Here is a 57,182-nt window from a genome sequence, read left to right as displayed (position 1 = left end):
CCTCCTGATCGGCAACGCGGCGGACAACACGCTCTTCTCCGGCCGGGGCAACGACACGGCTTTTGGCGGCGACGGGGCTGACCGCATCACGGCCCACCGCGGGCGCGACCAAATTTTCGGCGGCACCGGCGACGACTGGGTTTCCGGCGGCAGGGGCAACGACACGCTCAAGGGTAACGCGGGCGACGACATGCTCATGGCCGGACGGGGGAACGACACGATCCACGGACAGGCGGGCGACGACACGATCATGGGCCGCAAGGGGCGTGACTCGATCCGGGGCGGCGACGGTGACGACACGATCAGCGCCGGCCCGGGGAACGACATGGTCTACGGCGGGCAGGGGGACGACACGGTGACGCTCGGCTTCGGGCAGGACACGTTCGTTTTCCGCATGGGCGACGGCCAAGACACGCTCACGGACTTCCTTCCGGCACGCGACTCCCTGCGGCTGGATCAGGATCTGCTCGCCGGGCAACCCCTCGACACCGTGCTGGCGACCGCCACGCAGCAGGGCAACGCCCTCGCGCTGACCTTCGCGAGCGGCGAGAGCCTTCTGTTTCTCGGCATCACCGATGCCGACCGGCTTGCCGACGCGATCACGCTGGACAGCTTCCTGACCTGAGCCGCCTCACTCGAAGACGATATCCCACTTGTCGAACCCCCCGTGGGTGAAGTCGACCAGCTCGACCTGCTCATTGCCCCATTCGATAAAGGTGCTGCCGTTCGCGGTATAGACAGACACCATCGACCGCGCCACATCGTGAAGCACCACCTGATCGGCCATGCTGAAGTCGTAAATCTTGTCGCGGTCGTCCCAGCGCCAGAACTCGAAACTGTCGGCCCCGGACCCGCCCCACAGCCGGTCGTTGCCCCGGCCCCCGATCAGCACGTCGTTGTGTCCGTCACCATAAAGCCGGTCGTTCCCGCCATCACCCTTCAGCAGGTCGGCATGCCAGCCACCCATGAGCTTGTCGTCGCCCCAACCACCAAAGACCCGGTCCTGCCCCAATCCTCCGGCCAACCAGTCGTTGTGCAACTCGCCGTAAAGCGAGTCGTGCCCGGAGCCGCCGAGGAGCTTGTCGTGCCCGCTTCCGCCATAAAGCCGGTCGTCGTGCCCTTCGCCAAAGAGCGTATCGTTGCCACCCTCACCCTTGAGTAGATCGGCATGCCAGCCGCCCTTGAGCGTATCCGCCCCCCAGCCGCCGTACATGAAATCGCGACCCATGCCGCCGTCCATCCAGTCGTTGTGCAGATGCCCGAACATGCGGTCGTGCCCGCCGCCGCCCCAGAGCCTGTCATGGCCACTCTCGCCGCTGATCGTGTCGTCACCCGCGCCGCCATTGAGGAGATCCGAGCCCCAGCCGCCGTAAATGTCGTCGCGCCCGTCGCCGCCCTCGACCCGGTCGTTGTTCCCGTTGCCCGACAGCCGGTCGTCGCCCTGCCCGCCATACAGCACATCGTTCCCACCATCGCCCCGGAGCACGTCGTTCCCTTCGTCGCCACTCAGCCGATCCGCGCCCCAACCGCCGAACAACACGTCCTGACCGGTCCCGCCGGACAGCATGTCGTCGTTCAGGTTGCCATAGATCCGGTCGTCGCCATCGCCGCCCCAGATGCTGTCATTCTGACTTCCACCCATGATCCGGTCCGCCCCCGCGTCGCCGAACAGGGAGTCTGCACCATCCCCTCCCTCGATCGCATCGTCGCCGTCGCCACCGACCAGCCGGTCGGAGCCCGCGTCGCCGTACATCCGGTCGTTGCCCGCATCGCCAATGAAATGGTCATCCCCGGCCTGCCCCCGGATGGTGTCGTCTCCGTCCTCGCCGTGTCCCACGTCGTCGCCGTCACCGCCTTCCAACAGGTCGTCGCCTACGCCGCCAAGCATGTGGTCGTTGCCCGAACCGCCATAGATCTCATCGTTGCCGGCGTCGCCGCGCAACAGGTCGTTGCCCCGCGCACCCCAGATGAAATCGGCGCCGCCGCCGCCAAAGATGATGTCCTGCCCGGCCCGACCGCCAAGCTGGTCGTCACCCTCGCCACCGTCGATCTGGTCATCCCCGCTGCCAGCCGTGATGATATCGTCGCCCGCTTCGCCATAGACGACGTCGTGGTCCCATCGGCTGTCGTCGTCGCTGTCGACATAGGTGTCGTTGCCATCGCCCAGCCATGCCTCGTCCGCGCCCGCGCCGCCGGTCACCGTATCGTCCCCGCCGCCCGCACGGATCAGGTCCTTCCCTTCGCCGCCATCCACGTCATCCGCGCCAAGGCCCATGAGCAGCGTGTCATCCCCCGCCCCGCCGCGCACGATATCCCCGTCGAGCGCGGTGCTCTGGTCCTTGTCGTCGAACGTATCGTCGCCCGCGTCGAGATGGACGGTCTTGCGTCCCGCGCCGCCGTCCACCCGGTCGTCGCCGCCACCCGCATGCACCTCGTCGTCTCCCCCCGACAGGGCGATCATCTCGGCTCCCGCCCCGCCGGTGACAAGGTCGTCGCCCTCCGTATCGGAAATGTCGTAGCCAAAGACCGGCTCCTCCTCCAGCTCGCCGTCCCAGTCGGGGAAGTCGTAGCCGGACAGGTCCATCGCGCGATCCGGCGTCACCGCCACGGCCTTGCGGACATCGCCGGGGTCGAGCGGCCCGCCCTGCGCCGAGCGCAGCACCAGCACCTCGTCGCGCCACGACACCACCGCCCCGTTCGCGTTCGGCGTGATCGTCAGCGTGGACGCGTCGTAGAAGAATGGCCAGGACGACAGGTCGAGCCGGTCCTGCGCCGGGTCGAAATCCATGATCGTGTCCTGCACCCCGTCGTCGCGCAGGACGAAAGTGTCGCGCCCGCTGCCGCCGGTCAGGATGTCGGTCCCCGCCCCGTCCACGAGGATATCGTCCCCATTCCCGCCCGACAGCGCGTCCGATCCTGCCCCGCTCACCAGCAGGTCCGCGCCACCGGACCCGTTGGCCGACCCGCCCGCGGCATCCAGAACGACCTGCTCGCCCTGATCGCTCAGGTCGTAGGTCAGGCGTGTGAGCCCGCCGACCTCCTCGCTCGCAACGAAGAGGTTGAGCCTCTCGTCCAGAACGCCGCCCGCAATCGCGGTCACATCCGCCAGCGCCGCCTGCCCATCCGCGCCGTCGGTCCAGGTGTTCTCGATCGCGTCGAGAAACTGCAACTGTCCCCCCGGCAGCAGAGTGAACAGCGATACGCCGTCATCCGCGCCGCCAGCGGCGATGTAGGCGTGCCCGTCGTGCTCCGCCGTGACAATATCGGTCACGCCGCCGAACCGGGTGTTCAGGTTGTCGGTGATATGGTCGGTGCGCGTAAGCGTCCCGTCCGGCGCGACGTGGAAGACCGTCAGCGCCCCGTTCATCCCTTGGGCCGAGGCGACAATGGCGTAGCTCTGGCCCAGAACCTCGACCACCGAGATGTCGGTGGGCGCCATGATCCCGATGCCGTCCGCGGGCCCGGCCACGTCCGCGACAACCGGCGTGCCGGAGGTGGTGACGAAGCTCGTCACCCCGTCCTCGCCCGCATCGCCCGCGATCACGATCTGCGCACCGCCGACCGTAGCGGTCGCGACCGTCGTGACATGGGCAAGGTGCGTGTCCGCGTCATCCGCGACGACCGTGACACCGCCAAACGTCCCGTTCGCGGCGCGGGTGGCAAAACCGAACTGCCCGCCCGCATCGGCAAAGGCCACGCCGCCCGCCCCGACCTCGATATCCACAAGCCGACCCAGAGCGTCACCAAATCCCGCGTGGTTCGACACGCTGCCGATTTGCCCGGAGTCCGCGATGGCATACCCGCTCATCCGACCCGACAGCGCAGAGCCGAACAGCGCCTCCAGCCCCCCGCCGGGGGCCTCGTCGATGGCAATCGCGTCGCCCGTGCCTAAGAGCCAGCCGGTTTTGTAGATCACCTGATCCACCACCGCTTCCGAACCGCTCACGGGCACGGAATAGCCCGTCAGCCCGCCATTGCGTCCGGAATGGCTGAACAGCGTCAGAAGCCCGTCATCGGCCACGACCTCAAGGTCCGTGATCCCGGTGTCGAGCGCCTCAACGCCGGACATGAAATGTCCATGTACGAGTATCGCCATAACCACCCCCAAGTGCATCGGCAGGGGTGGTATCGCGCGCTCCCGTGGCGGTGGGCGGCGCAGAAATGTGACACGCGCGCGGACTATCCGAGCAATCCACGCGATTCTTCACCGGGTGTTAAGGATCAGCGCCGGGCCATGAGCCCTTCGTGATGGTCTATGGCCGCGTCGATATCGTCGAACCACAGCCCCTTGCCATCGGCCAGCACCAGCCCTGCATCGCAGATCTCGCGCAGCTCGGCCATGTTGTGACTGACCATGATCGCGCTCGACCGGGCCAGCCGGTCGCGCAGCACCGCCCGGCTTTTGCGTTTGAACGCCGCATCGCCGACCGCCGTCACCTCGTCGACGAGGTAGGTGTCGAAATGCAGGCCCAGCGCGGTCCCGAAGGAAATCCGCGACCGCATCCCGGACGAATAGGTCTTGAACGGCATGTAGAAATGATCGCCCAGCTCGGAAAAATGGCGGACGTATTCGACCAGCTCATCACTCTCCACGCCATAGACCCGCGCGACGAACCGCACGTTCTGCACGCCCGTCATGTCCTTGTGGAACGCCGCGCGCAGACCGACGGGCCATGACACGGTGCCGTCGCTCACGACCTCGCCCGCGTCGGGCCGGATCGCGCCCGACAGGATCGACAGGAGCGTGGATTTCCCCGCCCCGTTGCGCCCCAGAAGCCCAAGCGACACGCCCGTCGGAAGCTCGAAGTCGAGCGCGTCCAGCACCACCTTGGGCCGGCCCTTCACGGTATAGGATTTGGTCAGCCCGACGCCCCGGAGCACGCCGTCACCTCCGGTCGCGGATGGAGTAGTAAACCAGCGCGACGAGCGCCCAGCCCAAAGACAGGAACAGGAGCGCCATGAGCACGATCTGCGTGCGCTGCGGATAGGCCGGGGCCTCCGGCTGGGTGGGCAGGACATAGGCGGCAAGGTATCGCGTCTGGCGCGACGCCCCCGCCTTGGCGGCATCCAGCTGGGCGAGCGCGGCGCGATACGTCTCCTCGGCATATTCCCGGTCGACGGTCAGGCTTTCGTATTGCGCGATCAGCGACGGATACCCCTCGACCCCCGCATAGGATTGGTCCGAAGCGAACGCCTCCCGCTCCTGCGCAAGTCGGTCGCGGATCACCGCGATCCGGCGTTCCGCCTGTATCACGCTCGGCGCGGTCTCCCCGGCCGACTGCGCCAGCAGGTCATATTCCACCAGCGCCTGCGCAAGCTGTTGCTGGAGCGAATTCTGCACCCCCATCCGGGTCTCGAGGTCCGTCTCAGGGTCCACGATCTGCGTGCGCGTGCGGAAGCCCACGAGCGCCTCCCGCGCATCCTTGAGCCGCACCAGCGCCTGCGCCACATCGCGCTCCGCCGCGTCCTGAAGATCCTGCCGCGCCGCCGCGTTCAGGTTGTTGACGAGCGTCTGGCTCTCCTCCAGCACCGCCTGGGCCACGGCCTGCGCGTACTCCGGCGCAAACGCCCGCACCTCGACCCCGATCAACCCCGTGGCCTGATCGTAATCAATGGTCACGACCCGCTGCCAGTAGGCCACCAGATCCTCGATGGTCCCGCCGGGCTTCAGCGCGAACACCGGGTCGGTCTCATAGGGCGCACTGTAATGCGCCCAGAGGTCGAGCCGCGCGTCCACTTCCCGCACCAGCCCCTGACTCTGGATGAACTCGTTCAGGATATCCCCGTCCAGCGCCCCGCCGCTCGCACTCGGACCGGCCAGTTGCGCGAGGTTGCCCAGAAGCGCCTGCGTCTGCCCCTGTTCCTCCTGCCGGACGGTGAACCCGAGGTCCGAGGCATACTGATCGACCGCACGCGCAAAGGCATACCAGGCGATGACCGCAAGCGGCAGGCCGACGATGACGAGGATCGAGGCCAACAGCCCCACATGCCGCTTGCGCCGCCGCGCGGGTCCGGCCATCGGGCGCACGATCACCTGCGGGCTGTCCTGCCGGGTCCTCACCGTATCGTCGGGCACCGGGCCGTTCCTTTCGCCTGCGTTGATCTCGCTCGCCCCCTTCTACATAATCGCGCCATCCGGCGCCAGAACGCGAGGAGCCTGCGCGATGACCACCGGCGATACCGCGCCACCGCTCCCCGGCCCCGCCCGCCGCAGCTTCCCGACCCTGCGCACCGTCGGCGCGCTCGTCCTGCGTGAGATGTCGGCGCGCTACGGCCAGTCGCCCGGCGGCTACCTCTGGGCGTTTCTTTCGCCCCTCCTGATGATCGCGGCGCTCACCATCGCCTTCAGCTTCCTGCAAAAGACCCCGCGCCTCGGCACGTCCTTCATCATGTATTACGCCTCTGGCCACCTCGTCTTCGCGATCTTCGGACAGGTCGGCGGGCCGGTGACGCAATCGCTGAAATTCTCCCGCTCGCTCCTGCGCTTCCCGACCGTGATCTGGCTCGACACTGTGCTGGCCCGCTTTGCGCTGAACGCCCTGACCGCCACGGCGGTCTATTTCATCCTGCTCTACGCCATCGCCGCAGGCTCGGGCCACGGGCTGCGCTTCGACCTGCCCCCGGTGCTTCTGGCCGTGGCCCTCGCCGTCGCGCTCGCCTTCGGCTTCGGCGTCCTCACCTGCTACCTGTTCATGGAACTGCCTATCGCCGGGCGCCTGTGGGGCTTTGCCGCACGGCCCCTGTTCATCGTCTCGGGCGTGCTGTTTCTGTACGAAGACTTCCCGCCCCGCGTGCAGGACGTGCTGTGGTGGAACCCGCTCATGCACATCACCTCGATCGCCAAGGCGGGGATCTTCCAGAAATACGATCCGAACTGGACCGCGCCGCTTTATGTGCTCACCGTCGCGCTGGTTCTGGCGGTCGCCGGGCTGTTCCTGCTGCGCCAACACCACGACCGGCTTCTCAACGGCGGCAAGTGAGCACGAAAAAGCCCGCCGCCTTCGCAGGCAACGGGCTGGTCGTTCACATCCGTCAGCGGATCAGCTGTTCTCGCGAATGAACTCCGCCGAGGCGTTGATGCCGCCAAGCGGGAAGACATGGACCCGCTCGATCAGGCTGTCGGGATTTTCGGCCGTGTAGGCGGCGAAATCGGTCAGAACCTCGGTCGGCTCGAACGGCTTGAGCAGCTTGGTCAGGTCTTTCGCCCGCTTCTGCAACACGCCGAGCGACGGGCCAACGCCACAGGCAATGGCGAACTTGATGAGCGTCTGGAGCTTGGCCGGACCGGCCACGCCCACATGGATCGGCATGGTGATGCCAATGGCTTGAAGCCGCTCGGCCCAGTCGGTCACCGGCTTGGCGGCAAAGGCGAACTGCGTCGCGATGGCCATCTCGGCCCCCGAACGGTCCTTGTAGGCCTGCTTCCAGCGCAGCGCCTCGTCCACATTGGTCGTGGCGCCCTTGGCGTCGATGTCCTGGTTGCCTTCCGGGTGGCCCGCGATGTGCAGACGCTTGAACCCGTCGAAATAGCCGGTTTCGAGAAGCTGGATCGAGCTGTCGAGTGCACCCAGCGGTTTGGTCGGGCTCCCGCCAAGCAGAAGCGCGGTTTCGACCCCGGCCTCCGAGACGTAGCGGTCGATCCAGTCCTTCAACTCGGCATCGTTCTGCATGATCCGGGCCGGGAAGTGCGGCATGACCTCGAACCCGCCAGCGGCGAGGCGCTTGGCCGTGTCGACCATCTCCTGAATCGGCGTGCCCTCGATATGGGCGATATAGACGCGCGTGCCGGCGGGCAGGATCTTTGTGAAATCCTCGATCTTGGCGGCGGTGCGCGGCATCACTTCGATGGAAACGCCCTCAAGCAGGTCTGCGAAGGGAGCGGTCTTGCTGGCTTTCATATTGACGACGGACATGGTCGGTCTCCTCAGGTCTGCTTGCGATACGTTTGACGAACGGCGTCGTGGATGGGCCACGGATGAACTTCGGCCCGGACGTCGATCTGACGATGGCGCTCGACGGTGGCTTTAGACGATCCCCCGTCCGGTTCACCCCACGTTACCGTCACTTCAGTGCCGGTTTCCGCCACTTCCGGGTTCAGAACGGCGAGCGAGATCCAGGCGCGTTCGTTCGCGGAATAGGCGGGCGCGATGGAGATACCCACCTGCTCACCCCCCTTGGTGACAGCGTCATAGGGGTAGGAGGCATAGTGCGCCGCCGGGAAATCCATCGTCTTGGTCGGCAGCGCGCCCTGATCCATAAGGCCCGCGTTCACCTTGAGCACGTCCTCGGGATTCCAGACCAGCGTGACCTTCTGCCGGTGCGGCTCCTCGGCCATCTTTTCCAACGCTTCGCGCCCGATGAAATCATGGTCGAACTTGACGACGCGGCCATAATCCACGTCCCACGGGGTCATGTAGTAGTCTTCGATGTTCCCGGTCTTCATCGACCCGCCGAGGGTCGAGAGCGCCTCGAACGCGTTGGCCTTGAGCCACTCGCGGTAGGGCTTCATCTTCTCGCCCGTGTAGATCGCAGGAACGACGCTCGGCACCCAGCCGGATTCAGCGGCGGCCGAGGCATAGGCGCGGCTGCCGACCAGACGCAGGCCGTATTTCTCGCCCGCCTCGATGATCCGCGCTTTCACCGCGTCGCCCTCGTCGAACGGGCCCCAGATCTCCAGCCCCTGCGCACCGCCCATACCATGCGACAGCGTCTGCGCCTTGCAGCCGGCGATGGTGATCTCGCCCATGTTGAAGAACTTGGTGGTGAGCGGACCGCCCTCGTTCACCTCGTTGAGCAGATCGAGCGCCTTCGGCCCCTGCACTTCGTAACGATAGGTCAGGCGGCGGTTGTCGGGATCGTCCAACTTGCGCTCATCCCGCGTGCACACGACGTCATAGCCGCCCGTCTCAGCGTGATACTGCACCCAGTTCGGCACGATGGGGCGACCGACGATATTCACCTCGTCATCTTCCAGCCCGAACACGATCGAGTCGCCGATGAGAAAGCCGTCATGGTTCACGCAGACGATCTGTTTGGCCTTGCCCTTGCCGAACTTGGCATAGCTGTTCACCGAAATATCGGACAGCAGCTTCATCACATCCGGCCCCTTCACATAGAGATCGGTCATGTGAAAGCTCTGGTTCATCAGCGCCACGCCCTCGCGCCACGCGCGCTGCTCTTCGGCCCAATGGGTGTATTCACCTTCGATCGGGAAGGGATAGCGCCCCATCTGGTTGTCATAGAGCATGGCGAAGGGGCTATCGTAGCCCGTCAGCCTGTCCTGAAGTGTCTTGGCGCTCATCGTGGTCCTCCCGGAAGTGGTTGAATCGTATGTAGGGGCGGGCTGCGCCCTTTGCTTATGCGCAGATTGTATATCTTGCGCCAAATTGCTTATATGCCAGTATGGAAAGCCCCCAGCCCCCGATTTCCGCCCGCCAGACCCGCGTGATCCGCGCCCTGTCCGACCATCGGCGCCTGTCCGAAGCCGCCGAATCGGTCGCCATGTCGCAACCGGCCTTCTCCCGCACGCTGCACGATGCCGAGGCGGCGCTGGGCGTCGCTCTGTTCCAGCGCGGCTGGTCCGGGTCGGAACCCACGCCGATGGGCGACATCGTGATCGAGCAATGCCGGCGCGTCGCGGCGGACATCGAAGGGGTGGAACGCGGCGTGCTCCACCAGTCGGGGGCGCTGCGCCTGCCCAACCTCCTGCGCTGGCGTCACCTGCGCGCCGTGGCCGCCGTCGTGCGCCACGGCTCGGCCTCCGCCGCCGCCCGCGCTCTGGGAATGAGCCAGCCGGCGGTGAGTCAGGCGCTGGGCGATATTGCCGGCTACGTCACGCCGCCGCTGTTCATCCGGCGCAAGAGCGGGATGGAGGCGACTGACGCCGCCCGCGCCCTCGCCGCGCTGTGGGACCGGGTGGTGACGACCCTCACCGATATTCCCACGCTTCTGGCCGAAACCGGCGACGCGCTCGTGGGCCGCGTCTCGGTCGGGATGCTGCCGTTCTCCGGGCAGGGCATGGTGCTTCAGGCCTTTGGCGAGATTACGCGGGCGCACCCGCACGTCCACCTCGTCGCGGTTCCCGGCGGCTACGACACGCTGGTCGAAGCGCTCCGGCGCGGCGAGATCGACCTCATTATCGGCGTGCTGCGCGACCCCTCGCCGTTTCCCGAGATGGTCGAAACGCACCTTTACCACGAAGACTACATGATGATCGCCCGCGCCGATCACCCGGTCCACCGGCGGCGACCCTCGATGGCGGAACTGGCCGACGAGCAATGGATCGTCGCCCCCCACGGCACGCCGATCCGCGCCTTCTTCGACCGCATGTTCCGCGCCGCCGGCACCATTCCCCCGGCACAATCGGCCGAGATGTTTTCCTTCTCCAACGCCGAACAGATGATCGCCGCCAGCGGCTCCATTGCGCTTTTGTGCTACGGCAAGTCCGGCCTGCGAAACCTGCCGGCGGACCTGAAACCCGTCGACATCCGCCTGCCCGGCGCCCGCGTCTCCATCGGTGTCACCCGGTTCAGCGAGGAGGCACCGCCCGAAGCCGTCGCCGTGTTCCTCGACCTGTTGCAGGGGGCGATCCGGGACGCGGGGGAGGTGTGAGGGTCCCGGCACAGACACCCGCGACCCGGTCCGCATCAGCCACGGAAAACAGCCCTCACCCCGCCTGAACCACCCCCGGCGTCAGCATGTGCCGGATCAGCGCGATGGGGTGGGACCTGAGCGTCAGTCGCATCGACACGAAGTCCTCCACCACCTCTTCGCCTTCGCTCATCGCCGGGAACTGCGCCGCCGGCTCCACGATCCCCTCGCCGTCCAGATCGCCCGCGAACAGCGGCAAGGGCTTCTCCCCGGCGATCGCGCGCGCCTGCCACAGCGCCTCGCGCCGCGACAGGCGCAGCGCGGCAAAGGCATCCGCCTCGGCCAGCCGCGCCATCAGCCGGGGCGACACCCCCGCGCGCCGCCACACGTCCTCCACGGCCGTATAGCCGTTGCCGCGCGCCGCCGTGATCCACGTCGCCTCCTCCTCGATCATGCCGCGCAACTGCCGGAACCCCAGCCGCACGGCGAGCTGCCCCTTGCCGTCCGGCTCCAGCACGTTGTCCCAGTAGCTCGCGTTGATACAGACCGGCCGCACCTCGACCCCGTGGTCGCGCGCGTCCCGCACGATCTGGGCGGGGGCATAGAACCCCATCGGCTGCGAGTTGAGCAGCGCACAACAAAACACCGCCGGATGGTGACGCTTGATCCACGCGCTCGCATAGACGAGCAGCGCGAAACTCGCCGCATGGCTTTCGGGGAAGCCGTAGGAGCCGAACCCCTCGATCTGCGAAAAGCACCGCTCGGCAAAGTCGAGGTCATAGCCATTGGCCCGCATCCCCCGGATGAACCGGGTGCGGAAATCGCTCACGCTCCCATGCTTCTTGAAGGTGGCGAGCGACCGGCGAAGCTGATCGGCCTCCTCCGGCGTGAACCCGGCCCCCGTGATGGCGATCTGCATCGCCTGTTCTTGGAACAGCGGCACGCCCAGCGTCTTGCCCAGAACCTTGCCCAATTCGTCCGAGGGAAACTCCACCGCCTCCTCGCCGTTGCGCCGCCGGATGAACGGATGCACCATGTCGCCCTGTATCGGCCCGGGCCGGATGATCGCCACCTGGATCACGAGGTCATAGAAACTGCGCGGCTTCATGCGCGGCAGGAAATTCATCTGCGCCCGGCTCTCCACCTGGAACACGCCCAGACTGTCGGCACGGCACAGCATGTCATAGACCGCCGGGTCCTCGGGCGGTAGCGTCGCAAGCGTATGGTCGATGCCCAGATGGCTCTCCAGCAAGCCGAACGCCTTGCGGATACAGGTCAGCATCCCCAGCGCCAGAACATCGACCTTCAGGATGCCCAGCGCGTCGATATCGTCCTTGTCCCAGCAGATGACCGTCCGATCCTCCATCGTCGCGTTCTCGATCGGCACCAGTTCATCCAGCCTGCCCTCCGTAATGATGAACCCGCCGACATGCTGGGACAGATGGCGGGGAAACCCCTGTATCTCGTCCACGAGGTCGAGGACCTGACCCAGCTTCGGGTCGTCCGGGTCCAGCCCGATCTCCATCAGCCGCGCCGCGCGCATCCCGCTCGCCCCCCAGCCCCAGACCTGGCTGGCCATCGAGGCGATGGTATCCTCGCTCAGCCCCATCGCGCGCCCGACCTCGCGGATCGCCCGCTTGCCGCGATAATGGATGACGGTGGCGCAGAGCCCCGCCCGGTGACGCCCGTAGCGCTCATAGATGTGCTGAATCACCTCCTCGCGCCGCTCATGCTCGAAATCCACATCGATATCCGGCGGCTCGTCCCGCGCTTCGCTGACAAACCGCTCGAACACCATCGTCCCGATCTCTGGGCTCACGCTCGTCACGCCAAGCGCGTAACAAACCACCGAATTCGCCGCCGACCCCCGCCCCTGACACAGGATGCCGCGCGATCGCGCGAAGGCGACGATGTCGTTCACGGTGAGGAAATAGGGCTCGTAATTCAGCTTTCTGATCAGCGCGAGTTCATGCTCCAGCATCTTCACCACGCGCTCCGGCGCCCCCGCCGGATACCGGTCGCGCAGCCCCTTGCGCGCCAGCCGTGACAGGCGCGCGCCCGGCGTCTCGCCATTCGCCACCTCCGACGGATACTCGTATCGCAACTCGTCCAGCTGGAACCCCAGCCGATCCGCGATCTCGCCCGACCGATGGACCGCATCCTCATGCCTGGCAAAGAGCCGCAGCATCTCGGACTCCGAGCGCAGCCGCCGCTCCGCATTCGGCAGCGCATCGTGGCCCAGCTGCTCCACCCGCACGCCAAGCCGCACCGCCGTCATCACGTCGACCAGCTTGCGCCGCCGCCCGTGGTGCATGATCGGCTCGGCGCTCGCCACGGTGGGCAGGCCCAGCTCCTCCGCCAGCGCTGCGAGATGGTCGAACCGCACCCGGTCGCGCCCGTCATAGCGCGGCGCCATGACAAGGTGCATGTCCGCCCGATACCGGTTCAGCAAAGGCCCGATCAGCTTGCGCGCCGCCGCGCCGGGCGGATGCAGCAAAAGCTCCATCCCGTCCAGCGCCCCGCCCAGATCACCGAGCCTGAGCAGACAGGACCCCTTCTGCGTGCGCAGCCGCCCGGTGGAAATCAGCCGTGACAGCCGCCCCCAGGCCGCCCGGTCGCGTGGCAGGGCGGTGATCGCCACGCCTTCGTCCGTCACGATCCGCGCCGCAGGCAGCAGACGCGGCGCATTGTCGATGGGCAGACGCGGCGGCGCGGGCAGATGCGCGGGCTTCGGCGGGCCGATAATGCCCTGTTCCGCCTCCAGCCGCGCCCGCGCCTCGGCCAGCCGCCCGATCTCGCGCGCCGCCGTATGCGCACGCACGATCCCGGCGACCGAATTGTGATCGGCCACCGCCAGCGCGCGCATCCCCATCAGCGCGGCCCGGTCCACATATTCCTCCGCATGGCTCCCGCCCGTGAGGAAGGTGAAATTGGACGTTATGCAAAGCTCCACGAACATGAGTCGCAAGTATATTCACGTTTTGTTCTCATGTGGAGTCGAAGCCTGAGCCGCAGACTCACGCCTCTTCTTCGGTCCGAAAATACCTCGGGGAGGTCTGGAGGGGCAGCGCCCCTCCAGCGGGTCGACGCGGGCGCAAGCCCGCGGCGAAACTACTCCACCGGCGGACAGTCCCCGGCCATACAGGCCTCCATCGCCTCGAAATCGGCCTCCTTTGCGCGGGGGAAAACGTTGGGCGCACAGGCCCCAACGTCGAGATACAGCGCCGCGCCCCCGGCCTCCTGGCGCAGGAACATCAGCGCATCCTCGGAGGGTTCCGTCACCGCACACCACGGCCCGACACAGCCGATCACCACCACGATGTCGCGGTCGATCTGCGTCGTGAATCCGTCAGCCGTCAGAACCTCGCCCGACACATGCCCGCTGGTCAGCCATTCCTCGGGGGCGTTTTCGTCGTAATGCTCGGGCGCGCCCTCTCCGTCGAAGGTGAACGACCCGCGCACCGCGACATATCGCTTCTCGGACGCGTCCAGCGTCTCATAGGCCGTCACGGGGTCATAGCGCAGGCACGACAGCGCCGCCGCCGGCCCCGGCAGGACCAGCGCGGCCAGTGCCGCGCCTAAAGCTGCGCGCGAAAGCCGTCCATCACGGCGCGATAGATGGCGCGTTTGAACGGCACGATCCGGTCCACCATCTCGTCGGGGTCGATCCATGTCCATGTGCTGAACTCCGGGTGCTCGGTCGCGATGTCGATCTGGTCATCGCTCCCCTTGAAACGCATCAGGAACCACCGCTGTTCCTGCCCCCGGAACCTGCCTTTCCAGACCTTGCCGGAGGCCACGAGCTCGTCGGGCAGGTCATAGCGCAGGGTGTCGGGATGCTCCGCCTCGATCTCGACGAGGTCGGGGCCCACACCGGTCTCTTCCCACAATTCGCGAAGCGCCGCATCCCGCGCCGCCTCGCCCTTGTCGATCCCGCCCTGCGGCATCTGCCAGGCGGTCGCGTCCGTGCCCAGGTCCTTCGCGTCGATGCGCTGGCCGGCGAACACCTTGCCGTCCGCATTGGCCAGCACGACACCGACGCAGGGGCGATAGGGCAACGCCGCAATCTCCTCCGGCGTCATGCCCGGATCACTCCCGCCCGAAGGTGGACAGCCCGTGCAGCAGGTCCACCGCATAAGAAAGCTGGAAGTCCTCGTCACGCAGTTGCGCGGCTTCTTCGGCTTCTTCCCGCTCCTGTTCAATCTGGCGGATTTCATCCTCGCTCAAGCTGTCGTTGTTGAGCGAGCCGCGCAGGTCCGCCTCAGTGCGGGGCGGACGACCGTTGGTCTCCTCCTCGTCCTCTGCGGCCGTCGGGCTGGGCTGCGGTTGTTCGACCACGATGTCGGGCGAGACGCCCAGTGCCTGGATCGAGCGGCCCGAGGGGGTGTAATACCGCGCGGTGGTAAGACGCATCGCACCATCGCCCCGCAGCGGCATGACGGTCTGCACCGACCCCTTGCCGAAGGACTTGGTGCCCACGACCACACCCCGGTGATGGTCCTGCAACGCGCCAGCCACGATTTCCGAGGCCGAGGCCGAACCGCCGTTGATCAGCACGACGAGCGGCTTGCCCTCGGTGATGTCGCCCGGCTGGGCATTCACGCGATCGGACTCTTCCGGGTCACGGCCCCGGGTCGACACGATCTCGCCGCCTTCGAGGAAGGCATCCGACACCGCGATCGCCTGTTTCAACAAACCGCCGGGGTTGTTGCGCAGGTCGAGCACGACGCCCTCGACATTGTCGAGCCCGCCCATTTCCTCAACCACTTCCGAGAACCCTTCGGTCACGTTCGGATAGGTCTGGTCATTGAAAGTGGTGATCCGGATCACGACGGCCTCGCCCTGCTGGCGCACCGTGGCGGCGGTCAGCTTGATCGTGTCGCGGATGATCGAAATGTCGAACGGCTCATCCTCGCCTTCGCGCACGATGGTCACGATGATCTCGGACCCGATGGGGCCGCGCATCAGGTCGACCGCCTCGTCCAGCGTCAGACCCAGAAGGCTCTCACCATCCACATGGGTGATGAAGTCGCCGGCCAGAACGCCGGCCTGATCGGCGGGCGTGTCGTCCATCGGCGACACGACTTTCACGAACCCTTCTTCCTGCGTCACCTCGATCCCGAGACCACCGAAAGAGCCGCGCGTCTGCACCCGCATCGCGTCGGCATCTTCGGGCGGCAGGTAGGAACTGTGCGGATCGAGCGACGAGAGCATCCCGTTGATGGCGGCCTCGATCAGCTCCGATTCCTCGACCTCTTCGACGTATTGCGCGCGGATGCGTTCGAAAACATCCCCGAACAGATCGAGCTGCTGGTACACGGTCGTGGAGCGGCCCTCATCCTGTGCAAGCAGCGGACCGGCGACCTGCGTCGTCAGGACCGCCCCCGCCAGCGTGCCGCCGATGGCTGCCATCAGAAATTTCTTCATCTCGTCTGCTCTCTTTCGTGTCTTTGTGGGTCCGCGCGAGCGCGAGTCAGTCCCCGGATACAGCAAACCACTCCGCCGGGTCCACAGGCTCCCCCTCGTGACGCAGTTCCAGATACAACGTCTGGTTCGCTTCTGCGCCACTGGCGGGGTCGTTGGAAATCAAAAACGCTTGAGGGTCCGAAGGCGCAGCCCCGCCCATGAGGCCGATGGGCGCCCCTCTCGGCAGAACCTCGCCCACCTCGCCAAAAAGCTGCCCAAGGCCCGCAAACACCAACAGGTAATCCTCCCCCGGCTCCACGATGGCCACCTGGCCGTAGTCGAGAAGCGGGCCGAGATACCGAATGGTAGCGGGCCACGGAAGCGTGACGAGGGTGAGAGGACGGGTCGCGATCACCCAGCCGGGCCGGCGCACACCCGCCGCGTCCGCCTCATCCATACGCCGGATGATCCGGCCCAGAACGGGAAGCTCCAGCGTGCCCTGCGCATCCGTGAAATCCGGGTTGGCGATGGAGACGCTGGTGTCCTCGATGGTCGCCGACATCAACCCCGAGGCGAAACTTTCAAGCGTGTCGGCTGTGGCGATGAGGTTCTCCATCGCCTCCTGATCGGTCGTGAACCGGCGCGGCAGGTCGGTTCGGTTGGACACCGCCTGACTCAACTCCGTTCGCGCGCGCTGGGCGCCCGTCAGACCCGACTCCAGCGTATCGACAGCGGATTCCTGAAGCGCGCGAAGGAGGGCCACCTCCTGCAATGCCGCCCGCAGCCGCCTCGCCTCGGCACTCAGCGCAGGCGTCACCTCGGACAGGATCATGCCCGTGCGCGCCGTGCCCACGGGCCCTTGAGGATGAAGAAGAAGATGCGGCTCCGGTGCCGCCTCGATGGCCTGCAACACACCCAGAAGCTGCGCGAGCCGCTCGTTTTCCGCCCGGAACACCCCGTCGATGGCCGCCTCGCGCACCCGCGCCTGCCGCAGCCCCTCGCGCAGGGCCGCCAGCCCGGCCTCATAGGCCTGCACGGTCTGGGTCAACGCCGCGACCCGGTCCCCGGCCCCGTCGGCCGCATCCAGCGCACCGGACGCCTCTTCGAGCAGGGCCATCGCCTGACGGGCACTCTGCGTCGGGTCGGACTGCGCCCGGGCGGGACCGGCGACGGCCACGAACGCGGCGAAAAGAAGCGCGGCCCGTCTCACCGAACGATCAGGCTCTCGCCCGTCATTTCCGCGGGCTTCTCGATCTCCATGAGGTCGAGCAGACTGGGCGCGAGATCGGCGAGCCGCCCCGACCGGATCGTCGCCCCCTCCGGTCCGTTGAACAGCGCGACCGGCACCGGATTGGTCGTATGTGCCGTATGCGGGCCGCCCGTCTCCGGGTCGATCATCATCTCGCAATTGCCGTGGTCGGCGGTCACGATCATTGCCCCGCCTTCCTGCTTGAGGGCGATCATCGCCTCGATCACCTGCTCGTCCACCGCCTCGACGGCCGCGATGGCCGCCTCCAGATCGCCGGTATGGCCGACCATGTCGGGATTGGCGAAATTCACGACGATCAGGTCGTATTTCTCGTGAATGGCCTTCACCAGTTCCCGCCCGACCTCGGGCGCGCTCATCTCGGGCTGAAGGTCATAGGTCGCGACCTTGGGCGATTGCGCCATGTAGCGCACCTCGCCCTCCTCCGGGTCTTCCTTGCCGCCGTTAAGGAAGAAAGTGACATGGGGATATTTTTCGGTCTCGGCCAGCCGGAACTGCCGCTTGCCCTGCTGCGCGACCCAGGCGCCCAGCGTGTTCACGATATCCTCGCTCGGAAACACGGTGGTCATGTAGTCGTTGTGCGCCTTGGAATACTCGACCATGCCCAGAAGCGCGGCCAGCTTGGGCCGCGCACCCGCGTCGAACTCGGCAAATCCCGGCTCCCCGATGGCGCGCAGGATCTCGCGCGCCCGGTCGGCCCGGAAATTGACGAAAAACACGCCGTCCCCGTCATGGATGCCGGTATGGCCCTCGATCACGGTGGGCTGGATGAATTCGTCCGTTTCGCCCCGGTCATAACCCGCGGCAATCGCGGCATCGGCGCTGTCCGCCGTTTCGCCCATGCCCTTGACCACCGCGTCATAGGCGCGGCTCACCCGCTCCCACCGATTGTCGCGGTCCATCGCGAAATACCGGCCCGACACGCTCGCGACCTGCACACCTTCCGGCAGATTGTCCACGAAGCGGGCGACCTGTTCCCGCGCCGACTTGGGCGCCACGTCGCGTCCGTCGGTGATGACGTGCACGCAAACCGGCAGCCCCGCCTGCCGCAACGCCTGCGCCGCCGCGACGATGTGATCCTGATGGGCATGCACCCCACCGGGCGAGGTGAGCCCCACAAGATGCGCCGTCCCGCCCGAACCTTTCATGTCGTCGATGAACGCCATCAGCGCCGCATTCTGAAAGAACGACCGGTCCTCGATAGCCAGGTCGATCTGGCCCAGATCCATCGCCACCACGCGCCCGGCCCCGATGTTGGTATGCCCCACCTCGGAATTGCCCATCTGCCCGGCCGGCAGTCCTGCGTCATTGCCATGGGTGACGAGCGTCGCATTCGGACAGATCATCATCAGCTCGTCGAAGGCGGGCGTCTCGGCCTGGGCGACAGCATTGCCCGCGCTCTCCACACGCAGCCCCCAGCCATCGAGGATGCACAATACGATGGGTTTCGGGGTGGTCATGTCTGCCTCGCTCTTGCCTGTTTCCGTTCTAGGAGGTGACGGGCGCGAGAGCAATGCAGGAGGGCTTTCGTATGGGCTTGCGCCCTCCCGGGGTATTTCTGGACCAGAGAAGGGACACGTTCACCATCGATTAAGGTTAACGCGCTACCCTCGGGTCACGGTACAGGCTGAGGAGCCGATGGCCGTGACCGGAGAAGCCCCCTGCGCCCGGCGCAGGGGGTGGACCCCGCCCCCTGCTTCTCTGGTCCAAAAATACCTCGGGGGAGTCGCGCTTCAGCGCGACCGGGGCAGCGCCCCCTCAACCCCGCGCCTTCCGCCCTTCCGACAGAACGGCCTGCGCGTTTCGCAGGAAGTCCGCGTCGATATCGCCCCGCGCCGCGCGGATCCCCTCGAGATAGGCCTCGTTCTCGTGGATCGGCACCGCCGGGTCGTAATGCTCCGCCGCGATCAGCATGCCGGACCGATCCGCATCCGAGAACATCTCGACGATCCGCTCCGCCTGATCGCGCGAATAGCCCAGCGCCTCCACGGCTGACCGCCCCATCCGCAGGGACGAGTCGTAGGTCTCGCGGATGATGTCGCGGCACCCTGCCCACCACAGGTCATAGACATGTGGCCGGTCCACCGCGCGGGCGACGATGTGGACGTTAGGATAGTGCTTGGTGATGTAGGTCACGAGCTCGGTCACCTGGTCCTTGTCGTCAATGGCGACCACCAGCAGCCTCGCATGTTCGATCCCGGCGGCATGGAGCAGATCGGGCCGCGTCGCATCGCCATAATATGCCTGCACGTCGAACCGTTTGAGCATTTCCAGCTGTTTCGAGCTGAAGTCGATCACCGTCGGTGACAGCCCGGCCCCGCGCAGCATCCGCGCGACGATCCCGCCGACCCGCCCGTGGCCCGCGATGATGATGTCGCTCGACTCCTCGATCGCGTCCATCTCGCGCTCCTCCGCCTCGGCAAAGCGCGGCGCGACGACCCGGTCGTACAGGATGAACAGCACCGGCGTCAGCAGCATCGACAGCGCCACCACCAGCAGGAGCCGGTCCGCAAGGTCCCCGGGAATCACCGCGCTCGCCACGGTGAAAGACAGCAGAACGAAGCCGAACTCGCCCGCCTGTGCGAGCCCGAGCGAGAACAGCCACCGGTCCGCGCCGCCCACCTTGAAGACGAACGACAGCACATACAGCACCGCCATCTTGAGCAGGATCAGCCCAAGCGTCAGCTCGACGATTAGGGCGAAGTTGTCCAGCAACAGGGCGAAATTGATCCCCGCCCCCACCGTCATGAAGAACAGACCAAGAAGCAGACCCCGGAACGGGTCGATGTCGCTCTCCAACTCATGCCGGTATTCGCTGTTGGCCAGCACGACACCCGCGAGGAACGTGCCGAGCGCGGGCGACAGCCCGACGAGCGACATGAGGAGCGCGATGCCGATGACGAACATGAGCGCGGTCGCCACGAACAGCTCCCGCAGGTTCGCCGCAGCGATGAAGCGGAAGATCGGGCCGACGAGGTAGATGCCGGCGCCCACGACGAACGCGATGGCCCCCACCGTCACCAGCGCCACGCCCCAGCCCGGCAGACCGTCGACAAGGCTCATGCCACCGCCGTGGTCGCCCTCCGCCTCGGCCCCGTGCGCCATCGCATCGACCAGCTCGGGCATGGCGAGCAGCGGGATCAGCGCCAGCATGGGGATCACCGCGATGTCCTGAAACAGCAGCACCGAGAAGCTCGATTGACCGCCGTCCGACCGCATGAGTCCCTTCTCGCCCAGCGTTTGCAGCACGATGGCAGTGGACGACAGCGCCAGCACCAGACCGACGGCGAGGCTGACCGACCACGGCTGGCCGAACACCAGCGCGACCCCCATCACCGCGAGCGTCGTCAGGCCGACCTGCCCGCCGCCAAGGCCCAGAAGCCGTGCGCGCATCTCCCACAGCCGTTTCGGCTCAAGCTCCAGCCCGACGAGGAACAGCATCATGACGACACCGAACTCGGCGAAATGCTGGATCTGGATGATGTCGACATGCAGCCACGCCAGAACGGGGCTGATCACGATTCCGGCGATGAGATAGCCCAGCACCGACCCCAGCCCGAGGCGCGAGGCGATGGGCACAGCCACCACCCCCGCGATGAGAAACGTGAAGGCCAGAAGAAGAAAATCGGTCATGTCACGTCCCCATATGCGCGGTCCCGCCGTCAGCTTGGCGAAAAGGCCGGGGTTGTAAAGGACGCGCGCGACCATCGGTCCGTTGACAAGCCCTGCGAGAGGGCCAACACCTCTCCCATCCCAACCCGCGCGGTGTCCCGGTGAAACCCAAGATCCTGACCACCCTCCGCACCTATTCCCGGGCGCTGTTCCTCGGCGATCTCGTCGCCGGGGTCACGGTCGGGCTGGTCGCCGTGCCCCTCAGCCTCGCCATCGCCATCGCCTCGGGCGCGACTCCCGAACAGGGTCTGGTGACCGCCATCATCGGCGGCACGCTCGTCTCGCTTCTCGGGGGCAGCCGGGTGCAGATCGGCGGACCGACCGGGGCGTTCATCGTCGTGGTCTACGGCGTGATCGCGACGCACGGGATGGACGGGCTGATCCTGGCCACGCTCATGGCGGGCGTCATCCTGATCGCGGCGGGGCTGTTGCGGGCCGGAAACCTCGTGGCCCATGTGCCGGAGCCGGTCATCAACGGCTTCACGCTGGGCATCGCGGTCATCATCGCGACAAGCCAGCTTCCCGACCTCATGGGCCTGACGGTGGCCGAGATGCCTGCCGAATTCACCGGCAAACTCGCCGCGATGTGGGAGGCGCGCGGATCGCTCCGTTTCGCCCCGATCCTTGTCGGGCTCGTCACCGGCGGGCTCATCATCGCGCTGCGCCGCTGGCTTCCGCCCCGCGTGCCGGGCCTGATCGTCGCTGTTGCGCTGGGGTCCGCCCTCGCGGCCCTTCCCGGCCTTGGGGTGGACACGATCGCGTCCCGCTTCGGGGATCTGCCGCGCCACCTGCCCGCGCCGTCGCTGCCGGAGGTGAGCCTGGAACGTCTCCGCGACCTCCTCCCGTCCGCCCTCGTGATCGCGTTCCTGGCGGGGGTGGAATCGCTCCTGTCTGCCGTTGTGGCGGACCGGATGATCGGCGGGCACCACCGGCCGCGCGCCGAGGTCAGCGCACAGGGCGTGGCCAACATCGGCTCGGCCCTGATGGGCGGCCTTCCTGTCACCGGTGCGATTGCCCGCACCGCAACGAATGTGAAGGCCGGCGGGCGCACCCCTGTCGCGGGTGTCATCCACGCCGCGACGATCCTCGCCCTCATGCTGTTCGCCGCACCGCTCGCCGGTCACATGGCGCTGCCCGCGATGGCCGCGCTCCTCATCATCACCGCATGGAACATGGCGGAACCGGACAAATGGCACAGCTACCTGCGCGCGCCCGGTCCCGACCGCGTGCTGATCGTGCTCACCATGGCGCTGACCGTACTGGTGGATCTCACCGTGGCCATCGGGGTGGGCGTGGCGCTGGGCCTGCTGCTCAGGCGACGGGCACGCGGGCGCAGACCCGAAGACTGGACCCCGCGCGACCGCTAGACCCGGTGATAGGGCCCGCCCGCCAGAATCGTTGCCGCGCGGTAGAGCTGTTCGCTCAGCATCGCGCGGGCCAGCATGTGGGGCCAGACCATCTTGCCGAACGACAGCGTAGCATCGCAGCTCACCCGTAGGTCGGGGTCGAGCCCGTCGGCCCCGCCGATGAGGAACGCGACATCGCCGCGGCCCTGATCGCGCCATCCGGCGAGGCTGTCCCCGAACTCGGGCGAGGTCTGCACCCGCCCCCGCTCGTCCAGCGCCACGCGCACCGCCCCATCCGGCACGGCGCGCGACAAAAGGGCGGCCTCGGCAATCATGCCGCCACCCTTCTTGTCCTCGACTTCGTGGATGGTGAGCGGGCCAAGGCCCAGCGCGCGCCCGGTACGGTCGAACCGGGTGACATAGGTGTCGATCAGGTCGCGCTCGGGGCCGGCACGCAGCCGCCCCACAGCGACGATATGAACCCGCATCAGGCCTTGGCGGGGGCCGCAGCCTCGGGGGTCATCCACATCTTCTCAAGCTGATAGAAGTCGCGAACTTCCGGCCGGAAGACGTGAACGATCACGTCGCCCGTGTCGATCAGAACCCAGTCGCCCTGATCCTTGCCCTCGACCTTGCAGATCAAGCCCATCTCCTGCTTGAGACGGTCCGTCAGCTTCTCGGAAATCGCCGCGACCTGCCGGGTCGAACGGCCCGAGCAGATGACCATGGCGTCCGCCATAGCCGACTTGCCGCGCAGATCGATGGTCACGATCTCTTCGGCCTTGTCGTCTTCGAGCGATGAGAGAACGGTGTCGAGGATCGTCTCACTCGACGGGGTAACAGGCGGTCTGGTCATTCCGCCCAATCCCGCGGTCGGCACTTCGACCGCTTCTGGATGATAAGACAGGACATTGTCCTCCTTCGTTGCACGCCGCATGGGTCCCCGGCGCTGGGATACGTTGAAAGTATCATTCTTTTCCCGATTTTCAATTATCGCTTTCCCCTGCTTCGGCCACTTTTCGCGGATCGTTGAGATGGCGCACCTCCCGCTGCGGGAAGGGGATGGAGATGCCGTTCGCCTGAAACGCATCCCAAAGCGCGAGATAGACGTTGCCCCGGATGTTCGTCAGCCCCCCGGTCGGGTCGTCGATCCAGAACCGCAGGATGTAGTCGACCGAGGAATCGCCGAACCCCACGATATGGCAGACGGGCGGGCGGAAACTCAGCACCCGGTTCACGCTCTGCGCCGCGTCGATCGCCACCTTGCGCACCTTGTGAGGATCGTCGCCATAGGCGGTGCCGAAGAAGATATCGAGCCGCACGAAGGCGTTGGTATGGGACCAGTTCACCACCTGCCCGGTGATGAGATCCTCGTTCGGGATCAGGTATTCCTTGCCGTCCCGCGTCACGACGCTGACGTAACGCGCCCCCAGTTGCTCGATCCAGCCGAAGGTATCGCCCAGGCTGATGACGTCCCCCGGCTTGATCGACTTGTCGAGCAGGATAATGACCCCTGAGACGAGGTTCGACACCACCTTCTGCAAGCCGAAACCAAGACCCACGCCGATGGCACCCGACAGCACCGCGAGGCCGGTGAGGTCCACGCCCACCACCCTGAGCCCGATGAAGATCGCGGCGGCATAGAGCAGCATTTGCAGGAACTTGATGACCAGCACCTGCATCGACGGGCTGATGTCCGAGCTTTTCTTGATCCGCGCCGACGAATTGATCGAGATGAAGCGCGCTGCAAACAAAAGCGCGCCCAATATCGCGATGGCCTGAATGACCATCCAGACCGACAGCCGCATCTCGCCTGCATGAATCGCCATGCCGTCAAGCAGCGCGACCGTCTCTTCCTCGAGGTTCAGGATCGAGATCGTGACCCAGATCCACCCGGCAGTGCGCACAAGCCCCCGCAAAAAGGCGTTGGTGATGAACCGCGCGAGGATCGCGATGATGAGCCAGGCGAGCGCGAGTTGCGCGATGATCGCGAGCAGGTAGGAGCGTGAGGGCCACGTCACCTCCCGCATAATCCAGACGGTCGGCCAGACCAGCGCCACGAAGGTGATAAGCTTGATCCGCCGGTGCAGCATCACGCCAAAGCGCATCCGCCACTTGGGCCAGTTCTCGCGGCTGCGCAGCCAGCCGTGGTAGCGTGGCGCGACCAGCCGCGCGATCAGATAGGCCAACAGCACGATGAGGAGCGCGATCCCGACCTGATAGGCATTCCAGGGCCGGAGCAGCCCCTGCGCGAAGGTCGCGGCCTGCGAGAACAGGTCGAGCGCGACATCTTCGGGCGCGGGTGTCGGTGCGCCTGCCCCGACGGTTCCGGCTCCGGTGGTGGCATCCGCCCCGGATTGCGCCTCGGCGGTTCCCGGTCCGGTCGCGGTGTCGTGGCTGGCCATATCGCTCCTATCCTCTTGTCGAGGTTCGCAAATTCCGGGGCACCCGTCCAGTGACACGCGCGTGTCCCGTGACCTTACGTTTCCGGCGTGGCCCCCGCTTTTCCGGTTGCCCTGCGCCGCGCGCCAATCAACCCTGTGGTCAAGGGAGGATCACCATGACCGACAGCCAAGCTCAGATTGCCCGCGCCGGACGCGACACCATCGCGGACGCCCTGTCACGGGCGACGCGCCGGTTCGGTGACGCGACCGCGCTCCATTTCGCCGACCGGACATGGAGCTTTTCGGACCTCTACGACGCTGCCGGCCGGGTGGCCGCGCACCTCCTCGCCGCCGGGCTGTCGCCGGGCGACCGTGTCGCGGCCTATGGACGCAACTCCGATGCCTACCTCGTCCTCTACCTCGCCTGTTGCCGGGGCGGGTTCATACACGTTCCCATCAACTATGCGCTCGTGGGGCGCGAGCTTCGCTATATCCTCGATAATTCAGGCGCACAGGCGCTCTTCGTCGATCCCGCCCTGGCCGACCTTGCCGATGATGTGCTGTCGGCCATGCCGCCGCTAGCCCTGACCGGCACGCTCCACGGCGGCGCGAATGCGGACGTGCTCCGGCTCGCACAGGACAGCAGCATCGCCGTGCCCGCCGACCTTGGCGAAGCCATCGGCCCCGAAGACCTCGTCCAGCTTCTCTACACCTCCGGCACCACCGCCGCCCCCAAGGGCGCGATGATGAGCCACCGGGCCCTGCTGGCCGAATACACCTCCTGCATCGTCGAGCTTGGGTTCTCCTCGGCCGACCGCGCGCTCGCCGGTCTGCCGCTCTACCACTCCGCCCAGATGCACGTCTTCACGCTGCCCCAGTTCCTCGTCGGCGCGACCACATGGCTGATCGAAGCCCCCGCGCCCGACCTCTGCCTCGACCTGATCGAGCGGCACGCCATCACCTCCTTCTTCGCCCCACCGACGGTCTGGATCAGCCTCCTGCGCGCGCCCGCCTTCGACGAGCGCGACCTCACCAGCCTGCAATATGTCTATTACGGCGCGTCGATCATGCCGGTCCCGGTGTTGCAGGAACTGCGCGAACGTCTGCCCGGTGCCGCGCCCTACAATTGTTACGGGCAAAGCGAAATCGGCCCGCTCGCCACCGTGCTGCGCCCCGAGGAACACGCCGACCGCCCGGCCTCGGCAGGGCGTCCGATCTACAACGTCGAGACGCGGCTTGTGGACGAGGACATGCGCGACGTCGCCCCCGGCGAACAGGGCGAAATCGTCCACCGCTCGCCCCAGCTCCTCTCCGGCTACTGGGACAAGCCCGAGGCGACGGCGGAGGCCTTCGCGGGCGGCTGGTTCCACTCCGGCGACGTGGGCGTGAGGGACGAAGCGGGCTATATCACCATCGTCGACCGCACCAAGGACATCATCAAGACAGGCGGCACGATGGTCGCCTCCCGCGAGGTCGAGGAGGTGCTGTTCACCCATCCCGCCGTCCACGAGGTCGCGGTCATCGCCCTGCCGCACGAAAAGTGGGTCGAAGCGGTGACCGCGGTCATCGTTCTACGCGACGGAGCCGAGGTGACCGAGGCGGAATTGCACGATTTCGCCGCCGAAAACCTCGCCGGATTCAAGCTGCCCAAGGCCGTGGTGTTCACCGATGAACTGCCGCGCAACACGGCGGGCAAGATCCTCAAACGCGAACTACGCGAGGCGCACAAGACCCTGTTCGGCTGACGCCTCAGCGCAGCGGGAAAGACACCTCGTTGCGCCGGTTCATCGGCAGGGTGAAGGGATCGTCGTAAAACGCGTAGCTCGGCGTCGGATCGACCGCGACCCCGTTGCGCCGGGCGATCTCCTCCAATTCCGTTACCTTTTCGGTCAACCGCGATTGCGTCGGCCGCCCGGAAAAGGCAAGCGCGATGCGCCGTTCGGGCCGGGTCTCGCGAAACCGGATTGCGTCGCTGTCGGGGTCGGGCAGGGTCGCCAGCGTGTAGTCGGCGGGCATCATGAAGGTGACGGTCCAGAGCGACCCGTCGCCGGTCTGCGTCACCGGCACGGTCATGGCGATCTTTTCCTTCGGCGTCTGGGTCACGGGCGCGGTCATGTCGACCTTTGCCTTGGAGCGGTTGCCGCCAAAGATATAGCCCGCAAGGACCGAGAACCCCCGGCTGCGCGCGCTGTCCGCGTCGCCCCGCACGGTGACTTCGGCAAGGATATGGGGCGCATACCGGCGCACCTCCGCACCCTCCACGCGCGCCTCGACCGTGTAGGTCGGCGCTTCGTATCCGTGATAACGCCCTTCGGCGGTGGCGAGCGATCCGCTCAACCCGAACCCCGCCGCGAGCGTCGCGACTTTTGCCAGCGTTCCCGCCATCGGTGTCTCCTGTGCTGATGTGCGAGTATTACGCGGAAACGCCGCGACCAGATCACCGGCGGGCCGGGCGCGTCAGGCCGTCAGACGCTGCGCCGAGGCCGAGAACATGACCACCATCCGCTCAGGCACATGCCGCAGGCCACAGGCCCGAAGCATCGCCCGCGACGGCGCATTGTCCGCCGCCGCGAACTCGGTCGTGCCCGAAGCGCCCAGTTCGTCCACCGCGACGAGGTTGGCGATGGCATCCACCGTCTTGCCCAGTCCCAGCCCGCGCAACGCCGGATCGACCGCCGCCAGCCCGACCCAGGCGACCCCCGACAACCAGGAATGATGGTTATGTGTCAGCCCGGCAAAGGCGGTGGCCGCAATGCTCCCGTCCCCGTTGCGCAGGATCACCGCACGCGCCGGAAACAGCTCCCCCGCCAGCGCCCGCTTGGAGAAGGGCGAAATCCCGTGCTCCACCAGAAACGCCTGCATCTCGTGCAGCGCCTTCGCGTCGATCTCGTCCGAAGGCTGGCGCGTCACGCCCTCTGGCAGCCCCTGCGCCACGATCTTCCCGCAAGCCGCCCGCACGTCGTCCGCATCACCAAGGAACAGGTCCCAGAAATGCGGCTTGGGCGACAGTGACGCGAACTCGTGCTCGGCGGTCAGGATCACCTCGCCCGTCACCCCACGCACCGATACGACACCTTCGCGCGCCAGCCCCTCGCGCAGCCGGTCCCAGCCGAAGGCCTCCGGATCGTCGGCCGTCAGCACCCGCGCATGGACCACCGCACCGGGCATATCACGCATCGTGGCGACGTCCGCATCCCGCGCGGCTTGCAGCGCGCGGGTCGTCTCGTCCCCGAAAAACGGGTCATCCTCAGGCTTCATCGGCCGCTCCTGGTGAGTTTCCCCTTACCGTAGCACGAAACCCCACGCTTGCGAGACTCGGCCGCACGGTATAAATGCGCCTGCATGACACGGATTTTCGACATGGACGACCGCGCCCGCCTGCCTTGGCGGTTCCACGGCGCGACGCTCACGATCCTCGCCTGCCTCTAAGCCCGGCGACACCTTCCGCACGTCCGAATTTCGAACATTTCCCCTAGGAGAAAACCCCATGGCCGGGAAAACACTCTACGATAAAATCTGGGACGCCCACGTCGCGCACGAAGCCGACGACGGCACCTGCCTGCTCTACATCGACCGTCACCTCGTCCACGAAGTGACCTCGCCGCAGGCCTTCGAAGGTCTGCGCCTCGCGGGCCGCAAGGTCCACGCGCCGGACAAGACCATCGCGGTGCCGGACCACAACGTGCCTACCACGCTCGACCGCATCAACGGCGTGATCGAGAACGAGGAAAGCCGCATTCAGGTCGACGCGCTCGACACCAACGCCAAGGAATTCGGGCTGCACTATTACCCCGTGTCCGACGTGCGTCAGGGCATCGTCCACATCGTCGGCCCCGAACAGGGCTGGACCCTGCCGGGCATGACCGTCGTCTGCGGCGACAGCCACACCGCCACCCACGGCGCGTTCGGGGCGCTGGCCCACGGCATCGGCACGTCCGAGGTCGAGCACGTGCTCGCCACCCAGACGCTGATCCAGAAGAAGTCCAAGAACATGAAGGTGGAAGTCACCGGCAAGCTCAAGCCGGGCGTGACCGCCAAGGACATCACCCTCGCCGTGATCGGACGCACCGGCACCGCCGGCGGCACCGGATATGTCATCGAATACTGCGGCGAAGCGATCCGCGACCTGTCGATGGAAGGCCGCATGACCGTCTGCAACATGGCGATCGAAGGCGGCGCGCGCGCCGGTCTCATCGCGCCGGACGAAAAGACGTTCGAATACGTCAACGGCCGCCCCCACGCCCCGAAAGGCGCTCAGTGGGAAGCCGCGATGAACTGGTGGAAAACGCTCAGGTCCGACGAAGACGCCCACTGGGATCTGGTCATCACCCTCAAGGGCGAAGAGATCGAGCCGGTCGTCACATGGGGCACCTCGCCCGAAGACGTCCTCCCGATCTCGTCGGTCGTGCCTGCCCCCGAGAGCTTCAAGGGCGGCAAGGTCGACGCGGCCAAACGCGCGCTGGAGTACATGGACCTGAAGCCGGGGATGCCGCTGTCGGACATCAAGATCGACACGGTGTTCATCGGCTCCTGCACCAACGGCCGGATCGAGGATCTGCGCGAAGTCGCCAAGATCGTCGACGGCAAGAAGGTCGCCGACGGTGTGCGCGCCATGATCGTGCCGGGCTCCGGCCTCGTGCGCGCTCAGGCCGAGGAAGAGGGGCTTGCGGAAATCTTCGAGGCCGCCGGTTTCGAATGGCGCCTCGCAGGCTGTTCGATGTGCCTCGCCATGAACCCCGATCAGCTCGCACCGGGTGAACGCTGCGCCTCCACCTCCAACCGGAACTTCGAGGGGCGTCAGGGCTACAAGGGCCGCACGCACCTCATGTCTCCGGCGATGGCGGCGGCGGCGGCGGTCACCGGTCACCTGACCGACGTGCGCACGTTCAACTGACTTGGGCCGGGCCGCGTATGCACGATCGTATGTACAGTGTGTGCACACCATGTGCACACGCGGTGCACCCCGATTTGCCGCGGCCCCGCCTGTTAACACATCAACATATGGTATGACCAAATGGACAAGTTCGAGAAACTGACCGGGATCGCGGCCCCCATGCCGCTGGTGAATATCGACACCGATATGATCATCCCCAAGGGCTTCCTGAAAACGATCAAGCGCACCGGGCTTGGCGTGAATCTCTTCGACGAGATGCGCTATGACCGAGAGGGCAACGAGATTCCCGATTTCGTGCTGAACCAGCCGCAGTATCGCGAGACGCAGATCCTCGTCGCCGGCGAAAACTTCGGCTGCGGCTCGTCGCGCGAACACGCTCCCTGGGCGATTGCGGACTTCGGCATCAAGGCGATCATCTCGACCTCTTTCGCCGACATCTTCTACAACAACTGCTTCAAGAACGGCATCCTGCCCATCGTGCTCCCGCAGGAGCAGGTGGACGTACTGATGAAGGACGCAGAAAAGGGCTCCAACGCCCGCATGATCGTCGATCTGGAAGAGCAGACGGTGACCACGTCGGATGGCGAAAGCTTCTCGTTCGAAGTGGACTCGTTCCGCAAGCACTGCCTGCTGAACGGCCTCGACGACATCGGCCTCACGATGGAAAAAAAGCCCTCCATCGACGCGTTCGAGGCCAAGGCCTCGCAGGAACGTCCCTGGGTCTGAAGCCCATCGGAATGACGACAAGGGGCGGGGCTTCGGCGCCGCCCTTTTTCGTGCAGGTCAGGCCAACTCGCGGCGCAGCCTGATCGCCACCGGAACCATCCCCGCACTCAGCACCATGCACCACAACGCCAGCGCGACACCCTGCACCGGAAAGCTCACACCCGCGTCGATCATCACCCCCGTGATCCCCGGCCCGATTGCCGTCGAGATCACCATGATGACCGTCTGGAGCGAGCGCACCGCGCCAAGGTGCCGGGTGCCGTAAACCCTTGGCAAAAAAGCCCCGAGGAACGAACTCACCGCCCCTTGCGTCACCGCCACGATCCCCAGCACCGCGAACCACATCTGCGGCACCTGCGCCGGCGCCAGCAGGAACAGCCCCGCCCCCATCGGCAGGAGGAGGACGGGCATGAGCCGCTCGGGCCCGAACCTGTCACAGGCCCACCCGGCGATCAGGCCCGAGGCCACCGACACGCTCGCCCAGACGACGTATCCGGGTGCCATCTCGGCCAGCGTCCAGCCCTTCACCTCGGCCACGTTCACCTGCTGAAAGAAGATCACCGTGCCGATGAACGGCGGCGTCAGAAACAGCGGCAGGATTGCGAAAAACAGCCAGTGGCGCACCAGGTCGCGGCGCTGCCAGTGCCGGCCCTCTAGCCCTGCGCTCGCGTCGCCCGACACCGCCTCGCCCTGCGGCTGCCGGTCCCGCGCGAGCAGGATGAGCGCGAGGGGCAGAACCCCGATGAGGATCGCTCCGGCGGCGATGCCCCATGTCTCGCGCCAGCCCAGCGCACCGATCAGCCCGACGAAGAACAGGGGCAGGATCGCCTCGCCCAGCGGATGGCCAAGCGATGCGATGGCCACCGCGCGCCCCCGCGTCGCGTGAAACCAGCGGCCCATCGACGTGATGGCCATATGCGACATCATCCCCTGCCCGCAGAACCTGAGAAGAAAGACCCCGATCCCAAGGAGCCATACGCTCGGCGCGAGCGCCATGATGGCGGCAGCCAGCGCGAACAGAAGGCAGATGGCCACGGTCAGCCGCGACAGTCGCATCGTATCCACCAGCGCCCCCCGGCTGAACAACAGCGCCGCCGAGGCGAGTGTGGCGATCGTATAGAGCCCGCCCCATCCGCCATTGGTCAGCCCGTGCGCCTCGCGGATCTCGCCCGCGAACAGCGAAATGAACCAGGTTTGCCCGAATGACGACGCGAAGGTCAGGAGGAACCCTGTGGCGAGCCAGCGGAAATTTGTAACGAGAAACTGAACCATGCCCCCGCCAATATGCCGCCCGTGCAAGGGTTTAAAGCCCACAATTTCCTGATGGGACGACGTCCTGGCGGACACCTCCCCTCGGCGCGCTCCGTGCGATTGTGCCGGTGGTTTCCGTCGGCGAAACGGTCTTTTCCCTTGGCCGGAACAATAGCAGTTCTACATCTGGTGATTGTGTTTTCGTGAACCACAACCCACTGCGGTGTCACACAAGACCGTCCAATTTCAGCCACGCGATAGGTGCAAAATCGCACCACTCCCCCCACAATACCGCCGTGAATTTTTCGTTAGTTCAGACCGTTACTTGCGGCGAAATACGAATGTGGGCAAGATTATGTCAATGATGAGGCAGGCTGCCACAAATGGCGGTTTCGGTTTGGGACAAGGGTCGCGGCATCGCATCGCGCCTGGCCAGAACGAAGGAAAAAAGCAGTGACTTCTCGCGTAATCGGCGCGCTCGTACGCGCATGCCTGACGGTGATCCTGATTTTGACGCCGTCCCTGATGATTCCGGGTATCCACGCGGAAACGGTGCAGATCGTCGCGCTCGCGGCCATCTTCGCTTTCGCGCTGACCACCTTCGAGTACGCCTCGACCTATCCCGGCCTCGTGGAATTCCGCGAAGCGCCGCCGTTCAACCGTATTCGCTTCGTGTCGCTCTTCGTGACCGTCCTGTTTCTGTCGGCGGTCGCCCGCGGCACCACAGACCCGTCGGTGTTCACCGAGTTCGTCGGTGCCATCGGCACGCTCATCGGGAACGCCATCGACTTCCCTTATTCGCCCGTCCGGCTCATCGTCCTGATGCTCCCCGAGGGCACGACGGCGCAGGAGATCATTACCCTGCGCATGGCCGCCGGCATGGCCTATCTCATCTCGCTCCTGTCGCTGGCCGTCTTCATCATCTCGCTGCGCGTCACGGGCTGGCCCAAGCGCAAAGGCGGCTTCAACGTCTGGGTGAACCTCCCGATGTTCGACCCGACGGCGGGCGGCGACGTGATCGAACGACTGGAACGTGACGCCCGGTTCAACGTGGCGCTGGGCTTTTTGCTGCCCTTCCTGACCCCCGCTGTCATAAAGGCCGCCTCCGGCGTCTTCGGCTCGGTCTCGATCACCAATGACCAGACGATGATCTGGACCATCGCGGCCTGGGCGTTCCTGCCTGCTTCGCTTTTCATGCGTGGGATCGCGATGCAGCGGGTCGCGACCCTGATCGCCGAACAGCGCGCCCGCAATTCGTCGCGCGCCGAGTCACAGGCGCTCCAACCCGCGTGAGACGCGCGGGGGCGCTCGCCGCGGCCCTGTGCCTGACCGCCGGCCAGCTGACCGGCGAGACCATCCGCATCGCCGCATACGACACCGACCTGTTTCGGGACGGGCCGGGGCTATTGCTCGCAGATATCCTTGATGACGATCCTCAGGTCCGGGCGGTCGTGGAGGTCATTTCCGAGGTGCGTCCGGACGTCATCCACCTCATGGGGTTCGACTGGGACCTTGAAGGTCACGCACTCCATGCGCTGGCGGCGGCGTTGTCGGAGGCCGGGGTGGAATACCCCCATCGCTTCGCTGGGCAGCCAAACACCGGCGTGCCGTCCGGTCTCGACCTCGATGGCAACGGACGGGTGGCCGAGGCGCGCGATAACTCTGGATACGGAACATTCACCGGACAGGGCGGAATGGCGGTCCTGTCGCGCTACCCCATCGGCGCGGTGCGGGAGTTCACCGATTTTCTCTGGCGCGACTTGCCGGGCGCACAGGCCCCGGCGGTTGACGGCGCGCCCTTCCCCTCGGCAGAGGCCGCCGCCCAGCGTCGCCTGTCTTCGGTCGCCCATTGGGACGTACCTGTCGAGGTTGAGGGCATGACGCTCCACCTTCTCGCCTGGCACGGGACCGCGCCCGTGTTCGACGGACCCGAGGACCTGAACGGGGCCCGGGGGGCGGATGAGGCTCTGTTCTGGCTCAAATTGCTCGACGGTGCCCTGCCGTGGGAGCCACCAGCGGGGCCGTTCGTTCTGACGGGTATCTCAAATATCGACCCCGTAGACGGCGACGGGCGGCATGGGGCGATGCGACAGATCCTGTCTGATCCGCGTCTTCAGGACCCTCAGCCGGTCAGCGCCGGTGGCGTGGCGGGGGCGAACCCGGCGCAGGGCGGCGACCCGGCGCTGGACACCGGCGATTTCGACGACCCCGAGCCCGGCAACCTCCGGGTCGATTACGTCCTGCCGGACGCCGCGCTGACGGTGACTGGCTCTGGCGTCTACTGGCCTGCGCCGGGAGAACCGATGGCAGAGACGGTGGCGACTGCAAGTCACCACCGCCTTGTCTGGGTCGACGTGGCGTTGCCTTAGGCAGCCCGAGGAACAGGCGCGCCGGCCATCTCGGCATCCGGGAGGATTTCACGCAGCACGGTGTCGAACGGCGTGGGCTGGAAGTCTGGCAGGAGCGTGTCGAGCCGGTCGGACGACAGGGTATGAGACGTCTCCCACAGATAGCGCATTTCTCTGAGCTCTCGGGCAAGTTCCCAGACCGGGGAGGCGAGGCGGAGCACGAACCACGGGAAACGCGCATCGCGCAAGGTGCGCCCCGTCATCGCCTCGACCCGCGCCTTGAGATCGTCGAGCGTGAGAGCATGGCCCGGAAACGGCACGTCTTCGTATGTCGCGAGCGAGCCGCGCCGTTCGGCGAGCGCCACGGCGGCGCGCGCCCAGTCGGGGAGATAGCACCACGGCTGCACCTTGTCGCCGGAGCCGGCATAGGTGAAGCGGCCCTTGGCCACTTTGTTCAGGACCATGAGCGCCATGATGTCGTCGCCTGCGACCGGGTCGATGAAGTTGCCAGCGCGCAGGATGATCGTCGGGACGCCCGACAGGGCGTAAGCCTTCTCCATTTCTGCCCGGATTTGACCTTTGCGGGCGCAGGGGCGGTGCGGCGTATCCTCGGACCACGCGCCGGGCGTGTCACCGAAGACATAGACATTGCCGGGGACGATCACGGTGGCACCCGAAGCGCGGGCAGCGGCGATCACGTCACGGGTGATCTGCGGGATGAGCGTGGCCCAGTCGTGGTAGTTGGGCGGGTTCAGCCCGTTCACGATCACGTCGCAGCCCTGCGCGGCCTGCGTCATGTCGTCTGTCTTGCGGTTAAACGTGCGCACCTGCCAGCCGGCGGCGGCGAAGGCACGGGCGGAATGGCTGCCGATTTTTCCCGACGCGCCAAGAATGAGAACTGTGTTGGTCATGGATTCCTCCGTTTCTGATGGGTCCAAGGTATCCATTCAAATTGAAACAGGAATTGCCAAATATCGGAGGTCTGATATTCATGAATGAATGGATAATCTCAGCTCCCTCGACTGGACCCTGGTCCGCGCCTTCCTCGCCGTGGCCGAGACCGGCTCTCTCTCCGCCGCGGCCCGCGCGCTGGGGTCGAGCCAGCCGACGCTCGGCCGGCAGGTGCGCGAGGCGGAGGCAGCGCTGGGGGTCGAACTGTTCCAGAGGCACGCCAAGGGGCTGAGCCTCACCCAGACCGGACAGGCCATTCTTCCTGCGGCGCAGGAGATGCAGGCGGCGGCGGGGCAGATCGCCCTTATCGCCGCCGGGCAGGACGAGCGGCCCACGGGCACCGTGCGCGTCACGGCGAGCGTGATCGTGGCGCATTTCGTCCTGCCCCCGATCCTCGCACGGTTGCGGGCCGAGGAGCCGGGGATCGTGGTGGACCTCGTGGCCACGGACAGCAGCGACAACCTTTTGTTTCGCGAGGCCGATATTGCGGTGCGGATGTACCGGCCCGATCAGCTCGACATGGTCACGCGGCATGTCACCGACCTGCCGCTGGGGATCTTTGCCGCGAAAAGCTATCTCGACCGGCGTGGACAGCCGGAAACGGTGGAAGAGGCGCTGGACCACGACTGGGTGGGATACGATCGCTCGGACCTCATGCTGCGCGGGATGCGCCAGATGGGGTGGCCGGTGGACCGCGATTTCTTCGCCATCCGCACGGACGATCAGGCCGGAAACTGGCAGCTCATCCGCGCGGGCTGCGGCATCGGGATCGCACAAATCGCGACCGCCCGCGACGCGCCGGAGGTGGAGCGGCTGCTGCCGGACATGGAGCTGCCTGCCCTTCCCGTGTGGCTCACCGCGCATGAAGCGATGCGCCGGACGCCCCGGATCGCGCGGGTGTGGGATGCACTGGCCGAAGGTCTGGCCACCGCGGTTTCTTGACCGCCCGGCACCTGCGGTATACCCCCACGCCAACAGTCATTCAGCCCAAGGACACAGACATGAGCGTTGGCTCCCTCCTCATCCTCCCCGGCGACGGGATCGGCCCGGAAGTCATGGCCGAAGTGCGCCGCATCATCGACTGGTACGGCGAGAAGCGTGACCTGAGCTTCGACGTGTCCGAAGACCTTGTGGGCGGTGCCGCTTATGACAAGCACGGCACGCCGCTGGCCGACGAGACGATGGAAAAGGCGCAGGAGGTCGACGCGGTTCTTCTGGGTGCCGTGGGCGGGCCGAAATACGACGATCTGGATTTCAGCGTGAAGCCGGAGCGTGGCCTGTTGCGGCTGCGCAAGGAGATGGACCTGTTCGCGAACCTGCGCCCGGCCCAGTGTTTCGACGCGCTGGCCGATTTCTCGTCTCTGAAGAAGGACGTGATCGCGGGTCTCGACATCATGATCGTGCGCGAGCTGACCTCAGGCATCTACTTCGGTGAGCCGCGCGGGATTTTCGAGGAAGGCAACGAGCGCGTGGGGGTGAACACCCAGCGTTACACCGAGAGCGAGATCGACCGTGTCGCGCGGTCCGCGTTCGAGCTGGCCATGAAGCGTGGCAAGAAGCTCTGCTCGATGGAAAAGGCCAACGTGATGGAGAGCGGCATCCTGTGGCGCGAGGTCGTCACCGAAGTCGCCAAGGATTATCCCGAGGTCGAGCTGTCGCACATGTACGCCGACGCTGGCGGGATGCAGCTGGCCCGCTGGCCCAAGCAGTTCGACGTGATCGTGACCGACAACCTGTTCGGCGATCTGCTGTCGGACGTCGCCGCGATGCTGACCGGGTCGCTCGGGATGCTGCCGTCCGCCTCGCTTGGCACGCCGATGGCGAACGAGCGGCCCAAGGCGCTGTATGAGCCGGTCCATGGCTCGGCCCCCGACATCGCGGGTCAGGGCAAGGCGAACCCCATCGCCTGCATCCTGAGCTTCGCGATGGCGCTGCGCTATTCCTTCGATCTGGGCGACGAGGCGGACCGGCTCGAGGCCGCGATCGAGACGGTGCTGGCCGAAGGCAAGCGCACCGCCGATCTGCTGGGCGAAGAGGGCGTCACGCCGGTCACGACGACCGAAATGGGCGACGCGATCCTCGCAGCACTCGATGCGAGCCTCTGAAGGCGACCTTTACCGCGGGACAGACGTTTTTCCCGGTATCCATTTGTAAATAAATAGGAAAGCAGGCTGGACGGTTTGCTTTCCGGACGAAGACGCAGAAACCGCGCACCCCACCTGGTGCGCGGTTTTCGTTCAGTCAAAGGTCATTCGGCGCGACAAGCGCACATTTCTTTGGCGTGGCCCTGCCGCACGGCGCAAAACCGCAGCCGTCGCTTGCAAAGCTCGGGCAAACGCGGTTGGGATGGCCGCAACACGGAGCACTCCATGAACCTGTCCGGCCCTCTCTACGCGCTCGTGGCCTTCGGCATCTACGCGACCCACGACGTCATCATCAAGTTCCTGGGGGGCAGCTACTCGCCGTTCCAGCTTATCTTCTTTTCCACCCTGTTCTCGTTCCCGCTGGTCACCTTCATGCTCATGCGGGACGCGACATCGGGGAACCTGCGGCCCGTGCATCCGTGGTGGACGGCGATCCGCACAGTGCTGGCGTCGATCACCGGGTTCTCGGCGTTCTATGCCTTTTCGGTCCTGCCACTGGCCCAGACCTATGTCTTGCTCTTTGCCACGCCCCTGCTCATCACCCTCCTGTCCATCCCGATGCTGGGCGAGCGGGTGGGGCTGCACCGGCTGGGCGCGGTCCTCGCGGGCCTGATCGGGGTGTTGGTGGTGCTGCAACCGGGGGCGACAGACCTGACGCTGGGCCATGCCGCCGGGGTGACATCGGCGGTGTGCAATGCATTCGCAAGCGTGATCGTGCGCAAGATCGGGCGGGACGAGCGGCCCGTGGTTCTCATGCTCTATCCGATGGCCGCGAATTTCGTGCTGATGGGCGTGCTGCTCGCCTTCGTCTATAAACCGATGCCGGTGGAGCACGTTGGGGGCTTGGCCGTAATCTCGGCCCTCGGGTTCATCGCGGGGCTTGTCCTGATCTCGGCCTACAAGAACGGGGACGCGGCCATCGTCGCGCCGATGCAGTATTCCCAGATCATCTGGGCGAGCCTGTTCGGCTATTTCATCTTTGGCGAGTCGCTGGAGCGTGCCACGGTCATCGGGGCGGGGATCATCATTTTGTCCGGGCTCTATATCGTATTCCGTGAGGCGCGGCTGGGCGCGAAATCGCAGACGCCGGTGATCCGAACCCGCTCGCGCGGGTCCACTGCGGCGAGCTTCCGCATATCACCGATCCTGCGCCGTTCGACTACACGGGAACCGGCCGAATAACCCCTTGCCAAGCCCCAGTGCGTGGGCTATTCCGCGCGCCACGGTCGGAGTGTAGCTCAGCCTGGTAGAGCACTGTCTTCGGGAGGCAGGGGTCGGAGGTTCGAATCCTCTCACTCCGACCAAGAAAACAAGGCGCCTTCGGGCGTCTTTTTTTTTGTTTTCAGGGTTCTGGCCGCAACGAAGTCCGCAGCGTTTCAGATTGGATGTGTGCCCGATCCGTTCACTTTAGGCACGAAAGGCACCTCACAGCGCATCAAGGTCGTGATGCGGTCCGAGTTCTTGAGCGCCTTCCGACTGGCGAAACAGCTCACGACGCCAATCGATACATGCGTGTCGAGATGCGCTCGATCGTGCCCTTCTTTCTAAGGAATGTCAGCGTTCGGCTCACGCTTTCGGCGCTGGTGTTCAGGTAGTGAGACATATCGCTTCGAGACATCGCGAAGGTCACGGTCCTGGATTTCTGGCGGGAGGACAAATCCTTGATGAACCACAGCAGGCGATCAGATACTGCTCCGCTGCGGGCCTGGATCAGCCGGCGTTGATCCTGCCCCGCCTGTTCCGCAATGGCCTGGCTGAACAGCTCTACCGCCTCTGCTCGCTGCGGGTCGTCCAAGGACAACAAGCCTGGCCGCACATCGCAGACACTGGTGTCTTCGAGTGCGGTAATTGCGACGTCCTGATCACTCACCGAGCAAACAAGGGGCTCTCCCGGGAAGAGGAAGCCGGCTGTCTCGGGGTGTCCATCAATGTTGAGAAACTCGACCTTCAAGGCGCCGAAACGCACGATCGCGAAATGCGTGGTGAGATCCTCACAGCTGCGCATCGTTCCCTTGGAAAGGTGGAATTCAGTAACAGCGGGCGCGCCGAACGAGGCGCCGGTCGGGGGCGCGATCATACCTTGGAGCGGGCAAACCTCGCATATTCCAGAAGACCCGGTTCTCTTCATGGCGCGTCCTTTCAAACGTCTCGCGGTCAGCGAAAGCGCGATGTGAAAACCCCTCTCCCGAGTGCAGGAAAACTGACGCACATCAAAAAATCAACCGGCAGATGTGGAAAACTCCCCTGAGCATTCATCCGAAGCGGGAGGTCCAATGAACAATCCAAATACCTCTGAGCAAAGGGAAACATCTTCGCGCGGCCAAGAAACGGTGGCCTTCCTGTTCCTCGCCCTGGTCCTCTTTCCCATCCTCGCGGTGATTTTCGTGGGCGGCTTCGGCTTCGTCGTCTGGATGGAACAACTTCTGTTCGGTCCGCCGGGGAGTTGAGGACGATGGGTGCCCATCGTGCCTCTCGAATGTCGCGGCGCGCCCTTCTGGGTGGCCAGGATGACCGCGAGGTCATGCCGTGGACCGACGCTGCGACGATACAGGACAACTGCACAGGGTGCGGCGCATGTATCGACGCCTGCCCTGAGGGCATTCTGTCCGCGGGGCGTGGCGGGCATCCGGTGATCGATTTTTCCACGGCCTGCACCTTCTGTCGCGCTTGCGCCGAGGCATGCCCGGAGCCTGTCTTCGACCTCGAACGGGATCCGCCCTGGCAAGCGGTCGCAGTCATAGACAGCGCGTGCTTCGAACCGCAGGGAATCGCGTGCCGGGCCTGCGAAGATGAATGCGACGTGGACGCGCTGCGCGCCCGTCCGATGCTGGGAGGGCGTGCTGAGATGCGCGTCGACACCGACGCCTGCACCGGATGCGGAGGGTGCGTTTCATCCTGCCCGGCGGGCGCGATCAGCATAGTTGAATTGGAGGTCGCCGATGCCTGAGCACCACCTGTCCAGTCTGCTTGTACATGCAAAGCCCGAGAACATCGAAAGCGTCGCGAAACGGTTGGAAGCCGAGGGCTGTGAAGTTCACGCCACCACGCCCGAAGGCAAGTTGGTTGTCACGCTCGAAGCCGAGGGTCGGCGGACGCTCAATGACGCCCTGACCCGGATACAGCTCTTGCCCGGCGTTCTCGCAGCGACCCTCGTTTTCCACCATGTCGACGAGCCGGATGAGCTTGTGCGCCCTTTGTGACCCCAGCCAGTAAGCCAGGAGATTTGCCATGACGATGACAAGACGAGATGCGTTGAAGGCCAAGGCGATCGCAGCCGCCAGTGCCGCCGCGGGGATCACGGGCCCGGCGCTGGGCCAGAACATCCCGACCGCGCGCGACGAGACTGAATTGACGTGGTCCAAGGCGCCGTGCCGGTTCTGCGGCACAGGCTGCTCGGTCATGGTCGCCACCCGCAATGATCGGGTGGTCGCGACGCATGGCGATGCCGAGGCCGAAGTGAACCGTGGACTGAACTGCGTTAAGGGATATTTCCTGTCCAAGATCATGTATGGCGCGGACCGGCTTACCAAGCCGCTCCTGCGCAAGCGGAACGGGGTCTACGACAAGACCGGCGACTTCGAGGAAGTGAGCTGGGACGAGGCTTTCGATGTGATGGCCGAAAAGTTCAAGGAAACCCTCGCCGCCAAGGGGCCGGAAGCGGTGGGCATGTTCGGCTCCGGCCAGTGGACGGTGTGGGAGGGTTACGCGGCCTCCAAGCTCTACAAGGCCGGCTTCCGGTCGAACAACATCGACCCCAATGCGCGCCATTGCATGGCCTCGGCCGTCGCCGGGTTCATCCGCACCTTCGGGATTGATGAGCCGATGGGGTGCTACGACGATTTCGAACATGCCGATGCCTTCGTCCTGTGGGGGGCGAACATGGCCGAGATGCACCCGATCCTCTGGACGCGGCTGACCGACCGGCGGCTGTCGGCCCCCGAAACCGAGGTCGTCGTCCTCTCGACCTATCGCAACCGGTGCTACGATCTGGCCGATATGGACATGACGTTCACCCCTCAGTCCGACCTTGCGCTGCTCAACGCAATCGCGCGCCATATCATCAAGACCGATCGCGTGAACTGGGATTTCGTCGACGCCCATGTGAACTTCAAGCGTGGTAACGCGGACATCGGATACGGCCTGCGCCCCGAACACCCGTTGGAACAGGCGGCGGCCAACCCGGACAAGGCAGGCGGGTTCGAGGACATGAGCTTCGAGGATTTCGAAACGTTCCTGGAACCCTACACTTTCGAATACGCTGAGGAACTGTCCGGCGTGCCAGCCAGCCGGATCGAGGCCTTGGCCGAGATCTATGCTGACCCGAACAAGAAGGTCATGTCGCTTTGGACAATGGGCGTGAACCAGCACACCCGGGGCGTCTGGGTGAACAACATGATCTACAACCTGCACCTTCTGACCGGGAAGATCGCGGAGCCGGGCAACTCGCCGTTCTCGCTGACTGGGCAGCCGTCCGCCTGTGGCACGGCGCGCGAGGTGGGCACTTTCGCGCACCGGCTTCCCGCCGATCTGGTCGTCGCGAACCCGGAACATCGCAAGGTGGCCGAAGACATCTGGAAACTGCCCGAGGGCACGGTGCCCGGCTGGGTCGGCGCACATGCTGTGCTCCAGAACCGCAAGCTCAAGGACGGCGAAATCAACGCCTATTGGATTCAGGTGAACAACAACCTTCAAGCGGCTCCGAACCTCTTGGAGGAAACCTATCCCGGCTATCGCAACCCCGACAATTTCATCGTGGTCTCCGATGCCTATCCGACCGTGACCGCCCAGGCCGCCGATCTGGTCCTGCCCACCGCGATGTGGGTCGAGAAAGAGGGGGCCTATGGCAACGCCGAGCGCCGCACGCAGTTCTGGCATCAGTTGGTCGATGCGCCGGGTGAGGCCAAGTCGGACATGTGGCAGGTCGTCGAGTTTTCCAAGCGGTTCACGACGGACGAGGTCTGGCCGACCGAGATCCTCGACGCCGCCCCCGAATATCGCGGCAAGACGCTGTTCGACGTGCTGTTCGCCAACGGCAACGTCGACGCCTTCGAGCTGTCCGAAACTGAAGAGCATCCGAACCACGAGAGCACCGACTTCGGCTTTTACATCCAGAAGGGGCTTTTCGAGGAATACGCGCGGTTCGGACGCGATCACGGTCATGACCTTGCCGATTTCGATACCTATCATCAGGTGCGCGGTCTGCGTTGGCCGGTGGTCGATGGCAAGGAAACCAAATGGCGGTATCGCGAAGGGTATGACCCCTATGTGACGCCGGGCGCCGGGGTCGAATTCTACGGCAAGCCCGATGGACGCGCCAACATCTTCGCGCTGCCCTATGAGCCGCCGGCGGAAAGCCCGGATGACGAATTTCCATTCTGGCTGGTCACGGGGCGGGTGTTGGAACACTGGCATTCGGGATCGATGACCGACAGGGTGCCGGAGCTACATCAAGCCTATCCCAACGCGATGGTCTACATGCACCCCGAAGACGCGGCCGAGTTGGGCGTGCACAGGGGAAGCGAGGTCAAGCTGAGTTCCCGGCGGGGCGACATGCTGACCCGTGTCGAAACGCGCGGGCGAAACAAGGTGCCGCGCGGATTGATCTTCGTGCCCTGGTTCGATGCAAACCAGCTCATCAACAAGCTGACACTGGATGCGACCGACCCGATTTCGAAACAGACGGACTTCAAGAAGTGCGCCTGCAAGGTGGAGGCAGCGGTATGAGAATGTCACGCACAACACTTCAAATCACAGCGCTCGCTTGCGTGCTCGCCACCGGGGTCGCGGTCGCGCAGCAGTCGACGATCTCGACCCTGCGCCCGACGCCACCGACCGAGGACGAAACGCCGCCGCCCATGCGCCCGGCGATCGACACCGACATCCGCGAAGTGCGCAATTATCCCGAACAGCCTCCGGTCATTCCCCACGACATCGAGGGCTATGAGCTTAGCGCGAATTTCAACAAGTGCCTGTCCTGCCATGAACGCGCTGCGACCGGGCAAAGTCAGGCGCCCATGGTGTCTGTCACGCACTATATCGACCGTCACCAACAGGTCCTGGCCCAGGTTTCGCCGCGCCGCTACTTCTGCACCCAGTGCCATGTGAGCCAGACCGAAGACGCGCCGCTGGTGGCGAATACCTTTATCGACATCGACACGCTCATCGGCATGAGCCAGGAAAGCGAGTGACGGCCCATGCGCAATTTCATCAAAACGCTCTGGCAGGTCATGCGCCGCCCAAGCACCCATTACTCGCTGGGTTTCCTGACGCTTGGCGGGTTCATCGGGGGCATCGTTTTCTGGGGTGGCTTCAATACAGCCCTCGAAGCGACGAATACCGAGGCCTTCTGCATCAGCTGCCACGAAATGGAAGCGAATCTTTACGCTGATCTCCAGCAAACGGTGCATTTTACCAATGCCTCGGGCGTGCGGGCCAAGTGTTCAGACTGCCACGTTCCCCACGAATGGACGAACAAGATCGCCCGAAAAATCGCCGCGTCGAAAGAGGTCTACGGCAAGATTTTCGGCACCATCAGCACGCGCGAGAAGTTCGAGGAACACCGGCTCGAAATGGCGCGTCGCGAATGGGCGCGTTTCGAAGCGAACGACAGCCTCGAATGCCGAAACTGTCATAGTTTCACCGCGATGGATTTTTCGCGCCAAAGCCCGCGCGCAGCCGAGCAGCACGAGCGGATGGTCGGCTCTGGCGAGGCGACCTGCATCGATTGCCACAAAGGGATCGCGCACACGCTCCCGAACATGTCCCAAGAACAGGCTCGGGTGCTGCTGTCGCCGCCCCAGTTGCCCGGGGACGGCTCGGAACAGGTCGAAGCCTATCTTGAGCAAACGCAGATACAATAGCGGCCACCAATCGCCCGGTTCATTGCGAAATCACAATACTTCGCAAGCTGCGGTTCCTTAGATTGTGTCCTACCCGTCCGGGCCGCCCGAACGGGTTGGGACGAAAGGAAACCGATATGCTCAACAACATCGGTCTTCCCGGCCTCGCGATCATTGCGATGGTCGTGATCGTGCTCTTCGGACGCGGAAAGTTGTCGTCGATTATGGGGGAGGTCGGACAAGGCATCACCTCATTCCGCAAGGGGATCGAAACCAAAGACGACAAGGACGAGAACGCGGCAGTCTGAACTCTCACCCGGTAACTGCCGAACGCCGCCGGTGTGCCCGGCGGCGTTTACTGGTTCCTCCGCTCCACCTCCTGCCCCTCGCCGCAGCCCCGGCGACAGGGCAATCGCGAAAGTCAGTCGGCGGCGTTCGTGATCGTCGCGGCCTTGAGCGCCTCGAGCCCGTCGCCGATGCCGGTCAGGTCCAGACGGAAGATCAGCGGTTCGCTGCGCAGGCCGGGGCGGTAGCCGGCGACGACGCCGCCTTCGGCCTCGGCATAGGCCCGGAGCGCTTCCAGATCCTCGGACAAGAGCGCTTCACACAGATCCGCCGAGCAGGACTGCCAGACGAATTCCGCACGCTCGTCGCTGTCCTCGGGCTTGAACGCGAAGCCAGAGGGGAAATAGACCCCGTTCGGCACGCGTGCGGCGAGGAAACTCTGTTCGCCATCGCCGGACCAGAAGGCCAGAACCTCGGCCAGGAAAGCGTTGTCGGAGGAGCGGACGAGGCGCTGGGACAGGACGCAGGCAGTTTCACCCACGGCCACCGCCTCACACGTCACGGTCCAGGCGCCGAAGCGCTGACCGTTGGCAATCCGCACCGGGGCCGGGGAGCTTTCGCTCTCGGTTGCTTCGGTTTCGGCCTCGGTCGTCTCGTCCTGCGCGAAACCGAAGGCCGGCAGGGTACACAGCGCCGAAATGGCGGCCAGTTTGGTCAGTCGAAAAGTCATGCGCCGGATCTCCCGCATCCTGAAGTTACACAATCACCCGGCGCATTCCTCAGAACGTCACCGAAATGGAACCGCCGATCATCGGGGCCGCGCTGGGCGTGGCCCAGCCGACGATGCCCGTCGTGATCGGTTTGGCGACGAAGATGTCACCGAAGACGTTGTTGCCCCGCGTGAAGCTGGTGCCGACGCCCACGGAACTGGCCAGCCCGAGCGGTGCGCGCGTGCTGTCGAAGGCCTGCCCGATGTCGCCGAAGACGAAGGGGCGGATGCCGATGCCAGCGCCGAGGGCGAAGGGGGCGGATTTCTCGATCTGGAAGCGGGCGACATAGCCGCTGTCCCCGACCGAGAGGTTGGTCGGATAGCCCCGGACGGCCCCCGGCGCTGTGACGCTGAAGGTGTTCCATGTGGGCATGGTCCCGACGAGCGCGGCCTGACCGGAAAGCGAGACCGAACTGAAGATGTGCTCGCCCAGAGACAATGCGAAGAGCGCGGAGCCGGAGACCGAGACATAGGTGTTCCCGGTCGTGGCGAAGACAGCGTCGGAATAGCTGCCGGCCGTGATCTGCCCGCCTGCCGAAAGGCTCCAGCCGTCGCCGTTGATATACCCCGAGGCACCGAGGCTGCCCTGCGGGCCCCATTGGTTGAGCGTCTGGACCCCGAGAAGAGCGGTGCGTTCCCAGTTGTAGGTGCCGGTGGCGGAAAGCGAGAGGCCGCGGTTTGCTTCGGCGATGACCGGCAGGGTGAAGCCTGCGGTCGCCGAGCGGCTGCGCCCGGTGACGCGGGGCGCAGTGATCGAGGCGGAGTTGGTGCCAAGCAGGATCAGAGACACCTTCCCGCCGTTGGGCAGGACCACGCGGGAGTAGTCCACGGATCCCGTGAGCGACCCTTGCCGAAGGAGCGCCGCGACGGTGAGCGGGTCGTTCCAGCCGGTGAGCCCGTTGATCGTGTGCGACACGCCGAGTTGCGGACGCCCGAACGCCGCAGAGCCGTAGTTGTCGAGCGTCACGCTTGTCACATGGCGCTGGATGTCGGGCACGTTCACCACGACATCGACGGTGTTCTCGGCGGACGGGACATAGTCGTAGGCCAGAGGCAGGCCGTCCGTCGCCTGTAGCCTGGCGACGCGTGGATCGATCACACGGTCATCTGCCAACTCGCCCTGCGCAGGTCGAGCTCACTGCGCTTCTCAACAACGTGCGGCGGCTTGCAGAGCGACATGACCTTCAACGTGATGCGTCGCTTGGACCAGAAGGGCGGATCGTCACCGCGCGGGTCGGCACCCGGCGGCTGGACGTGGAACTTCACGGACCGGAGGATGGCGATCCGGTGATCTTCCTGCATGGGATGCTGGACGGCACGGCGCTCACCCGCAAAAGCCAGGAGCTCCTTTCCGGGCACAACCTGCGCTTCATTTGCCCGCACCGGCCCAGCTTCGGCCAGTCTGACCCTGATCCGGGCGACTTCAGCGACGCGCCGCAGCGGTTTGCCGGGGATCTGAAGCAGATCTGCGGGCAACTTGGCGTGTCCGATCCGGTGCTCGTCGGTCACATGGCCGGGTCGGTCTATGCCTTCGCCGCCGCTGCGGTGTGCGACCCCCGTGCCGTGGTCTGCGTCTCAGGCGGCGTGCCGATCACGTCACGACAGCAGATCAGCGCCATGACGCGACGCCAACGGCTCGTCGCCTTCACCGCGCTCCATGCCCCGAACATGCTGCCCTATGTCCTGCGGGCAGGTATTCACCAGCTCAAGAACGGCGGAGACAAGCGGTTCATGACCTCGCTTTATGAAAACGCTCCGGTGGACTTCGCTGTGACGCAGGACCCCGAGATCCGGTGGCTTATCCTTGACGGATACCAATTCTCGGTGCGCCAGGGGCATCAGGCGTTCGAGATCGACAGCCAACAGGTCGTGCGGGATTGGAGCCATCTCGTCGAAGCGTCGCAGGCCCCGGTCCACCTGTTCCACGGGGCCCATGACAGCGTGGTGACCGTGGAGTCGGTGCGCGCATTCGCCGGACGGCTGGGCGAGCGGGCGCGGGTCACCGTGCTAGAAGCTTCCGGTCAGCTCCTGTTCTACAAGGAGCCACGCGTTGTGCTGGAACGGCTCCGCCACATCTTCGATCAGTCGCAGGCCTGAGCGGCCGTCCAAGCCCGCGTCACGCCGAAAAGCGAGACCGGGACGATGAGCGGGCGGACCTCCGGCAGGGGCCGGAATCCGAAGAAAACACTGGTGCCGCGTTTGAGTCGCTCGACCTCTTCCGCCCCGATGGGGGCGGAGGCGAGGCAGGTGCGGTCAGTGCAGCTTTGCCATGTGAGGCCGATGGCTTCTTCCCCTCGCGGATGGGTGTAGGTCAGCGGCTGGGACAGGGCAGCACCCAAAGGCACCCGCGCGGTCATGATGGCCGGATGCTCGGGATCGTCCTGCGGCAGGAGCGCGACACTCAAGAGGCCGGACCCGGCGTCCCGCAAGCCTACGGAGATCATGGCGAGGCAGCCCGCCGCACCGCGCACCATGGACCAGTCCCGATAAGTTTCATCGGCGGCTTGCGCCCGGACCGGCAGGGCAAGAAGCACAATGATCGCAAGTATGAGTGACCGGTTCACCATGTGGCATGAAGGGCGGGGCCAGCCCGCCCTGTCAATCGCAAGCGGAGTGAATTCCGCGCCTTGCCTTGTCAAATGCGCCAAACATCGCGACGATTGGTGCCGCAAATCGGGGGAGGGACATGAACTCGATCGACCGGAAACTGGACGACGCCGCACGCGCGGCCTGGCTGTCGCATGTGGGCGGCAAGAAACAGGACGAGATCGCGCGGATCATGGGCATTTCCCGCCAATCCGCACAACGCCTCCTTTCGCAGGCTCATGCAGCGGGGCTGGTGAAGGTGCGCATCGACCACCCCATTGCGCGGTGCATGGGGATCGCAAGCCGCCTGCGCGAGGTCTATGGCCTCGACATCTGCGAGGTGGTTCCGTCTCTGGGTGGCGCGCGTGAAAGCGGCGCGGCCGTCGCGACGGCGACGGGTGACATGATTGAGCGTTGGTTGCTGTCGGTCGAACCCGTCGTCATCGGGCTTGGCACCGGGCGGACGCTGAGAGCCGCCGTCGAGCACCTGCCGCACCTCGACTGTGCCCAGCACCGGATCGTGTCGCTGACCGGGAACATCGCGCCGGACGGGTCGACCGCTCATTACAACGTGCTCTTCACCATCGCGGACAAGGTTACCGCCACGACCTATCCGATGACCATGCCGGTGATCTCGGCCACGGCGGAAGAACGGGCCGCGCTGATCGGGCAGAAGACGCTGGAAACCGCGCGGGAGCTGACACAAAGGACCGATGTGCGTTTCATCGGGGTCGGGACCATCGCCGATCCCGCGCCGCTTGCACTCGACGGGTTCATCTCGGTCACCGATCAGGAACGGTTGATCGGGAAGGGCGCGGTGGGCGAAGTGATCGGCTGGGTGTTCGATGCGCACGGGCGACTGATCGAGGACACGGTGAACGAGCGTGTAAGTTCCGCCCCGGTCCTGCCCGGCCCGACGGAGCCGACCATCGCCTGTGCCTATGGCCGCGACAAGATCCCAGCGATTCGGGCCGCCGTCGAAGGACGACTTGTGAATGGCCTGATCACGGACGAAGAAACCGCGATAGCGCTAACAGAATCTTCCTGACTCAATATAGCGAATGGAATCAACAGGCTGCCCGCGATTGCTGCGGTGCAGAGATGAATTGCGTTGACGTGAGTCAGGCGAAAATGAATAATTGCCCTTGAGCTTGGCAATTGCTCACCACTTTTGGGAGGACATAATGAACACGACGATCCGCGCCCTTTTGGGTGCTACCGCACTTACGGCCACGGCGTTTGCCGCGACCGCTGCGAGCCACGAAAACACCACCCTGACCATCGCCACCGTGAACAATGGCGACATGATCCGGATGCAGGGCCTCGCCGACAACTTCACCGAGGAAACTGGCATAGAGCTGGAATGGGTCACGCTGGAAGAGAACGTGCTGCGTCAGCGTGTGACACAGGACATCGCCACCAATGGCGGCCAGTTCGACGTTATGACCATCGGCACCTATGAAGTTCCGATCTGGGGCGCGCAGGACTGGCTCGTATCACTCAATGACCTGCCGGCCGAGTATGACGTGGACGACCTCCTCCCCGCCATCCGCGGCGGCCTGACCGTCGATGGCGAGCTCTACGCCGCGCCGTTCTACGGCGAAAGCTCGATGGTCATGTACCGCACCGACCTGATGGAAGCAGCCGGCATGGAAATGCCCGAAGCCCCGACCTGGGACTTCATCGCGGAAGCGGCAGCGGCAATGACCGACAAGAGCAACGAGGTTTACGGCATCTGCCTGCGCGGCAAGGCCGGCTGGGGCGAGAACATGGCGTTCTTGTCGGCCATGGGTAACTCGTTCGGCGCGCGCTGGTTCGACATGGACTGGAACCCGCAATTCGATACGCCGGAGTGGGAAGCGACACTGACCACCTATCTCGACCTGATGAACAACTACGGCCCGCCGGGCGCATCGTCGAACGGCTTTAACGAGAACCTCGCGCTGTTCCAGCAGGGCAAGTGCGGCATGTGGATCGACGCCACCGTCGCCGCGTCCTTTGTGACCAACCCCGAGGACTCGACTGTTGCGGACAAGGTGGGTTTCGCGCTCGCCCCCGATAACGGTCTGGGCAAGCGCGGCAACTGGCTCTGGGCATGGTCGCTGGCCGTTCCCGCCGGATCTGACTCCCCTGATGCGGCCAAGGAATTCATCGCTTGGGCGACGTCCAAGGAATACACCGCGCTGGTGGCAGAAAACGAAGGCTGGGCCAATGTTCCGCCGGGCACCCGCACCTCGCTCTACGAAAACCCGGAGTACCAGAAGGTGCCGTTCGCCGAGATGACGCTTCAGTCGATCAACGCGGCCGACCCGACGAACCCGACGGTCGACGAGGTTCCCTACACCGGCGTTCAGTTCGTCGCGATCCCCGAGTTCCAGTCCATCGGGACCGCTGTGGGTCAGACCTTCTCGTCTGCGCTCGCCGGCCAGACCTCGGCCGAAGACGCGCTCACACAAGCGCAGGCCCTCACCGAGCGTGAGATGAAGCGCGCGGGCTACATCGAGTAAACCCTCCTCCCGGGTCGGCCTTCGGGCCGGCCCACACTCTCCAATCAGGTCTATAGCAATCACCCGGCCACGCGTTCCGGGTCATTCCTTCAACCCTGTCGGGACACACAGGATCGGGAACCAGCCACATGGCGACGAAAGCTTCACGCACGGCCGCACGGGCCATGATCTCACCTTCGGTCATCCTGCTGCTTGGCTGGATGCTGATACCCTTAGGGCTGACGATCTACTTTTCGTTGCTGCGCTACAATCTTCTGATGCCGGGGCCGACACCCTTTGTCGGATTCGAGAATTACGAGTTCTTCCTGACGAATCCCGCGTTTAAGACATCGCTCATCAACACGCTGCTGCTGGTCGGCGGCGTGCTGGTCATCACGGTCGTGGGCGGTGTCCTCCTCGCCCTGCTCCTGAACCTTGAAATGTGGGGACAGGGAATCGTGCGGGTCCTGGTTATCGCCCCGTTCTTCGTCATGCCGACCGTTTCGGCGCTTGTGTGGAAGAACATGTTCATGAACCCGGTCAACGGTCTGTTCGGTTACCTTTTCAAGAGCGTCGGTCTGGAACCTTTCGACTTCCTCAGTCAGGCCCCGCTTGCCTCGATCATCGGGATCGTGAGTTGGCAATGGCTCCCGTTCGCGACGCTTATCCTGCTCACGGCGATCCAGTCTCTCGACAGCGAGCAGCTCGAAGCGGCCGAGATGGACGGCGCGGGCGCTTTCAGCCGGTTCTTCTACATCACCCTGCCGCACCTCGCGCGCTCCATAACCGTCGTGATCCTGATTCAGACCATCTTCCTCCTGTCCGTCTTCGCGGAGATCTTCGTCACCACGAACGGCGGGCCGGGCAACGCATCCACGAACCTGACCTTCCTGATCTACAAGGAAAGCCTGCTTAGTTTCGACGTGGGCGCGGGCTCCGCCGGTGGCGTCGTCGCCATCATCCTCGCCAATATCGTTGCGATCTTCCTGATGCGGATGATCGGCAAGAACCTCGACGCCTGAGGAGGGGGACCCATGGCACGCGCAGTCACCACGCAACGCAAGGCACTCAACACGCTGATCGCCTGGATCATCGGGCTCCTGATCTTCTTCCCGATCCTCTGGATCGCGATCCTGAGCTTTCATTCGGAGGGCGACGCGATCAAGCGGCCGCTCGAAGTGCTCACGTCGCAATGGACGTTCGAGAGCTATGCAACGGTTCAGGAACGCTCCAACTACTTCCGCCATTTCTGGAATTCGGTCATCATTTCGGTGGGCTCCACGGTCCTCGGCCTCCTCATCGCCGTGCCCAGCGCCTGGGCAATGGCCTTTGTCCCCGGACGGCGGACCAAGGATGTGCTGATGTGGATGCTGTCGACCAAGATGCTTCCACCGGTCGGCGTTCTGCTCCCCATCTACCTGATCTGTCAGAAGCTCGGCGTTCTCGACACCCGCATCGCGCTGGTCTTCATCCTCATGATGATCAACCTGCCGATCATCATCTGGATGCTCTACACATACTTCCGCGAAATTCCGGGCGAAATCCTCGAAGCGGCGCGCATGGACGGGGCCTCGCTGCGCAACGAGGTGATCTATGTCCTCCTGCCCATGGCCGTGCCGGGCATCGCCTCTACCCTCCTTCTGAACATCATCCTCGCCTGGAACGAGGCTTTCTGGACGCTCACGCTGACTGCCGCCAAGGCCGCGCCGTTGACCGCGTTCATCGCCAGTTACTCGTCGCCCGAGGGCCTGTTCTACGCGAAACTTTCGGCGGCCTCGATCATGGCCATCGCGCCGATCCTCATCATGGGCTGGTTCAGCCAGAAACAACTCGTCCGGGGCCTGACCTTCGGCGCGGTGAAATAAGGAAAGACCATGGGACGCATCACGCTGGATAAAGTGACCAAGGCGTTCGGCGACGTGGAGGTGATCCCGCCGCTGGACCTGACCATTGACGACGGTGAATTCGTCGTTTTCGTCGGGCCGTCTGGCTGCGGAAAATCGACCCTATTACGGCTGATTGCGGGCCTCGAAGATGTGACATCTGGCGAAATCCGCATCGACAAACAACCGGCGACGCACTTGCCCCCGGCCAAACGCGGCCTTGCGATGGTGTTCCAGTCCTACGCGCTGTATCCGCACATGTCCGTGCGCAAGAACATCGCCTTTCCGATGAAGATGGCGGGCATCTCCGAAGCTGAACAGAAGCGCAAGATCGAGGATGCCGCGCGGGTGCTGAACCTGACCGACTACCTCGACCGGCGCCCCGGCCAGCTATCCGGTGGTCAGCGTCAACGGGTCGCCATCGGGCGGGCCATCGTCCGTGAACCGGCCGCGTTCCTGTTTGACGAGCCGCTCTCCAACCTCGACGCCGCTCTGCGCGTCGGGATGCGCCTGGAGATCTCCGAACTGCACGAGCGGCTCAAGACGACGATGATCTACGTCACGCACGATCAGGTCGAAGCCATGACGATGGCCGACAAGATCGTCGTGCTCCGGAAAGGCGTGATCGAGCAGGTGGGTAGCCCGCTGGAGCTTTACACCGCCCCGCGCAACACCTTTGTCGCGAGCTTCATCGGCTCGCCCAAGATGAACCTGATCGAAGGGGCGGAAGCGGCCAAGCACGACGCCAAGACGATCGGCATTCGGCCCGAGCATCTGGCGGCGTCCTCCACCGAAGGGGAATGGAAGGGAACCGTCATGGTGTCTGAACACCTCGGCTCCGACACGTTCCTGCACGTCACGGAGACCGGCCTTGCCGAGACGATGACGGTTCGCGTCGGCGGCGAGTTCAGCGTGCGGCACGGCGATACCGTTTTTCTCACCCCCGACATGACGAAGGTCCATAGGTTCGACGCGGCGGGTCTGCGCATCGCATGAAACGGCTGGACGGAAAGACGGCATTGATCACCGGGTCGGCTCGCGGCATTGGGCTGGCGTTCGCCGGTGCTTACGTCCGTGAAGGTGCGCGCGTGGCGCTCGCGGACATCGACTTCGCTCGTGCGAAGGAGGCTGCCGGGGAAATTGGCGGCGCGGCATTTGCAGTCGAGATGGATGTTACGGACCAGGGGTCGATTGACGCTGCTGTCGCCGAAACAGTTTCTAACGCTGGTGACATTGACATTCTCATAAACAACGCTGCGGTCTTTTCCGCCGCTCCCATCGCCGAGATCGAGAGAGAAGATTTCGAGCGCGTCATGGCAATCAACGTGAGCGGCACACTGTTCACGATGCAGGCGGTCGCGAAGCACATGATCGAACGCGGCAAAGGCGGAAAGATCATCAACATGGCGTCGCAAGCGGGGCGCCGGGGTGAGGCGCTTGTCAGTGTCTATTGCGCGTCAAAAGCCGCTGTCATCTCGCTCACCCAATCTGCCGGACTGAACCTGATCGCGCATGGAATCAATGTGAACGCCATCGCTCCGGGTGTGGTGGAGGGAGAGCATTGGGACGGCGTGGATGCCTTCTTCGCGAAGTACGAAAACAAGCCGCGCGGCCAGAAAAGGCGCGAGGTCGGTGAGGCCGTACCTTTTGGTCGTATGGGCCAAGCCGAAGACCTGACCGGGATGGCGATCTTCCTCGCCTCCGATGAGGCCGACTACATCGTCGCACAGACATACAATGTCGACGGCGGGAACTGGATGAGCTGATGGCGCCGATAAGACTATCCCTCGATACCCTCGAATCCCTGCCTGCCGCCGTCGCGCGCCCGGGCTATGAACGCTCCGACCTGTCAGCCGGGATCGTGCATTTCGGAGTCGGGAACTTCCACCGGGCGCACCAAGCAGAGTATCTGGACCGGCTCTTTTCATCCGGCGAGAGCCGGGACTGGGCGCTTATCGGCGCCGGCGTGTTCGAGGGCGAGCGCAAGGGGCGCGACGTTCTGGCCGAGCAGGATTGGTTGACCACGCTGGTCGAGCAGGAGGCCGACCGCAGCGAGGCGCGCGTTCTGGGCTCGATGATCGATTATGTGGAACCCGCGAATGCGGAGGCGATCATCGCCTGCCTCGCGTGCGCTGACATCCGGATTGTGTCGTTGACGATCACCGAGGGCGGTTATTTCCTCGACTCGCAGGATCGGTTTGATCCGGGCCATCCTGCGATCCTCGCCGACGCCGAAATGCCAGACGGCCCGAAGACGGTGTTCGGCATGATCCTTGCCGGTCTGCGTGCGCGACGTTCGGCGGGGCTGGACCCGTTCACAGTGATGTCCTGTGACAACATTCCCCATAACGGCGTCGTGACGCGTAACGCTCTCACCGGCCTTGCCGCGCTATCCGATCCCGGCTTCGCCGCTTGGATCGGGGAAAACGTGGCCTTCCCGAACGGGATGGTGGACCGCATTACGCCTGCCACCACCGACCGGGAACGTGAAATCCTGCGCAATGACTTTGGTGTCGAGGACAGCTGGCCGGTCTTCTGTGAGGGCTTCACCCAGTGGGTGTTGGAGGACAACTTTCCACTCGGACGCCCTGCGTTCGAGAAGGTGGGTGTGCAGTTCGTTGAAGATGTCTCGCCTTTCGAGCTGATGAAGCTGCGCGTCTTGAACGGCGGGCATGCGACGATCGCCTATCCGGCGGGTCTTCTAGGCATCCACTATGTTCACGAAGCGATGGAGCATCCTGTGATCCGGGCTTTTCTGCGCAAGCTCACCGAGACCGAGGTCATCCCGACCGTTCCCCCGGTGCCGGATACTGATGTCAGAGCCTATTTCGACTTGATCGAATCGCGGTTCTCGAACCCCAAGATCGGCGACACTGTACGCCGGCTATGCCTGGACGGATCGAACCGGCAGCCGAAATTCATCGTGCCGGTCCTTCGCGATGCCCTGGCCTCGGGCGGATCGGTCGAAGGGCTCGCGCTGGAAAGCGCGCTTTGGTGTCGCTACTGCGCAGGCGAGGATGAAGCGGGTGCGATCATCGCGCCAAACGACCCGAACTGGGACGCGCTGGTGCCTGTCGCGCGGGCTGCACGGGAGTGTCCCGAGGTTTGGCTCACTCAGGAAAACATTTATGGCGCGGTTGGCCGCGATCCAACGTTCATCGCGGCCTTTGGTCGTTGGCTCGGCATGCTATGGTCCGAGGGAACCGTCGCCACGCTCGAATCCTACCTTGCCGAAAGCTGATCCATGACCCCGACCCTCGCCCCACGGCTCGTGATCTTCGATTGCGACGGCGTGCTGGTGGACAGCGAGACGATTTCCCTGTCGGTCCTGTTGGACTATCTGGGCGCGGCAGGCGCAAGGATCAGCGAGGCGGAAGGCTATCGCCACCTGCTCGGTCGTTCGATCGCTTCCAATGCCGCTTGGCTCCGGGCGGAACATGGCGTGGACCTTGATGAGGCGGCACAATCAACACTGCGTCACACGCTGTTCGACCGGTTTCGGGCCGAATTAGAGCCTGTTTTAGGCGTTCAAGAGGTTCTTGATGCGCTCGACTGCCCTTATTGCGTCGCCTCGTCGAGCCAGCCCGACCGTATTCGGTTTTCCTTGACCGTGACGGGACTCATCGACCGTTTCGAGCCGTTCATTTTTTCCGCTTCACAAGTTGCGAACGGCAAGCCTGCGCCCGATCTGTTCCTGCTGGCCGCGAGCGAGATGGGCGTGGAACCGCGCGATTGCCTCGTGGTCGAGGACAGCCCTGCGGGCGTCCACGCGGCGCGTGCTGCGGTGATGCCTGTCGTGGGCTTCACGGGCGGGAGCCACGCAGGACCCGCGAACCTGAACGCGGTAGTTGCATCGGCAGGCCCGGATGCAATCATCGAAACCATGCAGGACCTGCGCGCCCTTCTGCGCGTTTCGGTCTGAATTCGGAGCGTCCATGACAAAATACGTTTGCGCAGTCGATGTCGGTACCCGCTCGGCGCGGGCGGCGTTGTTCGACGCGCAGGGCGTGATGCAGCCGAGAGAAGTCGAGCCGTTCGCGATCCATGTCTCGGGCGACGACATTGGCGAATACCGGTCTGCTGATATCTGGGCCGCGGTGTGTCGCGTGGTGCGGCGCGCGCGAGACGTAGCGGGGGTCAGAGCGGAGGATGTCGCGGGCCTCGCCTTCGACGCAACCTGTTCTCTCGTCTTGCTGGACGGACAGGGAGCCGGGGTGGCCATCGGGGACGGTGGACGCGACACGATCGCCTGGTTCGACCGGCGGGCACAGGTCGAGGCCCGGCAGGCTAGTCATGTCGGCGGACTCGTGATCGACCGCCTTGGCGGAGCCATGTCCCCAGAGATGCAAGTGCCCAAACTCATGTGGGTGCGCGATCACCGCCCCGCGGCCTGGGCGAAACTCGGGAGCTCGCTCGACCTTACCGACTGGCTCACCAGCAGGTCGATCGGCCGGGTCGTGCAGAGCCACGCGTGCCTGGCTACGAAATGGCCCTATCACCGGGATGCGGGTGGGTGGCAAAGGGCCTTTCTCGACGGGGTCGGGATGGGTGATCTGATTGAAAGGGTTTCGCTGCCGGACAGGGGCGCCGCGGTGGGAGAAGGCCTTGGCCCGTTGACCGCCGAGGCGGCGGCGGCGTTAGGTCTGACGACCGGGACGCTCGTTGGTGCGGGCCTGATCGACGGGTACGCCGGCGCGCTTGGATGCGAAGCGCTGGCCGGACGGGACGGGTGTGGCCGGGCGACCGCAATGGTCATCGGCACCTCGGCAGGTCTGATCGATACACGCGAGGCGCAACCGGAGCCTCGCGGACTCTGGGGGCCGTTTCGCGAGGTGATCCGGGACGAAACATGGTGTGTCGAGGGCGGGCTAACCCATGCCGGCGCACTGCTCGACCGGGTTTTGTCCCATTGGCCCACTATCGGTGTGGGGGGCATCGGGCATGATACGGTGTTGGGCGAGGTCGAGGCGCGGGTGTCGCAGCGAGGCTATGCTTTCGCCGACGACCTTCACGTTCTGCCCGACCCGAGCGGTATGCGCGGGACACCGATTTCATCTGATCCGGGTGGCTCGATCCACGGTCTGAGACCGGACGGGTCGCTCGCCGCGCTCGCCGCGCTCTATTGGCGCACCGCTGTCGCACTTGCCCTGAGCGTTGAGCAAGTTCTGGATCGTTTTTCGGAGTCAGGGCTTGGTTCGGACACGCTCGTCATGTCCGGGGGTCTCTCGGCCAGTCCCGTTCTCACGCAACTCTTCGCGGATGCAACGGGGCGCGACATTCTGCTCCCGGTGCGCTCAGACTGCATTCTGCTGGGCACGGCAATAGCGGCGAGCGTCGCATCCGGCCTTCACGGCG

At 65.0% G+C, this 57,182-nt stretch carries 54 protein-coding genes and 1 tRNA gene (2 of these 55 running past the window's edge); 31 read left to right on the top strand and 24 right to left on the bottom strand.

Annotation, left to right across the window (positions count from 1 at the left end; all coding sequences use genetic code 11):
• Positions 1-625, top strand: the final stretch of a protein-coding gene (locus B2585_RS02505; protein ID WP_292019638.1) for a M10 family metallopeptidase C-terminal domain-containing protein. The gene continues 1,283 nt to the left of window position 1, outside the view; only the last 625 of its 1,908 coding nucleotides appear in the window; its start codon lies off the left edge, out of view; its stop codon occupies positions 623-625.
• Between the two features lie 6 nt (positions 626-631).
• Here the strand turns inward: B2585_RS02505 and B2585_RS02500 are convergent, their stop codons facing one another.
• The 3 genes from B2585_RS02500 to B2585_RS02490 all read right to left on the bottom strand — a co-directional run bounded on the left by B2585_RS02500 (position 632) and on the right by B2585_RS02490 (position 6,076).
• Positions 632-4,096 (bottom strand): calcium-binding protein, encoded by a 3,465-nt coding sequence (locus B2585_RS02500; protein ID WP_292019636.1) that lies wholly within the window; start codon positions 4,094-4,096, stop codon positions 632-634.
• Between the two features lie 125 nt (positions 4,097-4,221).
• Entirely contained in the window at positions 4,222-4,881 is a 660-nt protein-coding gene (locus B2585_RS02495) for an ABC transporter ATP-binding protein (protein WP_292019633.1), read from the bottom strand.
• A 4-nt stretch (positions 4,882-4,885) separates the two neighbouring features.
• Positions 4,886-6,076, bottom strand: a complete 1,191-nt coding sequence (locus B2585_RS02490) for a sugar transporter (RefSeq protein ID WP_292019632.1) — start codon at positions 6,074-6,076, stop codon at positions 4,886-4,888.
• Between the two features lie 88 nt (positions 6,077-6,164).
• On the opposite strand from B2585_RS02490, the gene B2585_RS02485 reads away from it, so the two are divergent.
• Positions 6,165-6,980, top strand: a complete 816-nt coding sequence (locus B2585_RS02485; protein WP_292019629.1) for an ABC transporter permease — start codon at positions 6,165-6,167, stop codon at positions 6,978-6,980.
• Between the two features lie 60 nt (positions 6,981-7,040).
• On the opposite strand, the gene B2585_RS02480 is transcribed toward B2585_RS02485, so the two are convergent.
• Together B2585_RS02480 and B2585_RS02475 are read right to left on the bottom strand one after the other, a co-directional pair.
• Positions 7,041-7,913 (bottom strand): methylenetetrahydrofolate reductase, encoded by an 873-nt coding sequence (locus B2585_RS02480; RefSeq protein WP_292019627.1) that lies wholly within the window; start codon positions 7,911-7,913, stop codon positions 7,041-7,043.
• An 11-nt stretch (positions 7,914-7,924) separates the two neighbouring features.
• A complete protein-coding gene (locus B2585_RS02475; protein WP_292019625.1) occupies positions 7,925-9,301 on the bottom strand; it encodes an aminomethyl transferase family protein in 1,377 nt (458 codons plus the stop codon).
• A gap of 101 nt (positions 9,302-9,402) precedes the next feature.
• On the opposite strand from B2585_RS02475, the gene B2585_RS02470 reads away from it, so the two are divergent.
• On the top strand, positions 9,403-10,611 hold the full coding sequence (locus B2585_RS02470; protein ID WP_292019623.1) for a LysR family transcriptional regulator: 1,209 nt from the start codon (positions 9,403-9,405) through the stop codon (positions 10,609-10,611).
• A gap of 55 nt (positions 10,612-10,666) precedes the next feature.
• Here the strand turns inward: B2585_RS02470 and B2585_RS02465 are convergent, their stop codons facing one another.
• The 7 genes from B2585_RS02465 to B2585_RS02435 form a co-directional block, all read right to left on the bottom strand.
• Entirely contained in the window at positions 10,667-13,549 is a 2,883-nt protein-coding gene (locus B2585_RS02465) for an error-prone DNA polymerase (protein WP_292019865.1), read from the bottom strand.
• A gap of 152 nt (positions 13,550-13,701) precedes the next feature.
• Positions 13,702-14,100 (bottom strand): hypothetical protein, encoded by a 399-nt coding sequence (locus B2585_RS02460; protein WP_292019621.1) that lies wholly within the window; start codon positions 14,098-14,100, stop codon positions 13,702-13,704.
• A gap of 68 nt (positions 14,101-14,168) precedes the next feature.
• Positions 14,169-14,672 carry an RNA pyrophosphohydrolase gene (locus tag B2585_RS02455; RefSeq protein ID WP_292019619.1) on the bottom strand — a complete coding sequence of 168 codons (504 nt, stop codon included), beginning with the start codon at positions 14,670-14,672 and terminating at the stop codon, positions 14,169-14,171.
• A 7-nt stretch (positions 14,673-14,679) separates the two neighbouring features.
• A complete protein-coding gene (locus tag B2585_RS02450) occupies positions 14,680-16,017 on the bottom strand; it encodes a S41 family peptidase (RefSeq protein ID WP_292019617.1) in 1,338 nt (445 codons plus the stop codon).
• A gap of 46 nt (positions 16,018-16,063) precedes the next feature.
• A complete protein-coding gene (locus tag B2585_RS02445; RefSeq protein WP_292019615.1) occupies positions 16,064-17,206 on the bottom strand; it encodes a murein hydrolase activator EnvC family protein in 1,143 nt (380 codons plus the stop codon).
• Positions 17,203-18,723: a 2,3-bisphosphoglycerate-independent phosphoglycerate mutase gene (gene gpmI, locus B2585_RS02440; RefSeq protein WP_292019613.1), complete on the bottom strand. Its 1,521-nt coding sequence runs from the start codon at positions 18,721-18,723 to the stop codon at positions 17,203-17,205. Before gpmI ends, B2585_RS02445 begins: the two co-directional genes overlap by 4 nt.
• A 298-nt stretch (positions 18,724-19,021) precedes the next feature.
• On the bottom strand, positions 19,022-20,896 hold the full coding sequence (locus B2585_RS02435; RefSeq protein ID WP_292019611.1) for a cation:proton antiporter: 1,875 nt from the start codon (positions 20,894-20,896) through the stop codon (positions 19,022-19,024).
• A 140-nt stretch (positions 20,897-21,036) separates the two neighbouring features.
• On the opposite strand from B2585_RS02435, the gene B2585_RS02430 reads away from it, so the two are divergent.
• Complete coding sequence (locus tag B2585_RS02430) at positions 21,037-22,302, top strand: SulP family inorganic anion transporter (RefSeq protein ID WP_292019609.1); 1,266 nt, start codon at positions 21,037-21,039, stop codon at positions 22,300-22,302.
• On the opposite strand, the gene rlmH is transcribed toward B2585_RS02430, so the two are convergent.
• Genes rlmH through B2585_RS02415 form a run of 3 tightly spaced genes read right to left on the bottom strand, consistent with a single transcriptional unit; the run spans position 22,299 to position 24,686 of the window.
• Positions 22,299-22,769 (bottom strand): 23S rRNA (pseudouridine(1915)-N(3))-methyltransferase RlmH, encoded by a 471-nt coding sequence (gene rlmH, locus B2585_RS02425; protein WP_292019607.1) that lies wholly within the window; start codon positions 22,767-22,769, stop codon positions 22,299-22,301. The two genes, B2585_RS02430 and rlmH, sit on opposite strands and share 4 nt — an antisense overlap.
• Entirely contained in the window at positions 22,769-23,218 is a 450-nt protein-coding gene (gene rsfS, locus B2585_RS02420; protein ID WP_292019605.1) for a ribosome silencing factor, read from the bottom strand. Before rsfS ends, rlmH begins: the two co-directional genes overlap by 1 nt.
• A 49-nt stretch (positions 23,219-23,267) precedes the next feature.
• Entirely contained in the window at positions 23,268-24,686 is a 1,419-nt protein-coding gene (locus tag B2585_RS02415) for a mechanosensitive ion channel family protein (protein ID WP_292019603.1), read from the bottom strand.
• 155 nt (positions 24,687-24,841) lie between these two features.
• Here B2585_RS02415 and B2585_RS02410 point away from each other — a divergent pair, with 155 nt between their 5' ends.
• Complete coding sequence (locus tag B2585_RS02410; RefSeq protein ID WP_292019600.1) at positions 24,842-26,410, top strand: acyl-CoA synthetase; 1,569 nt, start codon at positions 24,842-24,844, stop codon at positions 26,408-26,410.
• 4 nt (positions 26,411-26,414) lie between these two features.
• On the opposite strand, the gene B2585_RS02405 is transcribed toward B2585_RS02410, so the two are convergent.
• Positions 26,415-27,050: an SOUL family heme-binding protein gene (locus B2585_RS02405; RefSeq protein WP_292019598.1), complete on the bottom strand. Its 636-nt coding sequence runs from the start codon at positions 27,048-27,050 to the stop codon at positions 26,415-26,417.
• A 72-nt stretch (positions 27,051-27,122) separates the two neighbouring features.
• The gene (locus B2585_RS02400) at positions 27,123-27,923 is read right to left on the bottom strand and encodes a GNAT family N-acetyltransferase (protein WP_292019596.1); all 801 of its coding nucleotides are present in this window, start codon (positions 27,921-27,923) and stop codon (positions 27,123-27,125) included.
• A 48-nt stretch (positions 27,924-27,971) separates the two neighbouring features.
• Here B2585_RS02400 and B2585_RS02395 point away from each other — a divergent pair, with 48 nt between their 5' ends.
• The 3 genes from B2585_RS02395 (at position 27,972) to leuD (ending at position 30,285) form a co-directional block, all read left to right on the top strand.
• The gene (locus tag B2585_RS02395) at positions 27,972-28,094 is read left to right on the top strand and encodes a hypothetical protein (RefSeq protein WP_292019594.1); all 123 of its coding nucleotides are present in this window, start codon (positions 27,972-27,974) and stop codon (positions 28,092-28,094) included.
• Between the two features lie 58 nt (positions 28,095-28,152).
• Entirely contained in the window at positions 28,153-29,559 is a 1,407-nt protein-coding gene (leuC, locus tag B2585_RS02390; protein ID WP_292019592.1) for a 3-isopropylmalate dehydratase large subunit, read from the top strand.
• 120 nt (positions 29,560-29,679) lie between these two features.
• A complete protein-coding gene (gene leuD, locus B2585_RS02385) occupies positions 29,680-30,285 on the top strand; it encodes a 3-isopropylmalate dehydratase small subunit (RefSeq protein WP_292019590.1) in 606 nt (201 codons plus the stop codon).
• Between the two features lie 57 nt (positions 30,286-30,342).
• On the opposite strand, the gene B2585_RS02380 is transcribed toward leuD, so the two are convergent.
• Positions 30,343-31,557: an MFS transporter gene (locus B2585_RS02380; protein WP_292019588.1), complete on the bottom strand. Its 1,215-nt coding sequence runs from the start codon at positions 31,555-31,557 to the stop codon at positions 30,343-30,345.
• Positions 31,558-31,989: 432 nt separating this feature from the next.
• Between B2585_RS02380 and B2585_RS02375 the strand changes: the two genes are divergently transcribed.
• Positions 31,990-32,829 (top strand): hypothetical protein, encoded by an 840-nt coding sequence (locus B2585_RS02375; protein WP_292019586.1) that lies wholly within the window; start codon positions 31,990-31,992, stop codon positions 32,827-32,829.
• Entirely contained in the window at positions 32,826-33,905 is a 1,080-nt protein-coding gene (locus tag B2585_RS02370; RefSeq protein WP_292019584.1) for an endonuclease/exonuclease/phosphatase family protein, read from the top strand. The genes B2585_RS02375 and B2585_RS02370 overlap by 4 nt, the downstream gene beginning before the upstream one ends.
• Here the strand turns inward: B2585_RS02370 and B2585_RS02365 are convergent.
• Complete coding sequence (locus tag B2585_RS02365) at positions 33,902-34,795, bottom strand: NAD-dependent epimerase/dehydratase family protein (protein WP_292019582.1); 894 nt, start codon at positions 34,793-34,795, stop codon at positions 33,902-33,904. The two genes, B2585_RS02370 and B2585_RS02365, sit on opposite strands and share 4 nt — an antisense overlap.
• Before the next feature lie 88 nt (positions 34,796-34,883).
• Here B2585_RS02365 and B2585_RS02360 point away from each other — a divergent pair, with 88 nt between their 5' ends.
• The 4 genes from B2585_RS02360 (at position 34,884) to B2585_RS02345 (ending at position 38,283) form a co-directional block, all read left to right on the top strand.
• Positions 34,884-35,777: a LysR family transcriptional regulator gene (locus B2585_RS02360; RefSeq protein WP_292019580.1), complete on the top strand. Its 894-nt coding sequence runs from the start codon at positions 34,884-34,886 to the stop codon at positions 35,775-35,777.
• 59 nt (positions 35,778-35,836) lie between these two features.
• Positions 35,837-36,940 carry a 3-isopropylmalate dehydrogenase gene (gene leuB / locus B2585_RS02355; RefSeq protein WP_292019578.1) on the top strand — a complete coding sequence of 368 codons (1,104 nt, stop codon included), beginning with the start codon at positions 35,837-35,839 and terminating at the stop codon, positions 36,938-36,940.
• Between the two features lie 264 nt (positions 36,941-37,204).
• A complete protein-coding gene (locus B2585_RS02350) occupies positions 37,205-38,161 on the top strand; it encodes a DMT family transporter (RefSeq protein ID WP_292019576.1) in 957 nt (318 codons plus the stop codon).
• A gap of 45 nt (positions 38,162-38,206) precedes the next feature.
• Positions 38,207-38,283: transfer RNA gene (locus tag B2585_RS02345), tRNA-Pro, on the top strand.
• A 185-nt stretch (positions 38,284-38,468) separates the two neighbouring features.
• On the opposite strand, the gene B2585_RS02340 is transcribed toward B2585_RS02345, so the two are convergent.
• Positions 38,469-39,056 (bottom strand): Crp/Fnr family transcriptional regulator, encoded by a 588-nt coding sequence (locus B2585_RS02340; RefSeq protein ID WP_292019574.1) that lies wholly within the window; start codon positions 39,054-39,056, stop codon positions 38,469-38,471.
• Positions 39,057-39,252: 196 nt separating this feature from the next.
• On the opposite strand from B2585_RS02340, the gene napE reads away from it, so the two are divergent.
• From napE to B2585_RS02305, 7 genes are all read left to right on the top strand, one after another.
• Positions 39,253-39,426, top strand: a complete 174-nt coding sequence (gene napE, locus B2585_RS02335; RefSeq protein ID WP_292019572.1) for a periplasmic nitrate reductase, NapE protein — start codon at positions 39,253-39,255, stop codon at positions 39,424-39,426.
• A gap of 29 nt (positions 39,427-39,455) precedes the next feature.
• On the top strand, positions 39,456-39,926 hold the full coding sequence (locus tag B2585_RS02330; RefSeq protein WP_292019570.1) for a ferredoxin-type protein NapF: 471 nt from the start codon (positions 39,456-39,458) through the stop codon (positions 39,924-39,926).
• Positions 39,919-40,179 carry a chaperone NapD gene (locus tag B2585_RS02325; RefSeq protein WP_292019568.1) on the top strand — a complete coding sequence of 87 codons (261 nt, stop codon included), beginning with the start codon at positions 39,919-39,921 and terminating at the stop codon, positions 40,177-40,179. Before B2585_RS02330 ends, B2585_RS02325 begins: the two co-directional genes overlap by 8 nt.
• 28 nt (positions 40,180-40,207) lie before the next feature.
• Positions 40,208-42,703, top strand: a complete 2,496-nt coding sequence (gene napA, locus B2585_RS02320; RefSeq protein WP_292019565.1) for a nitrate reductase catalytic subunit NapA — start codon at positions 40,208-40,210, stop codon at positions 42,701-42,703.
• 2 nt (positions 42,704-42,705) lie between these two features.
• Positions 42,706-43,167 carry a nitrate reductase cytochrome c-type subunit gene (locus B2585_RS02315; protein WP_292019564.1) on the top strand — a complete coding sequence of 154 codons (462 nt, stop codon included), beginning with the start codon at positions 42,706-42,708 and terminating at the stop codon, positions 43,165-43,167.
• A gap of 6 nt (positions 43,168-43,173) precedes the next feature.
• Positions 43,174-43,839, top strand: a complete 666-nt coding sequence (locus B2585_RS02310) for a NapC/NirT family cytochrome c (protein ID WP_292019562.1) — start codon at positions 43,174-43,176, stop codon at positions 43,837-43,839.
• 116 nt (positions 43,840-43,955) lie between these two features.
• Positions 43,956-44,126 (top strand): twin-arginine translocase TatA/TatE family subunit, encoded by a 171-nt coding sequence (locus B2585_RS02305; RefSeq protein ID WP_292019553.1) that lies wholly within the window; start codon positions 43,956-43,958, stop codon positions 44,124-44,126.
• 113 nt (positions 44,127-44,239) lie between these two features.
• On the opposite strand, the gene B2585_RS02300 is transcribed toward B2585_RS02305, so the two are convergent.
• Genes B2585_RS02300 through B2585_RS02290 form a run of 3 tightly spaced genes read right to left on the bottom strand, consistent with a single transcriptional unit; the run spans position 44,240 to position 46,138 of the window.
• A complete protein-coding gene (locus B2585_RS02300; protein WP_292019551.1) occupies positions 44,240-44,833 on the bottom strand; it encodes an invasion associated locus B family protein in 594 nt (197 codons plus the stop codon).
• 49 nt (positions 44,834-44,882) lie between these two features.
• Positions 44,883-45,971 carry a ShlB/FhaC/HecB family hemolysin secretion/activation protein gene (locus B2585_RS02295; protein WP_292019549.1) on the bottom strand — a complete coding sequence of 363 codons (1,089 nt, stop codon included), beginning with the start codon at positions 45,969-45,971 and terminating at the stop codon, positions 44,883-44,885.
• Positions 45,968-46,138, bottom strand: a complete 171-nt coding sequence (locus tag B2585_RS02290) for a hypothetical protein (protein ID WP_292019546.1) — start codon at positions 46,136-46,138, stop codon at positions 45,968-45,970. Before B2585_RS02290 ends, B2585_RS02295 begins: the two co-directional genes overlap by 4 nt.
• On the opposite strand from B2585_RS02290, the gene B2585_RS02285 reads away from it, so the two are divergent.
• Positions 46,127-46,969 (top strand): alpha/beta fold hydrolase, encoded by an 843-nt coding sequence (locus B2585_RS02285; RefSeq protein WP_292019545.1) that lies wholly within the window; start codon positions 46,127-46,129, stop codon positions 46,967-46,969. The genes B2585_RS02290 and B2585_RS02285 overlap by 12 nt on opposite strands.
• Here the strand turns inward: B2585_RS02285 and B2585_RS02280 are convergent.
• The gene (locus B2585_RS02280; RefSeq protein ID WP_292019543.1) at positions 46,954-47,439 is read right to left on the bottom strand and encodes an invasion associated locus B family protein; all 486 of its coding nucleotides are present in this window, start codon (positions 47,437-47,439) and stop codon (positions 46,954-46,956) included. The two genes, B2585_RS02285 and B2585_RS02280, sit on opposite strands and share 16 nt — an antisense overlap.
• 119 nt (positions 47,440-47,558) lie before the next feature.
• On the opposite strand from B2585_RS02280, the gene B2585_RS02275 reads away from it, so the two are divergent.
• From B2585_RS02275 to B2585_RS02235, 9 genes are all read left to right on the top strand, one after another.
• The gene (locus B2585_RS02275) at positions 47,559-48,506 is read left to right on the top strand and encodes a sugar-binding transcriptional regulator (protein ID WP_292019541.1); all 948 of its coding nucleotides are present in this window, start codon (positions 47,559-47,561) and stop codon (positions 48,504-48,506) included.
• Between the two features lie 136 nt (positions 48,507-48,642).
• Positions 48,643-49,965: an ABC transporter substrate-binding protein gene (locus tag B2585_RS02270; protein ID WP_292019539.1), complete on the top strand. Its 1,323-nt coding sequence runs from the start codon at positions 48,643-48,645 to the stop codon at positions 49,963-49,965.
• Positions 49,966-50,093: 128 nt separating this feature from the next.
• Complete coding sequence (locus tag B2585_RS02265; protein WP_292019534.1) at positions 50,094-50,966, top strand: carbohydrate ABC transporter permease; 873 nt, start codon at positions 50,094-50,096, stop codon at positions 50,964-50,966.
• A gap of 12 nt (positions 50,967-50,978) precedes the next feature.
• On the top strand, positions 50,979-51,809 hold the full coding sequence (locus B2585_RS02260) for a carbohydrate ABC transporter permease (protein ID WP_292019532.1): 831 nt from the start codon (positions 50,979-50,981) through the stop codon (positions 51,807-51,809).
• Between the two features lie 9 nt (positions 51,810-51,818).
• Positions 51,819-52,823 (top strand): ABC transporter ATP-binding protein, encoded by a 1,005-nt coding sequence (locus B2585_RS02255; protein ID WP_292019531.1) that lies wholly within the window; start codon positions 51,819-51,821, stop codon positions 52,821-52,823.
• Positions 52,820-53,593: an L-iditol 2-dehydrogenase gene (locus tag B2585_RS02250; protein WP_292019529.1), complete on the top strand. Its 774-nt coding sequence runs from the start codon at positions 52,820-52,822 to the stop codon at positions 53,591-53,593. Before B2585_RS02255 ends, B2585_RS02250 begins: the two co-directional genes overlap by 4 nt.
• Entirely contained in the window at positions 53,593-55,068 is a 1,476-nt protein-coding gene (locus B2585_RS02245) for a mannitol dehydrogenase family protein (protein ID WP_292019527.1), read from the top strand. Before B2585_RS02250 ends, B2585_RS02245 begins: the two co-directional genes overlap by 1 nt.
• 3 nt (positions 55,069-55,071) lie before the next feature.
• A complete protein-coding gene (locus tag B2585_RS02240; protein WP_292019525.1) occupies positions 55,072-55,749 on the top strand; it encodes an HAD family hydrolase in 678 nt (225 codons plus the stop codon).
• 13 nt (positions 55,750-55,762) lie between these two features.
• A protein-coding gene (locus B2585_RS02235) for an FGGY-family carbohydrate kinase (protein WP_292019524.1) crosses the window boundary here: on the top strand, positions 55,763-57,182 show its 5' portion. It continues 140 nt past the right edge of the window; 1,420 of the gene's 1,560 nt are visible here — the first part of the coding sequence; its start codon is at positions 55,763-55,765; the stop codon falls past the right edge of the window.

The organism is Maritimibacter sp. UBA3975 (genome assembly GCF_002384975.1).
Taxonomy (GTDB): Bacteria; Pseudomonadota; Alphaproteobacteria; order Rhodobacterales; family Rhodobacteraceae; genus Maritimibacter.
Note: the sequence above shows the minus strand (reverse complement) of the source record. Positions and strands in the feature narration are given on the sequence as shown.

Bases quoted from the DNA above. Each gene is read 5' to 3' on its own strand.
- napE (WP_292019572.1), top strand. From the start codon at position 39,253: ATGAACAATCCAAATACCTCTGAGCAAAGGGAAACATCTTCGCGCGGC.
- B2585_RS02240 (WP_292019525.1), top strand. From the start codon at position 55,072: ATGACCCCGACCCTCGCCCCACGGCTCGTGATCTTCGATTGCGACGGC.
- B2585_RS02260 (WP_292019532.1), top strand. From the start codon at position 50,979: ATGGCACGCGCAGTCACCACGCAACGCAAGGCACTCAACACGCTGATC.
- B2585_RS02435 (WP_292019611.1), bottom strand. From the start codon at position 20,896: ATGACCGATTTTCTTCTTCTGGCCTTCACGTTTCTCATCGCGGGGGTG.
- B2585_RS02485 (WP_292019629.1), top strand. From the start codon at position 6,165: ATGACCACCGGCGATACCGCGCCACCGCTCCCCGGCCCCGCCCGCCGC.
- B2585_RS02480 (WP_292019627.1), bottom strand. From the start codon at position 7,913: ATGTCCGTCGTCAATATGAAAGCCAGCAAGACCGCTCCCTTCGCAGAC.
- B2585_RS02310 (WP_292019562.1), top strand. From the start codon at position 43,174: ATGCGCAATTTCATCAAAACGCTCTGGCAGGTCATGCGCCGCCCAAGC.
- B2585_RS02315 (WP_292019564.1), top strand. From the start codon at position 42,706: ATGTCACGCACAACACTTCAAATCACAGCGCTCGCTTGCGTGCTCGCC.
- leuD (WP_292019590.1), top strand. From the start codon at position 29,680: ATGGACAAGTTCGAGAAACTGACCGGGATCGCGGCCCCCATGCCGCTG.
- B2585_RS02470 (WP_292019623.1), top strand. From the start codon at position 9,403: ATGGAAAGCCCCCAGCCCCCGATTTCCGCCCGCCAGACCCGCGTGATC.
- leuC (WP_292019592.1), top strand. From the start codon at position 28,153: ATGGCCGGGAAAACACTCTACGATAAAATCTGGGACGCCCACGTCGCG.
- B2585_RS02380 (WP_292019588.1), bottom strand. From the start codon at position 31,557: ATGGTTCAGTTTCTCGTTACAAATTTCCGCTGGCTCGCCACAGGGTTC.
- napA (WP_292019565.1), top strand. From the start codon at position 40,208: ATGACGATGACAAGACGAGATGCGTTGAAGGCCAAGGCGATCGCAGCC.
- B2585_RS02465 (WP_292019865.1), bottom strand. From the start codon at position 13,549: ATGTTCGTGGAGCTTTGCATAACGTCCAATTTCACCTTCCTCACGGGC.
- gpmI (WP_292019613.1), bottom strand. From the start codon at position 18,723: ATGACCACCCCGAAACCCATCGTATTGTGCATCCTCGATGGCTGGGGG.
- B2585_RS02275 (WP_292019541.1), top strand. From the start codon at position 47,559: ATGAACTCGATCGACCGGAAACTGGACGACGCCGCACGCGCGGCCTGG.
- B2585_RS02455 (WP_292019619.1), bottom strand. From the start codon at position 14,672: ATGACGCCGGAGGAGATTGCGGCGTTGCCCTATCGCCCCTGCGTCGGT.
- B2585_RS02410 (WP_292019600.1), top strand. From the start codon at position 24,842: ATGACCGACAGCCAAGCTCAGATTGCCCGCGCCGGACGCGACACCATC.
- B2585_RS02500 (WP_292019636.1), bottom strand. From the start codon at position 4,096: ATGGCGATACTCGTACATGGACATTTCATGTCCGGCGTTGAGGCGCTC.
- B2585_RS02475 (WP_292019625.1), bottom strand. From the start codon at position 9,301: ATGAGCGCCAAGACACTTCAGGACAGGCTGACGGGCTACGATAGCCCC.
- B2585_RS02360 (WP_292019580.1), top strand. From the start codon at position 34,884: ATGGATAATCTCAGCTCCCTCGACTGGACCCTGGTCCGCGCCTTCCTC.
- B2585_RS02325 (WP_292019568.1), top strand. From the start codon at position 39,919: ATGCCTGAGCACCACCTGTCCAGTCTGCTTGTACATGCAAAGCCCGAG.
- B2585_RS02415 (WP_292019603.1), bottom strand. From the start codon at position 24,686: ATGGCCAGCCACGACACCGCGACCGGACCGGGAACCGCCGAGGCGCAA.
- B2585_RS02350 (WP_292019576.1), top strand. From the start codon at position 37,205: ATGAACCTGTCCGGCCCTCTCTACGCGCTCGTGGCCTTCGGCATCTAC.
- B2585_RS02265 (WP_292019534.1), top strand. From the start codon at position 50,094: ATGGCGACGAAAGCTTCACGCACGGCCGCACGGGCCATGATCTCACCT.
- B2585_RS02340 (WP_292019574.1), bottom strand. From the start codon at position 39,056: ATGATCGCGCCCCCGACCGGCGCCTCGTTCGGCGCGCCCGCTGTTACT.
- rlmH (WP_292019607.1), bottom strand. From the start codon at position 22,769: ATGCGGGTTCATATCGTCGCTGTGGGGCGGCTGCGTGCCGGCCCCGAG.
- B2585_RS02250 (WP_292019529.1), top strand. From the start codon at position 52,820: ATGAAACGGCTGGACGGAAAGACGGCATTGATCACCGGGTCGGCTCGC.
- B2585_RS02330 (WP_292019570.1), top strand. From the start codon at position 39,456: ATGTCGCGGCGCGCCCTTCTGGGTGGCCAGGATGACCGCGAGGTCATG.
- B2585_RS02405 (WP_292019598.1), bottom strand. From the start codon at position 27,050: ATGGCGGGAACGCTGGCAAAAGTCGCGACGCTCGCGGCGGGGTTCGGG.
- B2585_RS02280 (WP_292019543.1), bottom strand. From the start codon at position 47,439: ATGGTGAACCGGTCACTCATACTTGCGATCATTGTGCTTCTTGCCCTG.
- B2585_RS02365 (WP_292019582.1), bottom strand. From the start codon at position 34,795: ATGACCAACACAGTTCTCATTCTTGGCGCGTCGGGAAAAATCGGCAGC.
- B2585_RS02255 (WP_292019531.1), top strand. From the start codon at position 51,819: ATGGGACGCATCACGCTGGATAAAGTGACCAAGGCGTTCGGCGACGTG.
- B2585_RS02305 (WP_292019553.1), top strand. From the start codon at position 43,956: ATGCTCAACAACATCGGTCTTCCCGGCCTCGCGATCATTGCGATGGTC.
- B2585_RS02245 (WP_292019527.1), top strand. From the start codon at position 53,593: ATGGCGCCGATAAGACTATCCCTCGATACCCTCGAATCCCTGCCTGCC.
- B2585_RS02450 (WP_292019617.1), bottom strand. From the start codon at position 16,017: ATGAAGAAATTTCTGATGGCAGCCATCGGCGGCACGCTGGCGGGGGCG.
- B2585_RS02270 (WP_292019539.1), top strand. From the start codon at position 48,643: ATGAACACGACGATCCGCGCCCTTTTGGGTGCTACCGCACTTACGGCC.
- B2585_RS02400 (WP_292019596.1), bottom strand. From the start codon at position 27,923: ATGAAGCCTGAGGATGACCCGTTTTTCGGGGACGAGACGACCCGCGCG.
- B2585_RS02300 (WP_292019551.1), bottom strand. From the start codon at position 44,833: ATGACTTTTCGACTGACCAAACTGGCCGCCATTTCGGCGCTGTGTACC.
- rsfS (WP_292019605.1), bottom strand. From the start codon at position 23,218: ATGCGGCGTGCAACGAAGGAGGACAATGTCCTGTCTTATCATCCAGAA.
- leuB (WP_292019578.1), top strand. From the start codon at position 35,837: ATGAGCGTTGGCTCCCTCCTCATCCTCCCCGGCGACGGGATCGGCCCG.